At 63.8% G+C, this 57671-nt stretch carries 49 protein-coding genes, 1 tRNA gene and 1 pseudogene (1 of these 51 running past the window's edge); 13 read left to right on the top strand and 38 right to left on the bottom strand.

From position 1 onward, the window contains the following. The 8 genes from AC5RWO_RS12750 to dinB all read right to left on the bottom strand — a co-directional run. Window positions 1-687, bottom strand: the beginning of a protein-coding gene (locus AC5RWO_RS12750; protein WP_498731760.1) for a UDP-N-acetylmuramoyl-tripeptide--D-alanyl-D-alanine ligase. It extends 840 nt beyond the left edge of the window; 687 of the gene's 1527 nt are visible here — the first part of the coding sequence; it begins with the start codon at window positions 685-687; its stop codon lies off the left edge, out of view. 6 nt (window positions 688-693) lie between these two features. Further along, complete coding sequence (locus tag AC5RWO_RS12745; RefSeq protein ID WP_498731758.1) at window positions 694-2340, bottom strand: UDP-N-acetylmuramoyl-L-alanyl-D-glutamate--2,6-diaminopimelate ligase; 1647 nt, start codon at window positions 2338-2340, stop codon at window positions 694-696. After that, window positions 2340-4118 carry a peptidoglycan D,D-transpeptidase FtsI family protein gene (locus tag AC5RWO_RS12740; RefSeq protein WP_498731757.1) on the bottom strand — a complete coding sequence of 593 codons (1779 nt, stop codon included), beginning with the start codon at window positions 4116-4118 and terminating at the stop codon, window positions 2340-2342. The genes AC5RWO_RS12745 and AC5RWO_RS12740 overlap by 1 nt, the downstream gene beginning before the upstream one ends. A 36-nt stretch (window positions 4119-4154) precedes the next feature. Then, window positions 4155-4883 (bottom strand): cell division protein FtsL, encoded by a 729-nt coding sequence (ftsL, locus tag AC5RWO_RS12735; RefSeq protein WP_498731756.1) that lies wholly within the window; start codon window positions 4881-4883, stop codon window positions 4155-4157. Further along, complete coding sequence (gene rsmH, locus AC5RWO_RS12730) at window positions 4880-5869, bottom strand: 16S rRNA (cytosine(1402)-N(4))-methyltransferase RsmH (RefSeq protein WP_498731754.1); 990 nt, start codon at window positions 5867-5869, stop codon at window positions 4880-4882. Before rsmH ends, ftsL begins: the two co-directional genes overlap by 4 nt. Before the next feature lie 199 nt (window positions 5870-6068). Then, window positions 6069-6500: a division/cell wall cluster transcriptional repressor MraZ gene (gene mraZ, locus AC5RWO_RS12725; protein WP_498732001.1), complete on the bottom strand. Its 432-nt coding sequence runs from the start codon at window positions 6498-6500 to the stop codon at window positions 6069-6071. 333 nt (window positions 6501-6833) lie between these two features. Continuing rightward, window positions 6834-7214, bottom strand: coding sequence for an SCO2097 family morphological protein (locus AC5RWO_RS12720; protein ID WP_498731753.1), 381 nt, complete (start codon window positions 7212-7214; stop codon window positions 6834-6836). Between the two features lie 182 nt (window positions 7215-7396). Next, window positions 7397-8722, bottom strand: a complete 1326-nt coding sequence (dinB, locus tag AC5RWO_RS12715; protein WP_498731752.1) for a DNA polymerase IV — start codon at window positions 8720-8722, stop codon at window positions 7397-7399. Window positions 8723-8835: 113 nt separating this feature from the next. Between dinB and AC5RWO_RS12710 the strand changes: the two genes are divergently transcribed. Beyond that, window positions 8836-9939, top strand: coding sequence for a polyprenyl synthetase family protein (locus tag AC5RWO_RS12710; protein ID WP_498732000.1), 1104 nt, complete (start codon window positions 8836-8838; stop codon window positions 9937-9939). A 59-nt stretch (window positions 9940-9998) separates the two neighbouring features. Here AC5RWO_RS12710 and AC5RWO_RS12705 read toward each other — a convergent pair whose 3' ends face one another. Continuing rightward, window positions 9999-10352, bottom strand: coding sequence for an Rv2175c family DNA-binding protein (locus AC5RWO_RS12705; RefSeq protein ID WP_498731751.1), 354 nt, complete (start codon window positions 10350-10352; stop codon window positions 9999-10001). Window positions 10353-10570: 218 nt separating this feature from the next. Here AC5RWO_RS12705 and AC5RWO_RS12700 point away from each other — a divergent pair, with 218 nt between their 5' ends. Both AC5RWO_RS12700 and pknB read left to right on the top strand, forming a co-directional pair. Further along, the gene (locus AC5RWO_RS12700) at window positions 10571-12124 is read left to right on the top strand and encodes a lytic transglycosylase (RefSeq protein ID WP_498731750.1); all 1554 of its coding nucleotides are present in this window, start codon (window positions 10571-10573) and stop codon (window positions 12122-12124) included. 103 nt (window positions 12125-12227) lie between these two features. Next, window positions 12228-14282 (top strand): Stk1 family PASTA domain-containing Ser/Thr kinase, encoded by a 2055-nt coding sequence (pknB, locus tag AC5RWO_RS12695; RefSeq protein ID WP_498731748.1) that lies wholly within the window; start codon window positions 12228-12230, stop codon window positions 14280-14282. A 27-nt stretch (window positions 14283-14309) separates the two neighbouring features. On the opposite strand, the gene AC5RWO_RS12690 is transcribed toward pknB, so the two are convergent. Both AC5RWO_RS12690 and AC5RWO_RS12685 read right to left on the bottom strand, forming a co-directional pair. After that, window positions 14310-15695, bottom strand: coding sequence for a class II 3-deoxy-7-phosphoheptulonate synthase (locus tag AC5RWO_RS12690; RefSeq protein WP_498731746.1), 1386 nt, complete (start codon window positions 15693-15695; stop codon window positions 14310-14312). Between the two features lie 103 nt (window positions 15696-15798). Beyond that, a complete protein-coding gene (locus AC5RWO_RS12685) occupies window positions 15799-16755 on the bottom strand; it encodes a lysophospholipid acyltransferase family protein (RefSeq protein ID WP_498731745.1) in 957 nt (318 codons plus the stop codon). 158 nt (window positions 16756-16913) lie between these two features. Here AC5RWO_RS12685 and AC5RWO_RS12680 point away from each other — a divergent pair, with 158 nt between their 5' ends. The 3 genes from AC5RWO_RS12680 (at window position 16914) to AC5RWO_RS12670 (ending at window position 20153) form a co-directional block, all read left to right on the top strand. Beyond that, entirely contained in the window at window positions 16914-17687 is a 774-nt protein-coding gene (locus AC5RWO_RS12680) for an alpha/beta hydrolase (protein WP_498731744.1), read from the top strand. Continuing rightward, entirely contained in the window at window positions 17680-18165 is a 486-nt protein-coding gene (locus tag AC5RWO_RS12675) for a hypothetical protein (protein WP_498731743.1), read from the top strand. The genes AC5RWO_RS12680 and AC5RWO_RS12675 overlap by 8 nt, the downstream gene beginning before the upstream one ends. A 173-nt stretch (window positions 18166-18338) precedes the next feature. Continuing rightward, on the top strand, window positions 18339-20153 hold the full coding sequence (locus AC5RWO_RS12670; protein WP_498731742.1) for an AMP-dependent synthetase/ligase: 1815 nt from the start codon (window positions 18339-18341) through the stop codon (window positions 20151-20153). A gap of 27 nt (window positions 20154-20180) precedes the next feature. Here AC5RWO_RS12670 and AC5RWO_RS12665 read toward each other — a convergent pair whose 3' ends face one another. Together AC5RWO_RS12665 and AC5RWO_RS12660 are read right to left on the bottom strand one after the other, a co-directional pair. After that, window positions 20181-21596 (bottom strand): mycothione reductase, encoded by a 1416-nt coding sequence (locus AC5RWO_RS12665; protein ID WP_498731741.1) that lies wholly within the window; start codon window positions 21594-21596, stop codon window positions 20181-20183. 189 nt (window positions 21597-21785) lie between these two features. Next, a complete protein-coding gene (locus AC5RWO_RS12660) occupies window positions 21786-25211 on the bottom strand; it encodes a pyruvate carboxylase (RefSeq protein ID WP_498731739.1) in 3426 nt (1141 codons plus the stop codon). 305 nt (window positions 25212-25516) lie between these two features. On the opposite strand from AC5RWO_RS12660, the gene AC5RWO_RS12655 reads away from it, so the two are divergent. After that, on the top strand, window positions 25517-26356 hold the full coding sequence (locus tag AC5RWO_RS12655; RefSeq protein ID WP_498731738.1) for a ParA family protein: 840 nt from the start codon (window positions 25517-25519) through the stop codon (window positions 26354-26356). 99 nt (window positions 26357-26455) lie between these two features. Here AC5RWO_RS12655 and AC5RWO_RS12650 read toward each other — a convergent pair whose 3' ends face one another. The 14 genes from AC5RWO_RS12650 to AC5RWO_RS12585 form a co-directional block, all read right to left on the bottom strand. After that, entirely contained in the window at window positions 26456-27046 is a 591-nt protein-coding gene (locus AC5RWO_RS12650) for a MerR family transcriptional regulator (RefSeq protein ID WP_498731736.1), read from the bottom strand. A 221-nt stretch (window positions 27047-27267) separates the two neighbouring features. Beyond that, on the bottom strand, window positions 27268-27774 hold the full coding sequence (locus tag AC5RWO_RS12645) for a bifunctional nuclease family protein (protein WP_169994510.1): 507 nt from the start codon (window positions 27772-27774) through the stop codon (window positions 27268-27270). Between the two features lie 11 nt (window positions 27775-27785). Next, entirely contained in the window at window positions 27786-28517 is a 732-nt protein-coding gene (gene ftsR / locus AC5RWO_RS12640) for a transcriptional regulator FtsR (RefSeq protein WP_498636946.1), read from the bottom strand. 21 nt (window positions 28518-28538) lie between these two features. Continuing rightward, complete coding sequence (locus AC5RWO_RS12635; RefSeq protein ID WP_498731735.1) at window positions 28539-29021, bottom strand: FHA domain-containing protein; 483 nt, start codon at window positions 29019-29021, stop codon at window positions 28539-28541. An 82-nt stretch (window positions 29022-29103) separates the two neighbouring features. Further along, window positions 29104-29490, bottom strand: coding sequence for a glycine cleavage system protein GcvH (gene gcvH / locus AC5RWO_RS12630; RefSeq protein ID WP_498731734.1), 387 nt, complete (start codon window positions 29488-29490; stop codon window positions 29104-29106). Window positions 29491-29694: 204 nt separating this feature from the next. Beyond that, window positions 29695-29768: transfer RNA gene (locus tag AC5RWO_RS12625), tRNA-Pro, on the bottom strand. Between the two features lie 88 nt (window positions 29769-29856). Further along, the gene (der, locus tag AC5RWO_RS12620) at window positions 29857-31413 is read right to left on the bottom strand and encodes a ribosome biogenesis GTPase Der (RefSeq protein WP_498731732.1); all 1557 of its coding nucleotides are present in this window, start codon (window positions 31411-31413) and stop codon (window positions 29857-29859) included. 126 nt (window positions 31414-31539) lie between these two features. Beyond that, window positions 31540-32244 carry a (d)CMP kinase gene (gene cmk / locus AC5RWO_RS12615; RefSeq protein ID WP_498731731.1) on the bottom strand — a complete coding sequence of 235 codons (705 nt, stop codon included), beginning with the start codon at window positions 32242-32244 and terminating at the stop codon, window positions 31540-31542. Next, entirely contained in the window at window positions 32241-33359 is a 1119-nt protein-coding gene (locus AC5RWO_RS12610; protein WP_498731730.1) for a prephenate dehydrogenase, read from the bottom strand. Before AC5RWO_RS12610 ends, cmk begins: the two co-directional genes overlap by 4 nt. Before the next feature lie 3 nt (window positions 33360-33362). Next, window positions 33363-34475: a pseudouridine synthase gene (locus AC5RWO_RS12605; protein ID WP_498731729.1), complete on the bottom strand. Its 1113-nt coding sequence runs from the start codon at window positions 34473-34475 to the stop codon at window positions 33363-33365. Window positions 34476-34506: 31 nt separating this feature from the next. Next, the gene (gene scpB / locus AC5RWO_RS12600) at window positions 34507-35139 is read right to left on the bottom strand and encodes an SMC-Scp complex subunit ScpB (protein ID WP_498731728.1); all 633 of its coding nucleotides are present in this window, start codon (window positions 35137-35139) and stop codon (window positions 34507-34509) included. Then, a complete protein-coding gene (locus tag AC5RWO_RS12595) occupies window positions 35132-36052 on the bottom strand; it encodes a segregation and condensation protein A (protein WP_498731726.1) in 921 nt (306 codons plus the stop codon). The genes scpB and AC5RWO_RS12595 overlap by 8 nt, the downstream gene beginning before the upstream one ends. Next, window positions 36052-36939 carry a ParA family protein gene (locus tag AC5RWO_RS12590; RefSeq protein WP_498731725.1) on the bottom strand — a complete coding sequence of 296 codons (888 nt, stop codon included), beginning with the start codon at window positions 36937-36939 and terminating at the stop codon, window positions 36052-36054. The genes AC5RWO_RS12595 and AC5RWO_RS12590 overlap by 1 nt, the downstream gene beginning before the upstream one ends. A gap of 262 nt (window positions 36940-37201) precedes the next feature. Beyond that, entirely contained in the window at window positions 37202-38611 is a 1410-nt protein-coding gene (locus tag AC5RWO_RS12585) for a cation:dicarboxylate symporter family transporter (protein WP_498731723.1), read from the bottom strand. Between the two features lie 124 nt (window positions 38612-38735). On the opposite strand from AC5RWO_RS12585, the gene AC5RWO_RS12580 reads away from it, so the two are divergent. After that, window positions 38736-40430, top strand: a complete 1695-nt coding sequence (locus AC5RWO_RS12580) for a sensor histidine kinase (protein ID WP_498731722.1) — start codon at window positions 38736-38738, stop codon at window positions 40428-40430. Continuing rightward, window positions 40423-41136: a response regulator gene (locus AC5RWO_RS12575; protein WP_498731721.1), complete on the top strand. Its 714-nt coding sequence runs from the start codon at window positions 40423-40425 to the stop codon at window positions 41134-41136. The genes AC5RWO_RS12580 and AC5RWO_RS12575 overlap by 8 nt, the downstream gene beginning before the upstream one ends. 17 nt (window positions 41137-41153) lie before the next feature. On the opposite strand, the gene AC5RWO_RS12570 is transcribed toward AC5RWO_RS12575, so the two are convergent. Beyond that, on the bottom strand, window positions 41154-43052 hold the full coding sequence (locus tag AC5RWO_RS12570; protein WP_498731998.1) for a propionyl-CoA synthetase: 1899 nt from the start codon (window positions 43050-43052) through the stop codon (window positions 41154-41156). 185 nt (window positions 43053-43237) lie between these two features. On the opposite strand from AC5RWO_RS12570, the gene AC5RWO_RS12565 reads away from it, so the two are divergent. Genes AC5RWO_RS12565 through AC5RWO_RS12550 form a run of 4 tightly spaced genes read left to right on the top strand, consistent with a single transcriptional unit; the run spans window position 43238 to window position 47505 of the window. Next, window positions 43238-43894: a GntR family transcriptional regulator gene (locus tag AC5RWO_RS12565; RefSeq protein WP_498731720.1), complete on the top strand. Its 657-nt coding sequence runs from the start codon at window positions 43238-43240 to the stop codon at window positions 43892-43894. Continuing rightward, window positions 43891-45426 carry an MmgE/PrpD family protein gene (locus tag AC5RWO_RS12560; RefSeq protein WP_498731718.1) on the top strand — a complete coding sequence of 512 codons (1536 nt, stop codon included), beginning with the start codon at window positions 43891-43893 and terminating at the stop codon, window positions 45424-45426. The genes AC5RWO_RS12565 and AC5RWO_RS12560 overlap by 4 nt, the downstream gene beginning before the upstream one ends. After that, window positions 45427-46332, top strand: coding sequence for a methylisocitrate lyase (gene prpB, locus AC5RWO_RS12555; RefSeq protein WP_498731717.1), 906 nt, complete (start codon window positions 45427-45429; stop codon window positions 46330-46332). It abuts the gene before it with no gap. A 30-nt stretch (window positions 46333-46362) separates the two neighbouring features. Then, the gene (locus tag AC5RWO_RS12550; RefSeq protein WP_498731716.1) at window positions 46363-47505 is read left to right on the top strand and encodes a bifunctional 2-methylcitrate synthase/citrate synthase; all 1143 of its coding nucleotides are present in this window, start codon (window positions 46363-46365) and stop codon (window positions 47503-47505) included. A gap of 93 nt (window positions 47506-47598) precedes the next feature. Here the strand turns inward: AC5RWO_RS12550 and AC5RWO_RS12545 are convergent, their stop codons facing one another. The 10 genes and pseudogenes from AC5RWO_RS12545 to AC5RWO_RS12500 all read right to left on the bottom strand — a co-directional run. Next, on the bottom strand, window positions 47599-48087 hold the full coding sequence (locus AC5RWO_RS12545) for an 8-oxo-dGTP diphosphatase (RefSeq protein WP_498731714.1): 489 nt from the start codon (window positions 48085-48087) through the stop codon (window positions 47599-47601). Window positions 48088-48126: 39 nt separating this feature from the next. Beyond that, complete coding sequence (xerD, locus tag AC5RWO_RS12540) at window positions 48127-49020, bottom strand: site-specific tyrosine recombinase XerD (protein WP_498731996.1); 894 nt, start codon at window positions 49018-49020, stop codon at window positions 48127-48129. Window positions 49021-49113: 93 nt separating this feature from the next. Then, entirely contained in the window at window positions 49114-49797 is a 684-nt protein-coding gene (locus AC5RWO_RS12535; protein ID WP_498731713.1) for an NUDIX domain-containing protein, read from the bottom strand. A 2-nt stretch (window positions 49798-49799) separates the two neighbouring features. Beyond that, window positions 49800-51506 carry a CTP synthase gene (gene pyrG / locus AC5RWO_RS12530; RefSeq protein WP_498731712.1) on the bottom strand — a complete coding sequence of 569 codons (1707 nt, stop codon included), beginning with the start codon at window positions 51504-51506 and terminating at the stop codon, window positions 49800-49802. 122 nt (window positions 51507-51628) lie between these two features. Continuing rightward, on the bottom strand, window positions 51629-53353 hold the full coding sequence (gene recN, locus AC5RWO_RS12525) for a DNA repair protein RecN (RefSeq protein WP_498731711.1): 1725 nt from the start codon (window positions 53351-53353) through the stop codon (window positions 51629-51631). Beyond that, window positions 53350-54342, bottom strand: a complete 993-nt coding sequence (locus tag AC5RWO_RS12520) for an NAD kinase (protein WP_498636929.1) — start codon at window positions 54340-54342, stop codon at window positions 53350-53352. The genes recN and AC5RWO_RS12520 overlap by 4 nt, the downstream gene beginning before the upstream one ends. Continuing rightward, window positions 54339-55193, bottom strand: a complete 855-nt coding sequence (locus AC5RWO_RS12515; RefSeq protein ID WP_498731709.1) for a TlyA family RNA methyltransferase — start codon at window positions 55191-55193, stop codon at window positions 54339-54341. Before AC5RWO_RS12515 ends, AC5RWO_RS12520 begins: the two co-directional genes overlap by 4 nt. 7 nt (window positions 55194-55200) lie before the next feature. After that, window positions 55201-55422 carry a hypothetical protein gene (locus AC5RWO_RS12510; protein WP_498731708.1) on the bottom strand — a complete coding sequence of 74 codons (222 nt, stop codon included), beginning with the start codon at window positions 55420-55422 and terminating at the stop codon, window positions 55201-55203. Window positions 55423-55466: 44 nt separating this feature from the next. Then, complete coding sequence (locus AC5RWO_RS12505) at window positions 55467-56450, bottom strand: HAD-IIA family hydrolase (protein WP_498731706.1); 984 nt, start codon at window positions 56448-56450, stop codon at window positions 55467-55469. A gap of 4 nt (window positions 56451-56454) precedes the next feature. Beyond that, window positions 56455-57671 (bottom strand): annotated as a pseudogene (locus AC5RWO_RS12500) (hypothetical protein); the annotation flags it as partial.

The following is a 57671-nucleotide window of genomic DNA, read 5'->3' as shown; positions in this document are numbered from 1 at the left end:
ATCGGCCCCGATCGCTTCAACCAGTTCACCCTTTGCGCGGGCGATGTTCTCCACGCCGCCGAACTCGCCGGCGTGGGCTGTACCCACACCCAGTACGACGCCGGTGTCCGGCTTCACCATATCCGTCAGGTAAGTGATGTGTCCCAGCCCGGTGGCTCCCATTTCCACCACCAGGTAACGGGTGTCGAAGTCGGCGTTGAAAATGGTCAGCGGCACGCCGACCTCGCCGTTGTAGGAACCCACCGGGGCCACGGTCGGGCCGGCCTGCGCCAAGATGCCCGCGAGCAGATCCTTCGTGGTGGTCTTGCCCGCGCTGCCGGTGATTCCGACAACCGACAGCGGGCCGTGGGCACGCAGCCGCGCGACGACGTCGGCGGCAATGGCACCCATGGCCTGCACGGCGTCGGGCACGATGATCTGCGGCAGCAGACGGCCGGCGTCGTCGGTTATTTCGCGTTCGGTCAGCGCCAGCACGGCGCCGGAAGCAAAAGCCCGGGGAACGAACAGATGCCCATCCGTCTTCTCGCCGGGCTTCGCCACGAACAGTGACCCGGGAATCACTTCCCGCGAATCCGTCGCGGCGGAATTAACCGTCACAGCGGCGGTATCCTCCGAACCATCTGTCGGTTCCCCAATGATGCGCCCGTGTGTAATTGCCGCAATTTCGGCTGCAGTAAGTTCAATCATGACGATCTAGGACTCTACCGCGTCGGCACCAAGGGCATAGAATCCATGCCGGCGCAACGCCTTCCGCAGCTCCACCCGGTCATCAAGGGCCAGGTTCACGCCTTTGACCTCCTGCCAGACCTCGTGTCCGCGGCCGGCAACCAGGACGGTATCTGCTGCCGTGGCCATTTCCACGGCGTGCTCGATCGCCGCGGCGCGCGGAAAGACCTCCTCGATCACGGTGTCCAGCTGCTCGTCCTGCTTCGCCGCGAAGGCGCCCCTCAGGACGTCCTGCCGGATGGCGGCTTCGTCTTCGCCGTGCGGATCATCGTCGGTGACAATAACGACGTCGGCACCCCGGGCTGCGATGGCTCCCATCAGCGGGCGTTTGGTCTGGTCGCGGTCCCCCGTCGCCCCAAAAACAATGATGACGCGGGAGCCGGCTTCGGGCCGCCGCACGGACGCGAGAGTGCGCTCCAGTGCGTCGGGATTGTGGGCAAAATCAACAATTCCTGCCGGCTGCTCGCTGATCAGCTGCATTCGTCCGGGAACATCTACTGTGAACGGATCCCTCGCATCCAGCGCTGTCTGGAGACGTTGAACGTCAACACCGGAGGCCAGCACCATGACTGCCGCCAGGGCAGCGTTGGACACGTTGAAGTCCCCCGGCAGGCCGGTATGCAGCCGCAGCACCCCGTCCGGGCCGTGCAGCTCGAACCTGTGTCCCAGCCCTGCGCGCTGAATGGACTGAACCCGCCAGTCCGCAGGCGCGCCAGTGGTACTGAGCGAGACGGTGGGTACGTCGGAACTTTCGGCCAGCCGCCGCCCCCAGGGATCATCCACGCAGACTACGGCGCGGCGGACCCGATGGGGGGTGAAAAGCTCGGCCTTCGTCTGGAAATACTCGTCCATGCTGCCGTGCAGATCGAGATGGTCCTGCGTGAGGTTCGTGAATCCTGCCACGTCAAAGCGCACTCCGTCCACCCGCCGGTAGGAGATGGCGTGTGAGGACACTTCCATCGCTGCCGCATCCAGACCCCGTTCGCGCATCAGGCCGAGGATGCCGTGGACTTCCGGGGACTCGGGCGTAGTGAGTGCACTGGGAACCGCTTCACTGCCCGCGGTGATTTCGATTGTCCCGATCAGGCCGGTGGATTGGTCCAGTGCCTTCAGCAGGGAGTTCACGAAGTACGTGGTGGTTGTTTTTCCGTTGGTACCGGTGACGGCGAAGAGGCTCGGCCGGGTACCTGCGGGCTGGCTGTTGTAGACCCTGGCCGATAGTGGTCCAACGAGGGCGCGCAGGTCCGGGGCTGCCAACACCGGCACCGTGCCCAGGTCTTGCCCCGCGAGCAACTGGGTTCCGGCGTCGTCCGTAAGAATTGCCGCCGCACCCGCTGCGGCAACCTGCGCAGCGAACTCGGCCCCGTGCCGGTTGGCTCCCGGCAAACCGATGTAAAGGTCCCCCGGCTCCACGGCACGCGAGTCGATCGAAAGCCCGCTCACGGCAGTGTCCCAGTCTGTTCCTGCGGCCGACGCCATGGACGGCAATCCGGCGTCCGCCAGGACCAGCTGCAGTTCCTGCAGCGTGACGGGCTCGACAAATTCCGGCCGCATAGGCGAGGCAGACCTGTGCGGCTGTCGGGGGGTGGTGCTCACAAAGTTCTCCAGAATCATTACTCGAGCGGAAGTTTAACCGGCTTGGTGGTGGACGGCGGCACATTGTAGGTATTGAGCACCTGGCTCATGACCTTTTTGAAAACCGGACCGGCGGTCAGCGAGAACACGCCGCCCTCCGGCCGCTGGATGGTCGCCACGACAACATACTCAGGGTCCTCCATGGGAGCGATGCCTGCATAGGAAATCGTATAGCCGCTGAACCCGCCGTCGTCGGACGGCGCCTCGGCCGTACCCGTCTTCACACCGATGCGGTAGTCCTCGATACTACCCGGCAGGCCACTGGCCACGTGCGAGTCGGTCTCCAGCATGTCCTGGACCTGGTCCGCTGTCTCGGAGGAGACGGCCCGCCCAACTTCCTCATTGGCCACGGTGTGTTCGGTACCGTCGGGGTCGATATAGGCGTCGATCAGCCGCGGTTCCATCCTGACGCCGTCGTTCGCAATGGTGGCGAAGGCGACGGCGGTATGCAGGGCGGTCTGCGCCAGGCCCTGGCCGAAGAGGACTGTGAATTCCTGCCGGCCGTCCCAAGTCTCCGGCGGTGCCAGCAGGCCCGCGGTGGTCCCGTGGAGGCCGATGTCGAACTTGTGGCCGACCCCGAACCTGCGCAGGTAGTCGTAGCGCTGCTGCCTGGTCAGCTGTTCCCCGATCATCACCGTGCCCGTGTTCCAGGAATTCGCGAGGATGCCCGCCGTGGTCATCGTTTTGGCATCGTGCGGCCGGGCATCGATGAACGTCTGTCCGTTGACCGTGTACTCGGGCGGAATCTTATATTTGGTAATCGGCGTCGTGATGCTTTCTTCGATAGCGGCGGCCATCGTGATCATCTTTGTCGTCGAGCCGGGCTCGAAGGCCTTCGTCGCGGCGTAGGATTGGCGCTGGCCGTCCGGTGTCGCCCCGGGATCATTGGGATCCAGCGTGGTGGAATCGGCCAGCGCAATGATGTCGCCGGTCTTGGCGTTCATCACAACGATGGTTCCGTACTCGGCGTCGTATTCCTTGACTTGCTCGGCGATGGCCTCCTGGGCATACCACTGCAGGTCCGAGTTCAGGGTGAGCCTGACACTCTGGCCGTCCTGGGCAGGTACTTCTTCGTTGGTGGCCACCGGGATTCGGATTCCGTCCGCCCCGATTTCGAAGGTGCGCTCACCAGGGGTGCCGGCGAGCACTTCCTGCTGCGTGGCTTCAATGCCTTCGAGCGGGGTGCCGTCGGACCCCAGGAAGCCGACTACCGAGCCTGCCACCTCGCCCACCGGATAGGTCCGGGTAGTGGTCTCGCGCGATTGCAGGCCGGGGAAGGCCAGATTCTCGACTTTCTCCTGGATTTCAGGCGTGACCGATTTTGCTACATAGTTGAACGGCTTATCACCGACGACGGCGTCCCGCACCGTGGCGACGTCCTGCCCCAGGATGGCCGCGAGATTCTCAATTTCGCCCTCGATCTGCACATCTTCGACCTGGCGGGTTTCCTGGTTGAACCGTTGGAAATCCTCGACCAGGCGCTGGTCCACGACGATGTCGAAACGTTGCACACTTCGGGCCAGCACGGTCCCTTCGGCGTCAAGGATTTCGCCTCGCAAGGCGGGTATTTCCGAGGTACGCAGGCGCTTGTCGATTGCAGCTTGAGCCATGCCGGCGGTATCGAGGCCCTGCAGCTGGAAAAGACGTCCGCCGAGGATAACCAGCAGAACCAGCACCACGGCGAGTCCTGCGCGGAGCCTTCGGGCCGTCACTTCGGCCCGCCGGTTGCTTTGGACTTGGGCCTTGGTTCTTGCCACTAGGGATCCTCGTTCGTCTCACCGGGCAATTCGTTGTTACTGCCCTGTTTTTTGCTTCGGTGCCGGGATGGTTCCGCCGTTCAGCTCCTCGGGGCTGAATGTCTTCTCACTGCCGCCGGCTGACGGCTGTTCGGCTGCCCGCTTCGGCTCGGCCGGCGGCTGTTCTGCCTCAGCTGCCTTTTCCGCTGCTGCCGGCGCTTCGGCCTCAACCGGAGCCTCGGCTCCCGTTTCAGCTCCTGCCTCGGCTTCAGCGGCTTCAGCGGGCGTCAGTGCCTGCGCCGGAAGTTCCGGACGCTCCACCAACTGTGACGGCGCAGAACCTTCCTTTGCCGCTTGCGGGTCCCCGCTGACCTTCATCGTCTCCAAATCAATGGAACCGACAGACGGCGAAACCACCATTCCCAATTGTGCAGCCTCCGCTGCCAGATTCTGTGGAGCCTGGCGGTTTTCCAACTGCTGTGTCAGTTTTTCATTCTGCTGGGCCAAGGCAACCTGTTCGCCGCGCAGCTTCACGATGTCGTACTGTCCCCCGGACACGGAGATATTGAGTACCAGCACACACCCGAGGGCGGCAACGAGCACGACGAAGCAGAACACGGCAAAAGGCACACGCTTGCGGGCCGGTCCGGAAGGTACCACCGACAGCGGCGTGCGGGGCGCCGCGCTCCGTTCAGGCAGCGCGCCGGCATACCGGGCGTCCCGGGCCGTGCTGCCCTCCACCATGGGTTGAACTGCCGGCCTGGTGTTCCGAGCTGTTGCACTCATGAGGAGCTCCTGTTCCGAATCCGTTCTACCGCCCGCAATCTGGCCGAAGCCGCCCGCGGGTTTTCTGCGATCTCTGCTTCAGTCGGCACCTCGGTGCCCTTGGTCAAAGTTTTCAACTGGGCCTTGTGCTCCTCCAGCTCCACCGGGAACCCGACGGGAGCCGACGACCGCGAGCCGGAGGCGAAAAAGCCCTTGACGATCTTGTCTTCCAGGGAGTGGTAGGACATGACCACTACCCGGCCGCCCATACCCAGTACGTCCAATGCAGCCGGGATGGCGCGTTCAAGCACCTCCAGCTCTTCGTTGACTTCTATCCGCAGCGCCTGGAAGGTCCTCTTCGCCGGGTGCCCGCCGGTACGTGCCGCCGAAGCCGGGACCACTTTGCGGATTGCGTCCACCAGTTGTCCCGTCGTTTCGAGAGGAGCTTCATCACGGGCTGCCACAATGGCCGAGGCGATCCTGCCGGCGAACTTCTCTTCGCCCCACTTGCGGATGATGCGGACCAGCTCGTCCTGGCTGTAGGTGTTTACTACGTCTGCCGCGGTCCGTCCCCGGCTGGTGTCCATGCGCATGTCCAGCGGCGCGTCGTAGGAATAGGCGAAGCCGCGGTCCCGTTCGTCGAGCTGCATCGAAGAGACGCCCAGGTCAAAGAGCACCCCGTCCACGGTGTCCATGCCAAGATCACGGACGACGTCGGCAATCTCGTCATAGACGGCGTGCACCAAGTCTGTCCTGCTGCCGAATTCAGCCAGCCGCCTGCCCGCGAGTCCCAGAGCCTGCTCGTCCCGGTCGATGCCGATCAGGTGCAGCTGGCCGTACCTCCGGAGCAGCGCCTCGGAATGGCCGCCCATGCCCAGGGTGGCGTCAACGACAACGGCACGTCCGGTGGATTCAATGGCCTTCTCGATTGCCGGAGCCAGGAGGTTGATGCAGCGGTCGCGCAGCACGGGGACGTGACGGTCCTCTGTCGGGCGGTCCTCGCTCATCCAGCCTGCTCCTCCGGTTGTTTTTGTTCCCTGGGTTCTTCTGTTTCCTGCAAGTCCCTTAAACCGATTGATTCTTGGACCAGATCCCCATCCGCGCCTAGCGTCTCGCCTGATTCCGGGGAAGGTGATTCAGGTGGTCGTGCTGGGCGGCTGGAGATCTCATTCAAGAATCCGGCGGTAGTGCTATATCCGACCAAGGTCAGAAGATTCCAGGTATTGCATCTTCATCTGTTTCGGAGAAGGCGGTTTCCTTCTCCGTCAGGTACTCGTTCCATGCCTGAGCGTCCCAGATTTCTGCACGCGTTCCGGCGCCGATAACGGCGAGTTCCCGGTCCAGGCCTGCATAAGCACGAAGCGCGGATGGAATCGTAACCCGGCCTTGCTTATCAGGTACCTCATCAGAAGCTCCGGACAGGAAAACCCGAATGTAGTCACGAGCCTGCCGTGACGATATGGGTGCCTTGCGCATTTCTTCATGCACCCGTTCGAATTCCCGCTGACTGAAGACGTAGATGCAACGCTCTTGTCCCCGTGTGAGCACGAGGCCATCGGACAGTTCCTCACGAAACTTGGCCGGGAGAATCAACCGCCCCTTTTCATCCAACCGCGGCGTATGTGTTCCAAGGAACATCGCCACCGCCTTGCCGATAAAGGAGTTAGTCAACCTCCTGCGTTCACCACTACCCTCTGATGTCCTCCACTTTACTCCACAATTCACCACAGTCAACACATAAAGCGCAGATGAGGGTATTTCTCTTGGTCTGTATTCCGCGCCAGTTCAGGGAATGGTGAAGGTGGTGGAATGTGGAGGGAATTTGCCCGGGTTGATGCGCAGGAGCGCCAGAAGCGGTTAAATAAGAAAAGACCCGTCCTGGACGGGTCTTTCTTTTAGCTCTGGTTTCCGCCGCGTGGAGGAAAGTGGAGCAAGGAGGCTGGCCGTTAAGTTGTCCTCATGGCGATTTCGTCATTGACGGTCCTCGCCCTGGCGGCGTTCGTCCCACCGGTTCTCCAGGTTGGACATAAATCCTCCCTTGGATGGCGGGGCAGACTTGCCGGCCGTGGAGGAAGCATCCTTACCCCCTCCTGAGCGCCTGCTGGTCGCCCAATAAACACCGGCCCCCATCACTATGAATCCCAGAACACCCAAGGCAATGATTTGGTTGGAGATACCAATCAACAGCACCAGAATGCCCGCCACCGCGATCAGCGAGCCGACAACAATGTGCCTCGTTGACAGCGACCGGCCCGAGGCCGACTCCATATGGCTGGCAAATTTGGGGTCATCCGCATGCAGTTGCTGCTCCAGCTGATCCAGCAGCCGCTGTTCATGCTCTGAGAGTGGCATCTGAACCTCCTTCTTCCTGTCCCCCGTAGTCCGCGTATCTATGAAACGGACGTGCTGGGAAAAGAGTTCCTCGAACTTCCCGTAAAAACTTCATTTCCTTACTACTAAGGATAGATTGCAAACGGCCCATTCGAAAGCTGCATGTCCTTATCGACAGCTTATCCAGCGCTCATGACGGTTTATCAGGTCCCCTCGTCCTTCCGGCCTGTCTCCGGGTGCTTCCGGCCACTCTTTGCAGACCCCGTTTCGCCGCCTGCATCACCGCTCGAAACTTGATTCCGGCCAGGCTTGATACTCCTTTGGGCTGACGGCAACAAGGCGGCCGGCATGACTCCGCCACGGCCGAACTTCAAATTCACCTTGTCCAGTGCCTCCTCAGCGATCCGCCAGTTATCCTCGGTGCCGTCAATGGTCAGCTGCTGCCCCGCGCCGGCCGTTGGTTCCAGCTGTTCTGCACGCAGGCCTATCAGCCGAACAGGCATCGGCCGCTCGCCCAAACCGGCAAGCTGTGCCACAGCCGCAGCATACAGCTGATGGGCGCTGTCGGCCGGCTCGGCGAGGCGCCGGGACCTGCTCAAGGTAGTGAAGTCCGCGTAGCGAAGTTTCAACGCCACTCCCCTGCATTGCATTCCGGACGCCCTCAGCCGCACTGCGGTACGGTGCGCAAGGCGCAGCAGTTCGCGCTGCAGCTGCGCAGTGTCCGAGACGTCGTCGGCAAAGGTCTCTTCGGCGCCGACACTCTTCTCCAGCCTTTCCGGTGTCACTTTCCGGTCGTCGATCCCCCAGGCCAGCCGATACACATGATCCCCGGTCGTTCCGAGAACCCGACGCAGTGTCTGCTGGGGTGTGTGGGCCAGATCCGCGACCGTATGAATGCCGAGCCTGGCCAGGATGTCGCCGGTTTTCGCCCCCACGCCCCACAGTGCCCCCACCGGTAGCGTGTGCAGGAACTCGATCGTGCGCTCCTGTGGAATCAGCAGCAAACCATCAGGTTTGGCATGGGTGGAGGCGATCTTCGCCACTAATTTGCTCGAGGCAATCCCGACCGTGGCCGTAATCCCCAACTCCGACCGGATGGTCTGCCGGATGAGCGCACCGATCTCCAGCGGTTGGCCCAGTCTGCGGATCGAACCGCCGACATCGAGAAATGCTTCGTCGACACTCAGTTGCTCGACTTCGGGGGTGATGTTCCGGAAAATTTCCATCACCTTTTCGGACACCCGGTGGTACTTGTACTGATGCGGTTCGATAATCACGGAATGCGGGCTCAGGCGCTGGGCACGCGACATTGGCATTGCGGACCGAACGCCGTGCTTCCTTGCTTCGTACGAAGCTGAGAGTACAACCGACCTTCCCGACGGTGATCCGACAATCACCGGCCGACCGACCAGGTCGGGACGCTCTAGGAGTTCGACGGCAACGAAAAACGCGTCCATGTCGACATGCATTATGGGGCAGTTCTGTTGCCGTACCTCGCTCACCTCTCTATGGTAAGTTCCGCTGGGCATGACGGCGCTTTACCGTGGCTAGACTGGTCAGGTACCCGCCTGCCCGTCGAGGAGTATGTCTTGCTGCAATATCACCGGCCCGGATCACCCCTTTCTGAGGAAAGCCGGTGAACATGGAGACGTCCGTCAACAGAAACCGTTCGATAGCCGAGCAGGAGAAATTCCAGACCAGCCTCGTCACGGGGTTGCAGGAGTTTCTCGGTGAACAACGGGCGCAGTTACAGGAGATCTCCGAGGACGCCGCTGAGCTGATAGACGCCGTCGCGGTTCTGGCAGATGGCGGAAAACGGTTGCGTGCCTTGCTCGCGTATTGGGGATGGCGCGGAGCCGGCGGTGCCGAGTTGGCCGGACAGGCAGTTCAAGCGGGTATCGCCATTGAACTTTTCCAGGCTGCGGCATTGATTCATGACGACATCATCGACCGTTCGGACACTAGAAGGGGAAAACCGAGTGTTCATCGTGGCTTTGAACTCCGGCATCGCCAGCGCGGGTGGTCCCTGGACGCAGAACGTTACGGCGAAGCCGCCGCTATCCTCGCGGGCGACCTTTGTTTGTCCTTCAGCGAAGAAGTCTTCGCCGGAATCGGTTCGGAGGGCGCCTCCGGAACAACTGCCCGGAAGATCTTCAACAGAATGCGAGCCGAGGTGATGGCCGGTCAGTACCTGGATGTACTTGAAGAAGTAGCCGGTCCCGGCCGGCCGCGGGAGCACGCGGTGGACCGGGCGCTGAAGATTCTTCGTTATAAGTCCGCCAAGTATTCAACGGAGCATCCGCTCTGCCTGGGGGGTGCCTTAGCCGGAGGCGACTCGGAACTGATCCGCCGTTATTCTGCATTCGGGCTTCCATTGGGAGAAGCATTCCAGATCCGCGATGACGTCCTGGGCGTCTTTGGCGACCCTGAAACAACAGGCAAGCCCGCCGGCGACGATCTCCGTGAAGGCAAGCGGACCGTGTTGATCGGATTGACACTCAACAGATGCAGCGCTTCGGAGCGTGACTACCTCGAAAAGCATCTGGGATCACCGGATCTCACGGGAGCGGAAATCGACGGGCTCCGCGGGATCATCGAACAATCAGGAGCCCTCGGATCAGTTGAAGCGATGATCGCTGAACTCAGCGATGCTGCTTTTGGTGCCCTGGAACTGCTCCCCGTGGACCCCGTTGTCGGCGAGGCACTGCAATACCTCGCCGACCGCGCGGTGCGGCGCACCGCCTAGTAGTTAGAATTACGTCCAGCCGAGCGCGCCGGCCCAGCCGCTGGTCCGACCAGCATGCCCTACCAAGCGAGAGCTTGGGCGCGGCGCCGGATCTCGGTCTTGCGGCCCTCGCGCAGTGCGTCGATCGGTCGGCCTGGGAGTGATTCATCGACGGTAAAGAGCCAGCGCAGTATGGCCTCGTCGCTAAAGCCTGAATCCCCGAGAACAGCAATCGTGCCCTTAAGGCTGTCAAGGATCTGATCCTCGACAATGAATGCAGCGGGAATGGACCGGATATTCCTCTCCCCTACCCGAACGGCAATCACGGCTCCTTCATCAATAAGGCTGTGGACCTTCTTGATTGACACGTCGAGACGTTCGGCCACATCGGGCAACGGCAACCATTCGGTAATTAATTTTTCGAGTTCACTCACGTAATAAGCGTGCCATGAGCGGGCCATTCAAACCACTTCCGAAGTCGACACGCCGCCTCAGGTATCCATGCTCCAAATTTCGCTTTTGTGTTATGCGGAATTAGTGTAGATTCACTCAAGTCACAAGTTTCACATTGATAACAACTGAAACACTCGTAACTCGTTCAACAGCCTACGGGCCTACGGCACATGCCGCTGACCACTGATGAGGAATGTCCATGACTGACCAGCGCCCGTTCTCCAGCAGCCGCGCCCAGGGACGGACTGCAGCCCAGCCTTCCCGCAGGCTGCTGACCGCCGCGGCCACCGCGGCGATTCCCGCCGTCGTACTTTCCTCCGCTGCTTTTGCGCTTCCGGCCCAAGCGGCGGAGCAGGCTCCCCGCATGGCGCTGCAGCCCAAGCTGGCAGGCCCGGACCTCCCCGTGCAGCCGTCCCGTATTGTTCCGGCTTCTGATGTTGCCCTCCAGCTTCCGTCCACCTTGCGTCCAGCACTGAAGCCCACGCCGTCAGCCCATACCGTCAAGTCGGGCGAGACGATCAGTGGAATCGCCGCTCGCTACGGCCTGGGCACTTCGAAAGTTCTCAGCCTCAACGGCTTGAAGCCCAGTTCGATCATCTACCCAGGCCAGAAGATCAAGCTCTCGGGCAGCGCTTCATCCGGAGCCACCAAGTCATCATCAGGTTCCTCCTCATCCTCCGGTGGGTCCTACACCGTGAAGTCGGGCGATACGTTGTCCGGGATTGCCGCCCGCCACAACATGGGCCTGAGCAAGATCCTCTCGCTCAACGGCCTCAAGGCCAGCGCCATCATTTACCCGGGCCAGAAGATCAAGGTCAGCGGCTCCGCTGCATCCTCGACGACCACCGCCAAGCCTTCGTCGGCAAAGACGTCGTCGGGCTCCGGTGGATCCTACACCGTCAAGTCGGGCGATACGTTGTCCGGGATTGCCGCCCGCCACAACATGGGCCTGAGCAAGATCCTCTCGCTCAACGGCCTCAAGGCCACTTCCACCATTTACCCGGGCCAGAAGATCAAGGTCAGCGGTTCAGCCGCCGCCGTGCAGACCGCCAAGACCTCCTCGACGACGGCCTCGGGCTCCGGTTCCTCCTACACGGTCAAGGCCGGCGATACGCTGTACGGCATTGCGATCAAGCACAACATCACGCTGAGCAAGCTTCTGCAGTCGAGCGGGCTGAAATCGACGTCGGTCATCTACCCGGGCCAGAAGATCAAGGTCTCGGGTGCCGGCAGCAGCGGGACAGATGTGAACGCGGCATCGGCTGAACCATTGGTGCCCAGCACCTTCCTCCATTACTCGTACCCGGAGGCAGTGGTCGCGAAGGCCAACGAGAACAAGCGCCTGCTGCTCTCCACCCCGCAGCCCAGCCAGTCGCAGATGAAGGCCATCATTGCGGACACGGCACGCAGCATGGGCGTTGATCCGGCCCTTGCCTTGGCCCATGCCTACCAGGAGTCCGGTTTCCAGCAGACCGCGGTCTCCCCTGCCAATGCCATCGGCGCCATGCAGGTGATTCCGTCCTCAGGCGATTGGGCCTCGGATCTGGTTGGCCGGAAACTGAACCTCCTGGATCCCTACGACAACGCCACTGCCGGCGTGGCCATCATCCGCTCGCTCGTCCGCACAAGCGATAATCTCAACGACGCAATTGCGTCGTATTACCAGGGCCAGCACTCGGTCAAGACCCATGGCATGTTCGACGACACCAAAACGTATGTGAAAGCCATTAAGGCGCACATGAAGAATTTCTAATAGCAGCACCGCGGGTGCGCCCACGGGGTTGCCCGCGGTAGCGGCGAGGGTCCGGATCCATGTTGATCCGGACCCTCGCCGTGTTAGGACTTAGGATCGAAGAGTGCAGGAACGGGTTACGGATGCAATGGTCGGCGCAACAGTGGACGGGCGATACCTGATTCTTTCGCGCCTCGCACGAGGGGGCATGTCCACCGTCTATCTGGCCACCGACACCCGCCTGGACCGGCATGTGGCGTTGAAAATCATGTATCCGCACTTGGCCGAGGACACGAGTTTCCTGGAACGATTCGTCCGAGAGGCCAAGTCTGCCGCAAAGCTCTCGCACCCCCACGTGGTCGGTGTCCTGGACCAGGGGTTCGACGGCCACGTTGCCTACCTGGCGATGGAATATGTCCCGGGGCATACGTTGCGCGATGTCCTCAATGACAAGGGTGCTTTGACTCCGCGGCTGGCCCTGGCATTGCTGGATCCAGTCATCGAGGGGCTGGCGGCTGCGCATGAAGCGGACCTTGTCCATCGGGATGTGAAACCCGAGAACGTGCTGATGTCCTCCGATGGCCGGATCAAGATCGGTGACTTCGGGCTTGCACGTGCGGTGTCCACCACCTCGAACACGGGGACCCTGATCGGAACCGTGGCGTACCTGGCGCCGGAACTGGTGACGGGAGCTCCTGCGGATGCGCGCAGCGACATCTATTCGGCAGGCATCATGCTCTTCGAGATGCTCACCGGCCGGCAGCCCTTTACCGGCGAAGTTCCCATTCATGTCGCCTTCCAGCATGTGAACTCCACCGTGCCCGCACCGTCCACGCTGGTGCCCGGCCTGGCCAAGGACCTTGATGAACTGGTGCTATGGTGCACTTCGTCCGACCCCGAACAGCGACCGGTCGATGCCGGCGCTCTCCTAGGGGAGCTGCGACATATCCGCACCACGCTGAGCGACGCCGACCTTGACTCGCCGAAGGCAAGTCCGTCCGGCAGCGCGCCCACGCTGGCTGAACAGAGCATGCCCAACCCGGCAAGCCCGCCGACCGAAGTCATCAGCCAGGACGACAACCGGACCACAGTGATTGCGCCGTCATACCAGCACACACAGGCCTTGACCCGGCCGCAGGCTGCGATGAATGCCGGAAACGGGTACGGGCAAGCGACAGATTCTTCCGATGTCTCCGATACGGCTACACCGCTGACGAAACGTGAGGCGAAAGCCCGTGCGAAGGAGCTGTCCCGGCAGGCACGGCGACCCGAGCAATCCCTGCGCAGGCATCCCCGCAGACGGGGCCTGCTGTGGGCAATCGTGCTGGGAATCCTCGCGGTCCTTGTCGCGACCGCCGGATGGTTCTTCGGCCTGGGGCCGGGAGCACCAGTGGAAATTCCGGGAGTCTCAGGCAAGCCTGTCAGCGAGGCCCAGTCCATACTGCAGGCTCAGGGTCTGAACTTCCGGATTGAGGAAGCCTTCAACGAGGAGCTCGAAGCCGGTGTGGCGATCGGAACCGATCCACCGGCCCCGGAGCAGATCCGGCGGTTTGAAATGCTGACGCTGCTCGTCTCCAAAGGTCCCCAGCTATTCCCTGTACCGTCCGTTACCGGAATGACCGTCGAACAGGCCCAGGCTGAACTGGCCAGGGCGAATCTGGCCGCCGGCGATGTCACCGAAGCCTTCGACGAAGAGGTTCCGTCCGGCGAAGTCATCGGACAGCAGCCTGCAGCCGAGGAGCAGCTGCGCCGAAACACCCCGGTGGATCTGACGGTATCCAAGGGACCAGAGCCGTTTGCCGTCCCCGATGTCACCGGATTGTCCCGGGACGAGGCCACCGCGGCTCTAGAGGATACCGGCCTGACTGTCGAATTCGCTCCGGAGGCTCAATTCCATCGGGAGATTCCCGAGGGGAACATTGCCACACAGAATCCGGCACAAGGCAATGTCATCCGCGGCGACACCGTGACGTTGACGCTGTCAAAGGGCCCCCGCATGGTGCACGTTCCCAACCTCGTTGGCCAGCAGGCAGACGATGCCCGGCGTCAGCTCGAAGAGCTGGGTTTCGAAGTCGAGATCAACGAGATCCTAGGCGGATTCTTCGGCACGGTACGGGTGCAGGATCCCGTGGACGAGTCCGTACCCGAAGGCTCCGTCATCACGCTGACCGTAGTCTAAGCGGACGGCGGAGCCTTACGGCAGGAATCAGGAGCGCTTGGACAACGCTCCCGCTACAAGAAACGCCATTTCCAAGGACTGCATGTGGTTCAGGCGCGGATCACACACCGATTCGTACCGGTCCAGGAATGCGTCCTGATCGATAGGATCCGCACCTCCCAGGCATTCGGCAACGTCGTCGCCCGTCATCTCCATGTGCATGCCACCCGGGAAGGTGCCCAGGCCCTTGTGCACCTCGAAGAAGCCGCGGACCTCATCGATGACGTCGTCGAAGTTGCGGGTCTTGTAACCGTTCGGCGAAGTCACGGTGTTGCCATGCATAGGATCGGTCACCCACAGAACTTTGGCACCGCTGGCCGTAACTTTTTCCACCAGCGGGGGAAGCTTCTCCCGGATATTACCGGCGCCCATTCTGGTGATGAAGGTCAGCCGGCCCGGTTCACGCTCCGGATCCAGTTTGTCGATCAGCCGCAGGGCGTCATCCGCAGTAGAGGTGGGGCCAAGCTTCACGCCAATGGGGTTGCGGACCCGTGACAGGAAGTCCACGTGGGCGCCGTCGATCTGGCGGGTTCTCTCACCGATCCAGAGGAAGTGGCCGGAGGTGTCGTAGGGCAGGCCGGTGCGGGAATCGATCCGCGTCAGGGCACGTTCGTAATCGAGCACCAGGGCTTCATGGCTGGCAAAGAATTCCACCCGCTTGAGCGCCTCGAAATCTGCACCGCAGGCATCCATGAATCTCACGGCGCGGTCGATTTCGCGGGCCAGGGACTCATATCGCGAATGAGCAGGGTTGGCGGTGAATCCCTTGTTCCAGTGGTGCACCAGCCGAAGGTCGGCAAAGCCGCCCTGGGTGAAGGCGCGGATCAGGTTCAAGGTGGAGGCGGACGTGTGGTACGCACGAACGAGCCGTGACGCGTCGTGGCCGCGGGTCTCGGGCGTAAAGTCGAAGCCGTTGACCATGTCGCCGCGGTAGGCCGGCAGCGTCACACCGTCCCGGGTTTCATCGTTGGAAGACCGCGGCTTTGCGAACTGTCCTGCCATCCGGCCCATCTTGATCACGGGCAGGGAAGCACCGTAGGTCAGGACCACTGCCATCTGCAGGATGGTGCGCACGCGGGCACTGATCTTATCCGCGGTAGCGCCTTCGAATGTTTCGGCACAGTCGCCGCCCTGCAGGAGGAAGGCCCTGCCTTCGGCGGCTTCGGCCAGCCGTCCGCGCAGCACATCCACCTCCCCGGCAAATACCAGCGGCGGAAGGGTGGACAGCTCCGCTAGAGACGACTCGTACACCTTGCTGTCCTGCCACGTTGGCTGCTGGACAACAGGCAGATCACGCCAGGCATCCAGGCCGGGATATTCGGCGGCACCGGGCTGCGGAGTGGATACAGGGGCAGATGCACTAAGTTCAGTCACACATCAATGCTAGACCCCTTGAACTCCCGTTTCTGCCCGGCCGTAATGCGTGCGGCCGAATGAGTCACATTGACGGCATTGTTCTAGCTTGGCCTGCCCCGGCTCAGGACCCGGGCTTGCGCGGTTTCCGGCCCCCGCCGGACTGCCCGGAGTCGTCACTGCCGGCTATGTCCGTTGCTCCAGATGATGCGGCATCGGTATCTGGCTGCGCACTGGGCGCACGCTCTGTATGCGCGGCATCAGGTGCCTTGGCAAGGGATTCCGGATTACCGATGATCGTGATGGCACCCGGTGCCTTGACTGTGCCCGGCTTCTGCAGAGCCTCGCCGACAGCACCCACGGCTTCAGCCTTACGCTGCTCCTGCCCGGTCTTGGCGGACTTGCGCGCTGCCTGCTGCGCCTTCACCGTGTTGGCATACACGTCAACGTATTCCTGGCCGGAGAGCCGCATGATCTCGTACATGATTTCGTCTGTGACGGAACGCTGAATGAAGCGGTCGTTCTCCAGGCCTTTGTATCTTGAAAAGTCCAGCGGCTTCCCAATAATCGTTCCGACCCGTCGGATGTTCGGGATGCGACGGCCGATTGGCTGGACCTTGTCGGTACCGATCATGGCGACCGGGACCACTGGCACTCCGGTGCTCAGAACCAGTTTGGCGACGCCGGTTTTGCCCCGGTAGAGCCGACCGTCAGGACTGCGTGTGCCTTCCGGGTAAATGCCGAGCAGTCCGCCCGCGTTCAGGACATCCGCTCCCCCTGACAACGACGACGCCGACGCGGCTCCGCCTGAGCGGTCCATCGGCAACTGGTTGGTAAGCCGGAAGAAGGCAGCTGTCATCCTGCCTTTTAGTCCACGACCGTTGAAGTACTCGGATTTCGCCAGGAACACCACAGGCCTGGGCACGGCCAGCGGCAGGAAGATCGAGTCGGAAAAGGACATGTGGTTGCTGGCCAGGATTGCCGGACCATCTGGAATGTTATCGAGGCCCTTGATCCATGGGCGGAACAGGAGCCGGACCACCGGTCCAATGAAGATTGTCTTCATCACCCAATAGAACACGTGAGCCCTTCCGGTTGAGCCGAGCGCAGCGCCGGTCTCTTCGATTTCCGTTTGTGACTCTACTCTAGGTACTCCGCAGCCCGCGTCGACTCCCCCGTCCCGGCGGCAACGGCGAGGGCGGATAGAAGATTATAGGTACCAGATGACAACATAGTGTCATGACCACCTTGGAGCCGCCCCGGCCCTTTGCGAGCAATGGCCACGGTCCTAATTCACGGATCGGCGTGGTGCTCAGCCACGGGTTCACCGGCTCTCCCCGCAGCCTGCAGAACTGGGCCGATTATCTGGCTGAGGCGGGATTCGCCGTTCGGCTGCCGCTGCTCCCCGGGCACGGCACGACCTGGCAGGAATTGGCCAAGACCCCATGGGAGCACTGGTACGGCGCGGTCGAGCAGGCATATGACGAACTCGCGCGCGAACGCAGCACGGTCTTCGCCGCAGGTCTTTCCATGGGCGGCGCGCTGGCCCTGCGGTTGGCGGCGTACCGTCCGGTCGCCGGTGTCGTTGCGGTCAACCCGGGGCTCACGTTTGCCAACCCTGTGGCCCGGTTTGCCGGTGTACTCAAGTACATCGTCAGGTCCACCCCCGCCATCGCAAACGACATCAGCAAGCCCGGGCAGGATGAGCAGGCGTATGCCCGTACGCCTGTGGCTGCTGTGCACCAGCTGAGCCGGCTCTTTGCCAATACCACCGCCTCGCTGCCACGAGTGGACGCTCCGGCGCTGATTTTCCGCTCTACCGTAGACCATGTAGTCCCGGAGTCCAGCACCGCGCTGATCCGCAGGCAGATCGGCTCCCGGCGCCTGACGATCGTGGAACTTGGCAACAGCTACCACGTGGCGACCATGGATAATGATGCTGAACAGATCTTTGATCACTCGGCCCGGTTCATCCTGGAAAATGCCGGCGAAAGGAACGCCACGAATGTCTGACCGCGAACCGTCGCAGGACGATGCTGTTTGGCAGGATCTTGTCGCCCGGCTCGAGTCAGCCGAAGCAGCGCCGGATCCGCAGGACAAGAACATTCCAGGTCAGGACAATCCAGAGCCTGCTGACGCCGGCAATCAACCCTCAGCGGGCTTGTCCGGCCCCAACTTTCCGGCAGAAAACCTGCCTGAAGGCGCCATGCCCGTCACGGGCCCCAGGGACCACTACGCGCCCGAGCCTGAGGACGACGAGTTTGTACCGCCAGAGCCTGCGCCCCTGGGCACGGGCGAACCTCTGCTGGTGCTGGCTTGGTGTGGCGCCGTCGGCGGACCCCTGGCCTTGCTGCTCATGGCTATGTTCTGGCGCAGCGCGCCCTTTGCCGCCGTCGTCGGTTTGATCGTCATGATCATTGCTGCCGGCGCGTACCTCGTCTCGAGGCTGCCCGGCGAGAGGGACAGCGGCGACGACGGTGCGCAGGTCTGAAAAGCCCCAGGCGCCGCAGGTAGGGTGACCGAAGGCGCTGGAATCGTTGCAGCACCCAGCCGGGCGGCGCTCCGTTATCGATTCGTAGGTTACCAGCGAGTACAGCAATGTGATTTAGGTTATAGGCTAAAGGGAAACCCATTGGGTGGTTTGCTGACAATAAAGGAGTCGATGTGCGCGAATACAGCGTCCCTGCCATGGTGGATGTTCCCCGGAACTCGAACATCACGGATCTCGTGGTCAAGCAGGCTGGGAAAGCCTCCAACCCCGCATTGTTTTCCCGCAAAGATGCTTCCGGGACATGGCAGGATATCCGCGCCACCGAATTCCTCGCCGACGTTGTGTCGCTGGCCAAGGGAATGGCTGCCAGCGGGATAGCTCCCGGGGACCGCGTGGGGATTATGGCGCGTACCCGCTATGAATGGTCGCTGGTGGACTTTGCCATCTGGTTTGCGGGCTGCGTTTCCGTGCCTATCTACGAGACATCATCCCCCAGCCAGGTTGCCTGGATTCTGGGCGATTCCGGTGCCGTCGGTGCTTTTGTCGAAAGCGCTTCGCACGAGAACGTCGTCCGCCAAGCGGTTTCGAATGAGTCACTGGATGCCGTCAAGCACGTCTGGCAGCTGGACGGCACGGGTCTGGATGCCCTGCGCGCTGCCGGTGCGGATCTTGACGACAGCGTCATCGAGGAGCGGCGCGGACTTGCTGGGCTGGATGACCTGGCGACCATTATCTATACTTCCGGCACCACGGGCCGGCCCAAGGGATGCGAACTGACCCATGGCAACTTCGTGGAGCTTTCAGCAAGCGGGGCTGCAGCGCTGCCGGCCGTTGCCCATGAGGGGGCCCGGACCATCATGTTCCTGCCGCTGGCCCACGTCTTCGCGCGCTTCATCTCGGTCCTCTGCGTTACTTGCGGTGCCACCGTAGCCCACACGCCGGACGTCAAGAACCTGCTGCCGGATCTGCAGAGCTACCGCCCCACCTTCATCCTCGCGGTGCCCAGGGTTTTCGAAAAGGTTTACAACAGTTCCATGCTCAAGGCCGAGGACGGCGGCAAGGGCAAGATTTTCCACGCCGCCGCGGACACGGCGATCGCCTGGTCCAAGGCGGAGCAGGCCGGTAAAGTTCCCTTAATGCTGAGCTTGAAGCACAAGCTCTTCGACAAGCTCGTGTTCCATAAAATCCGTGAGGCCATGGGCGGGCGCGTCGAGTACGCGGTTTCCGGCGGCGGTCCACTGGGCGAACGGCTCGGCCACTTTTTCCACGGCATCGGGCTCCTGGTCCTGGAAGGATATGGTTTGACGGAAACCACTGCGCCCATATCCGTCAACACTCCCAGCCTCGTGAAGATCGGTACGGTAGGGGCTCCCCTGCCGGGCAACGCGGTCAAGATTGCCGACGACGGCGAGATCCTCACCAAGGGTATCTGCGTCATGCGCGGCTACTTCAACCGTCCGGACCTGACCGAAGAAACCTTCGACGACGGCTGGCTGCGCACCGGTGATATCGGTGAACTGGATGACGACGGCTTCCTCAAAATCACCGGCCGCAAAAAGGAAATCATCGTTACCGCCGGCGGGAAGAACGTCATCCCGGCACTGCTGGAAGACCAGATCCGCGCCGATGCCCTGGTGTCCCAATGCGTGGTGGTCGGCGACCAAAGGCCGTTCATTGCGGCGCTCATCACCTTGGATGAAGAGGCTCTTCCCGGCTGGCTGGAGCGCCACGGACTGCCAGCCGGTACTACGGTCGCCGAAGCGGCTGAACACGAAAAGGTCCGGGCCGAAATCCAGTCGCTGATTGACCATGCCAACCAGTCGGTGTCCCAAGCCGAAGCGATCAAAGCCTTTAGGGTAGTTCCCACGGACTTTACCGAAGCCTCGGGACACCTGACACCGTCAATGAAGATCAAGCGCGCACAGGTGATGCAGGACTATGCAGGCATAGTAGAAGAAATCTACGCGCCAGCCGGTTCCCGGCGCTAGCCACGGCCGGAAACCGGCCTGCTGGCGCTAAGCGGACGGTGCGTCCGTCCCCAGCGCCAGCAGAGCATTTTCAACTACTTCAGTCAGGGCCGGGTGGATCCAGTACTGCCCGCGCGCCATGGTGTACGCGTCTAGGTCGAACGACATCGCCTGGATCAGGGGCTGGATCAGGATAGAGGCCTCATGGCCCATGATGTGGGCGCCGAGCAACCGTCCTGTGGCCTTGTCGGCGATGAGCTTGACGAATCCGGTTGAGTCTTCCATCGCCCACCCGTAGGCCGTGGTTCCATACTCCTGGATGACCGTGACAATTTGCGCGCCGCTTACCTCGGCATCCTGCCGCGCCTGTTCCTCAGTCAAACCGACGCTGGCAATCTGCGGACGGGTGAAGACTGCAGATGGCACGAACAGATGGTCGCTGGGGCGCAGGTCTTCGGGATGCTCAAGGTTATGAGTAACCACCCGTGCTTGATGGTTCGCGACGTGCTTGAGTTGGTACGGACTGCTGACATCCCCCAAGGCCCAGATGCCCTCGGCGGGACTGCCGTCGGCGAGCACGCGTTGGAATTCATCGACGGCAAGCCGACCGTCTTCCTCCAGGTCGAAACCGGCAGCCTGAACATCCAGGGAGTCGGCATTGGTCAGCCTTCCGGTCGCCACCAGGACAATGTCAGCGTCCACAACAGCTTCACCGCCGTCGGTGCCGGCGATGGTGGCACGTACCCCTGGCCCCGCCTCCTCGATCCGCGAAAGCGTCCAGCCGAGTTTCAGATTCCATTGCGCAGCAGCCGCGGCGGTGAAGCGCTCCGAAATAATCCGGTCCTCGGACTTCAGCAAGGGAGCCGACCGGTTGATTTGCGTTACCTCACAACCAAAGCCAGAGAAAACTGCGGCGAATTCGGCTGCAATGAAACCGCCGCCGACGATGAGTACTCGCGCCGGCAACTGATCGATCCGCATGACAGTGTCGGAAGTATGCACTTGCGGCAGATCAATACCGGGAACATCCGGCAGATGGGGACGCGAACCCGCCGCGATAACGATGTGTTCAGCCTCGATGCTTTGACCGCTTGCCGTCACCAGGGTTTTCGGCCCGGTGAACTTCGCGTATTCCGGATACAACGTGACGTTGTCCAGTTCCTCGTCACGGTAGCGCCGCCCGCCTTCGGAGATGGCATCGATCCGGCCGAAGACACGGTCCCGGACCTCCTGCCAACGCACGTCCTTGACCGCCATGTCCACGCCCAGCGCAGCCGCTTCCTTTGCCGCGGAAGCCAGTTGCGCCGGGTAGACGAACATCTTGGTCGGAATGCAACCGACATTCAGGCACGTTCCGCCGAACGTGCCGCCATCGATTATGGCCACCTTTTTGTCGTCCCAGTAAGGAGTTATCAGGGAGTTGCCGGAACCGGAGCCGATGATGGCCAAATCGAAGTAAGTCACGAACAACCATTTTAGACGACATAGAGGGCCGGGCGCCGTAAGTGGCATCGGCTCCCGGCCCGTCCGGGCGGCCATTATCGCCGGGGATTCCCGTGCGCCGGCTCCATCCGACCGGCAAAGAGCGGCCCCCGGAACCATATACCGGGAGCCGCATACTATTGCCTCTTGACGGAACCTACATATCAGCTACTACTCAATGACGAGCAGCAGGTCACCGCCCTGCACCTGCTCGACAGAGGAGATCGCCAGCCGCTTCACCGTTCCGGCAACCGGGCTGGTGATGCCTGCTTCCATCTTCATGGCTTCAATGGTGGCAATGGTGTCGCCCACCGCGATTGCGTCGCCCACCTTGGCTGTCACAGTGACAGCACCGGCGAAGGGCGCGGCAACCTGGCCAGGAGCGTTCGGATCCGCCTTTTCGGCAACCTTTGCCTGGGATTCGACACTCCGGTCCCGCACAGCAACGTTACGCTGCTGGCCATTGAGCGTGCAGTGAACCGTTCGCATGCCCTTCTCATCCGGCTCGGAAATTGCACCGAGCGTCGCGATGAGGCGCACGCCCTTCTCGAGTTCGATAACGTGCTCGATGCCGCGCTGCAGTCCGTAGAGGTAATCGCGGGTATCGAGCACAGATACGTCACCGTATGTCTCGCGGGTCGATTCGAAGTCCTTTGCGGGACCGGCGAAGAGCAGCCTGTTCAAAGTGCTGCGCCGGGTCGCGGAATCGGCTTGGAGCGCGGCCGAGTCCTCGGCACTGAGTTCGACGTCGCGGACCTTGATCTTCCGGCCCTGCAGTGCCTTGGTCCGGAACGGCTCCGGCCAGCCGCCGGGAGGATCGCCGAGCTCGCCCGAGAGGAACCCAATAACAGAGTCCGGAATGTCGTAGTTCTGCGGATTCTCGGCAAAATCGGCCGGGTCCACCCCGGAGCCCACAAGCTGGAGAGCCAGATCACCGACGACCTTCGATGACGGAGTGACCTTGACCAGGCGACCGAGGATACGGTCCGCCGCCGAGTACATGTCCTCAATGTCTTCGAACTGCTCACCCAGTCCAAGCGCGATGGCCTGCTGGCGCAGATTGGAAAGCTGTCCCCCCGGAATCTCGTGCTGGTAAACCCGGCCCGTGGGGCCGGGCAGCCCGGACTCGAAGGGGGCGTACACGCGTCGGACCGCTTCCCAGTACGGTTCAAGCGAGCCTACGGCCGCAAGGTCCAGACCGGTGTCTCGTTCCGTGTTCGCCAGGGCGGCGACGAGTGCGGAGGCCGAGGGCTGGCTGGTGGTGCCGGCCATGGCTGCGCTGGCGACGTCGACGGCATCCACGCCCGCTTCCACGGCCGCGAGCAGGGTAGCCAGTTGGCCGCCTGCCGTATCGTGCGTATGCAGGTGAACAGGCAGATCGAAACGCTCGCGCAATGCCGTCACCAGTTTCCTGGCTGCCGCAGGACGCACCAGTCCGGCCATGTCCTTAATGGCGAGGATGTGCGCGCCGGCATCGACGATGCGCTGGGCAAGGTCCAGGTAGTAGTCGAGTGTGTAGAGGTCCTCCGCCGGGTCCATCAGGTCTCCGGTGTAGCAGAGGGCCACCTCAGCCACGGCGGTCCCCGTCTCGCGTACCGCGCGGATGGCCGGTTCCATTTGCGAGACGTCGTTCAGGGCGTCGAAGATCCGGAAAATGTCGATGCCGGTTGCTGCTGCTTCCTTCACGAAGGCAGCGGTGACTTCCTCCGGGTAGGGCGTGTAGCCGACGGTGTTGCGTCCGCGCAGCAGCATCTGCAGGCAGATGTTCGGAATAGCCTTGCGCAGGGCGGCCAGCCGTTCCCACGGGTCCTCGCCGAGGAAGCGCAGGGCCACGTCGTACGTTGCGCCGCCCCAGGCCTCCACGGAGAACAGCTCTGGGGTCAGTGTGGAGATCGCCGGCCCGGCCGAGACCAGGTCCCGGGTACGCACGCGGGTAGCCAGCAGCGACTGGTGGGCGTCGCGGAAGGTGGTGTCGGTGACCGCGACAGCCTGCTGCGCGCGCAGGGCCGCGGCGAACTTCTCCGGTCCGAGTTCTTGGAGCGACTGCCGGGTTCCCTTGGCCGGGATCACCGGCAACGCTGCGGTGGATTCGAGCGCTTCGCGGGCGATCTGGGGCAGCTTGTCCACCGGGGCCGTCTTCGCGGTCAGAGCACCATTGGGCTGATTGACGGTCACATCAGCCAGCCAGGTCAGCAGCTTCGTTCCGCGGTCGGCGGAGACACGCGCCTGCAGCAGCTCCGGGCGTTCGTCGATAAAGGAGGTCGCAACATTCCCGGCGACGAACTCCGGGTCACTGAGGACCGCCTGCAGGAACGGAATGTTTGTGGAGACGCCGCGGATGCGGAACTCCGCCAGTGCCCGTCGCGAGCGGGCGACAGCCGTGGCGTAGTCGCGGCCGCGGCAAGTCAGCTTGACCAGCATGGAGTCGAAGTGGGGGCTGATTTCGGCACCCGCATAAACGGTGCCGCCGTCGAGCCGTACGCCGGCGCCACCCGCAGAGCGGTAACCGGTGATTTTTCCGACGTCGGGCCTGAAGCCGTTCGACGGATCTTCCGTGGTGATACGGGACTGCAGTGCGGCACCCTTGATCGTCACCGTATCCTGGCTCAGACCGATGTCCGCGAGCGTCTCACCGGAGGCAATGCGCAGCTGTGCCTGGACCAGGTCCACATCCGTGATTTCTTCTGTAACAGTGTGCTCAACCTGGATCCGCGGGTTCATCTCGATAAACACATGCTGGCCCGCACGCTCGCCCACCGTGTCCACGAGGAACTCGACCGTACCGGCATTGGTGTAATTCAGCGCCGTAGCAAACTTCACCGCATCCCGGTAGAGAGCCTGGCGGATGTTCTCGTCCAGGTTCGGCGCCGGAGCGATCTCCACAACCTTCTGGTGGCGGCGCTGCAGTGAGCAGTCCCGCTCGAACAGGTGCATGACGTTGCCCTCGCCGTCGGCGAGGATCTGTACCTCAATGTGCCGAGGGCGCAGCACAGCCTGTTCCAGGAACATGGTCGGATCGCCGAAGGCCGTGTCAGCCTCGCGCATGGCGGCCGAGAGGGCCTCCGGCAGTGCGTCACGGGTGTCGACACGGCGCATGCCACGGCCGCCACCACCGGCGACGGCCTTAACGAAAATGGGGAAGCCGATTTCATCGGCCGCTGCCAGCAGCTGATCTTTATCCGCAGTCGGCGCAGAGGACTTCAGCACCGGAATCCCGGCCTTCCGGGCAGCGTCCAGGGCGTGGACCTTGTGACCGGCAAGCTCGAGGACATCGGCCTTCGGGCCGACAAAGGTGATTCCAGCGCCGGCGGCCGCACGGGCCAGATCCGGGTTCTCGGACAGGAAGCCGTAGCCGGGGTAGATCGCGTCGCAACCGGATTCCTTTGCAACACGGATAATCTCGTTGACGTCGAGGTATGCCCGTACCGGGTGTCCCTGCTGGCCGATCAGATATGCCTCATCGGCCTTCTGGCGGTGGATCGAATTCCGGTCCTCGTAAGGGAAAACCGCCACAGTCTTTGCGCCCAGCTCATAGGCAGCGCGGAAGGCACGGATGGCGATTTCACCACGGTTGGCCACCAGGATTTTTGAGAACATGTCGCTCCTGCGTCATTGCGATCGGTCGGGGTTGTGGTGCAAGTCTCAAGTACTGCTATTGCGCATGGCAAGTAAGTGTTGCGCACATCACGAAATGCACCCACTTGGAACGTAATGATAGCGGGAACCCGGCGAACCCGGACTATCTCCGGCGGAGCCGACAGGCGGGACAGGTGCCGGAATCCTTTATCGACGGGCAGGCGACATATGATGGTGGAGGGATTTTTGGTTCTCGGCCGGTCCCGACTGGTTCACCAGCAGCGGGCAGCCGTCATGACAAGACATGTTAGGTATTGGTTTAACACGTGCAAGTAGTGAGCATCAGTAGTCTCAAGGGCGGCGTCGGAAAAACGTCGGTTACTTTGGGCCTGGCATCCGCGGCACTGGCGGCAGGAATTCCCACACTGGTCGTAGATCTGGATCCGCACGCCGACGCGACCACGGGTCTCGGCGTCCGGCCTTCGCGCCAGACGGATATCGGCGGCCTGCTAAAAAACGCCCGCAAGGCGGATCTGGGGGCGAACGTTGCCCCCAGCGGCTGGGTCGCCACCGCTGCCGCCAACGGGCAGCATGCGGTGGGCCGGCGAATTCTCGACGTCGCCGTCGGCTCTGCATTCACCGGAATCTATGACCGGCCCGACCTCGGCCGCCGGGACCTGCGCCGGCTCTCCACGGTCCTCTCCCGGGTTGAAGGATACTCGCTGGTACTCATTGACTGCCCGCCCTCCCTCAACGGCCTCACCCGCATGGCATGGACGGCAAGCAACCGCGTGCTGCTGGTTGCCGAACCGAGCCTCTTCTCCGTTGCCGGAACGGAACGCACTATGCGGGCCATTGAATTATTCCGCGACGAATACGCGCCCAATCTCACGACGGCGGGAGTGGTCGCCAACCGCGTACGCTCCGGTTCGAATGAACACACGTTCCGTCTGGCCGAGATGAAATCCATGTTCGGCGAGCTGCTACTGGCTCCTACCATTGCTGAGCAGGCCAACTGGCAGCAGATCCAGGGTGCCGCTCACGCCATTCACCACTGGCCTGGGGAGTCAGCGCGCCAAGCCGCGGGCCTATTCGACGAGCTGCTGAAGAACCTGACGGACTCCGGCCGCATGCGCAACCGCGTCCTGCGCCGGACTCCCAGCTGACCGGCCCCTCCCACGCACACGAAAGAAGGGCACCGGACGGGTGCCCTTCTTTCGTAGTCTTCCGAGCACACCGTGTGCGTGCCGCCCGGCTTGCCGGCGTTAACTGATTTTGCGGACCCGGCGCCGGCTCAGTTCGTCCTCGGGGAAATCCTGTTCTGCAACGTGTTCGCTGGGCAGTTCGGCAAGGCTGCCCTCGACTTCGCGCCACACACGTCCGACCGCTATGCCGAACACACCCTGGCCGCCCTGCACCAGATCTATAACCTCGTCCGCAGACGTGCATTCGTATACGCTCGCACCGTCACTCATCAACGTGATCTGGGCCAGGTCTTCCACGCCGCGCTCCCGCAGGTGTTCCACGGCGGTACGGATCTGTTGCAGAGAAACCCCTGTGTCCAACAGACGCTTGACTACCTTCAGTACCAGAATGTCCCGGAAGCTATAGAGCCGCTGCGAGCCGGAGCCCGAAGCCCCGCGTACCGCCGGCTCCACCAAGCCGGTGCGGGCCCAGTAGTCCAGCTGCCGGTAAGTGATTCCTGCGGCCTTACAGGCCGTTGGGCCACGGTAGCCGGCGTCTTCATCCAGAACCGGCAGGTCCTCGGTGAACAGCAAACCCTGTGCACTAGCGGGAATCGCGGCACCCGGCGTTACGGCGTGCGACAACTCGCCCGCATCACCTTTAGGACTCACGTGAACCCTCCTTGTCGAAAGTTCCCTAGGGGGAAGTCGGCACCGCCGACACTCTCAGGGTTTGGTCTAAGTCTGCCCTGAGTTATCCGGCCATGCAATGGGAACTGTATGCTTCGACGTTAGAACGGCTGGGCGCTTCGGTCAAAGACGTTGGCTTTTTAGAATCCGGCGTGTCGGTTGGAATCGCGGAATTCCGCGTCCTGCCGTGGCATGCCCCGGCACTATTTCTCGAAATCCTCCGGCTCGACATCGGCCAGGAACTCGCGGAACTCGCGCAACTGCGATTCAGCATTTTCCTCAGCGGGTCCGGCTTCGCCTTCTTCCTCCTCGGAAGCCTCGGCAATCTGTACGCCGGCTTCCTCCATGACCTCTTCCGCACAGTAGATCGGGCAGGGAACGCGCAGAGCCACAGCGATGGCGTCCGACGCCCTGGAGCTGACTGTTTTGCCGCCGTCGAACACCAACTCCGCATAGAAAACGGTGTCCTGAACGGAGACAAGCCGCACCTCGGTGATCGTCCTGTCGAGCTCCTGGACAACGCTGCACAGCAGATCGTGCGTCATGGGGCGCGGAGGCTTAATGCCCTGCTGGGCAAAAGCTATGGCGCTGGCCTCGGGCGCCCCGATCCAAATCGGGATGTGGCGTTCGCCCTCGGTTTCCTTGAGCAGGACCAGCGGCTGATTGGAGGGCAGTTCAATCCGCACCCCGACAACCTCGACTTCGAGCATGGCTCCTCCGATCAGCGGTCCATTCGCGCGATATGTCCATTGACCAAGGCGCTGTGCAGGTTCAGGCAAAGATCGCTGATTTCCTTGGCGGTTTCGGCCGCCCGTGCTTTTGAGGCCACATCCCGCCGTGACGAGATGGGAGCCACGGCACGCTCCACGAGACCGAGTTCGCGGTCCGCTGCAGTCCGAAAGGGCCTCAGGTGCCGCGGCTCTATGCCGTGGGCTTCGAGTTGCACGCAGGCCTTGACGACCTTAAGGGCGTGCTCATCATAACGGGAATCCGCGGCCTGGATAAGTCCGAAGCTGACCAGCTCCTGGACCAGTGCCGTCGAAGCACCGGCCGCATCGCGCAGCTCCGCCAAGGTCAAGGACCGCGCCCGCCCGTTGAGCTCTTCGGCCAGCCGGCCGGAAACCATGCGCGGGGTCAGCGACATGCCGCCAGGCAGCGCCTCGGGCCGCTCCCCCCGGTCGATCGCGTCAACGTAGTCCTTGATGACCTTGAGCGGGAGGTACTGGTCCCGCTGCAGAGCCAGCACGAAGCGAAGACGCTCCACATCCTGGCTCGTGTACTTGCGGTATCCCGCCGGCGTCCGTTGCGGGGAAATGAGGCCCTTTTCTTCCAGGAACCTGATTTTGGAGGCGCTGATCTGGGGAAATTCCGCATTCAGTTCCTGCAGCACTTCCCCGATGTTGAGGACGCTGCTGCGGAACGTGTCCCTCCCGGTGCCGAGCGGACGCCGTATAGGTTGCGATGCGGGCACCGCCTAGTCCTGGCCCTTCCCAGCGGCCCCGCTGCCGGCGTAGTAGGTCAACCGGAACTTTCCGATCTGCACCTCGTTACCGGTCCGCAGCGCCAAGCTGTCGACGCGGTCATTGTTGACGTACGTGCCGTTCAGGCTGCCGGAGTCCACCACGGTGAATCCTTCACCGGTGCGGCGGAACTCGACATGCTTGCGGGATACGGTCACGTCGTCGAGAAAGATGTCCGCGTCCGGGTGCCGGCCAGCGGTAGTCACATCCTGATCGAGCAGGAAGCGGGCGCCGTGGTTGGGGCCGCTATGGGCGATCAGCAAGGCCGAACCGGCCGGCAGTGCCAAAACTGCAGCTTCCTCTTCCGTGGTCAGCTGCGGTGTCGGCAGGTAAGTCTTTGCCTGCGGGGGCAGACTGATGGAAGTGGTCTCGGCAGAAGCCTCCGAAGCACCATGGTCATGTCCGGTGCCTCTTGCGTTGTGCTCTTCGCCCACCATTAAAACGTCCTCCCCTGCAAAAAATAGCGGTCAACCGGTCAGTGACCGGTTGACCGTTCAAAAAACTACGGTTCCGGTAGCTCTAGCCTACCTGCTGTTCGTACTCCGAAGCACTGAGCAGCGATTCGGTTGCCGAGGCATCAGCGAGCCGTATTTCCATCAGCCAACCTTCACCGTAGGGATCGGAGTTGATCAGGGCCGGATCTGATTCCAGCGCGTCATTGGAAGCCACTACTTCGCCGGTGACAGGAGCATAGATGTCACTGACGCTCTTCGTGGATTCGACCTCGCCCACAACGTCGTTGGCGGTGATCGTGGTTCCGGTTTCCGGAACCTGCACGTAGACGACGTCACCCAGTGCGTCCTGGGCAAAATCCGTAATGCCGATACGGACAACACCGTCGGTGCCGGCAGCGGTCACCCACTCGTGTTCGGCGGTGTAGTGAAGGTCTGCTGGGACATTGCTCATGTAAATGCCTTTCTTGCGCCGCTGGATCCTCTGGGCCGGTGCTGCCGACGGCAACGGGCCACAGCTGAAAGTATAGGCACAGAAATTCGCCCTCCGACAGCCAGAGGCGACACATGTCGGCACGCACCGCCGCTCACCACCGGAGCCTGCGCACGGATGAAAAAAGTCCCGGTGATCATCGATCACCGGGACTTTCACCTACTGTCGGGTTGACAGGATTTGAACCTGCGACCCCTTGACCCCCAGTCAAGTGCGCTACCAAGCTGCGCCACAACCCGTCGTCCCGCCGGGGCCTGCCCGGCTGAACTACCTCAAATACCTTACAGCATATTTTGGCCTGCGATTACCACCCGTGGCCCGCGTTACTTAACGCTTACGGCTGCGCTTTTCCCGCACACGCATAGCGACGTCGATCGGCGTGCCTTCGAAGCCAAACGTCTCGCGCAGGCGGCGGGTGATGAAGCGGCGGTAGCCGGGATCCAGGAACCCAGTGGTGAACAACACAAATTTCGGCGGGCGGCTCGAGGCCTGGGTACCGAAGAGGATCCGGGGTTGCTTGCCGCCGCGCACAGGGTGCGGATGGGCGGCCACCAGCTCGCCGAGGAACGCATTGAGCCGTCCGGTCGGGATGCGCCTGTCCCACGATTCCAAAGCCGTGTCGAGGGCTGGAACCAAGCGGTCCTTGTGCCATCCGGTCTTGGCGGAGATATTGACGCGCGGTGCCCAGTCGACGTGGGCCAGGTCCTGCTCGATTTCGCGTTCCAGGTAGCGGCGTCGTTCGTCGTCGAGCAGATCCCATTTGTTGAACGCCAGCACCAGGGCCCGGCCTGAGTCGATGGCCAGCTGCAGGATGCGGACGTCCTGCTCGCTGAGCACCTCGTCCACCGCCAGAAGAACGACGGCGACCTCCGCCTTCTCCAACGCGGACTGCGTCCGCAGCGAGGCGTAGAAGTCCGCACCTTGCTGCATGTGGACGCGGCGCCGGATACCTGCGGTGTCCACGAACCGCCAGGTCCGTCCGCCGAGCTCGATCATCTCGTCTACTGGGTCACGGGTGGTGCCGGCCTCCGGATCCACTACAACGCGTTCGCTGCCGGCCAGCTTGTTCAGCAACGAAGACTTGCCCACATTCGGCCGGCCGATCAGGGCCACGCGGCGCGGGCCTCCGGTGCGTTCCAGTCCACCGTATGCGGAGAACTCAGGCAGGACTTCCATGACGGCATCGAGCATGTCGGCGGTGCCGCGGCCGTGCAGTGCCGACACCGGGTACGGCTCCCCGAAGCCCAGACCCCACAGAGTGGAGGCATCGGCTTCCTGGGCCATGTCGTCGACCTTGTTGGCGACCAGGATGACGGGCTTCTTCTTGCGCCGGAGCATGCGCACCACAGACTCATCCGTGGCCGTTGCGCCGACGTTGGCATCCACGACCAGCAGCACGGCGTCGGCCATGTCTGCGGCAACCTCGGCCTGCTCGGCCACCCGGGCATGGATGCCCCTGGCATCGTGCTCCCAACCGCCGGTGTCGACGAGGGTGAAATTGCGGCCGCTCCACTGTGCGGCGTAGGTCACGCGGTCGCGAGTAACACCGGGGGTGTCCTCCACGACGGCCTCGCGGCGGCCCAAAATACGGTTGACCAGGGTCGATTTACCCACATTCGGGCGGCCAAGGATGGCGAGGACGGGATCTACGCGCTTTGGCGCATCCTCGTCGACGTCCTGGTCCATTCCGGCCAGTAGGGCGGCGTCCTCTTCGTCCAACTCATAGTCCGCCAACCCGGCACGCAGCGACTGCGCGCGCTGCTCGGCCTCGGCATCGTCGATTGCCTCGAGACGCTCGGCGATGTTGTCTTCGCCGGCGGGCTCGTACTCGCTGCCGGTGTATCCGTCTCCGGTGGGCCCGTTGCCGGATTGTGTGGCGCTCATGGTCGCTGTCCTTCTGTTAATGCATGTAGATCGGTTCTGCCGCAGTGTCCATTGAAACATGCTGGCAGATTCAACCGTGACGGTGTATGTCCACAGGGCCGCCGTGAGGACCGGATTTCGTGCAGGTCAGTGCGCGGCGCTGCGGACCGCGGCGAGGACGGCTTCGACGGTTTCCTCGAAGTCCAGGTCGGAGGAATCCACGGTGAACACGCCGTCGGCGGCTTCGTGGAAGTTGACTACCGTTGAATCCTTTGCGTCCCGGGTCAGGACCTGTTCCTGCAGCTGCGCATCGCTCTGGGTTCCGCCAAGCTGGATACCGCGGCGGCGCAGCCGGGCTTCTTCACTGGCGGTGAGCAGGATGCGGGCCTCGGCGTCAGGGGCCACCACGGTGGTAATGTCGCGGCCTTCGGCGACGATCCGCCTTCCTGAGTCCGCGATGATCTGCTGCTGGCGGCGGATGAGCTCGGCCCGAGCACCCAGCGTGGTGGCCACGGCGCTGACCGCCGAGGAGATGCTGGGTTCGCGGATGGCCAAGGTCACATCGGTGCCACCGACGCTGACCAGTTCCTGGTCGGGATCCGTGCTGATCTTCAGGTCCACTTCGCGACTGGCTTTCTCGACGGAAGCGGCTTCCTGCAGGTCCACACCCGTATCCAGGCAATGCCAGGTCACCGCCCGGTACATGGCGCCGGTGTCCAGGTACGCCGCATGCAGCCGGCGTGCAGTTTCCCGGCTGACGCTGGATTTGCCCGAACCGGACGGCCCGTCGATGGCCACCACCAGTGGTTTCCCCAACCGGTAGTGCCTCATATCCGTAGCAGCCGAACTCATTGCAGTACCTTCCATCCGTGCGAATCCAAGTAGTCGATCAGTTCCTGCCGTCTGCTGGGCAGGACGGAGATTTCCACCATGCCCACATCCTGTCCGGAGGAATGGTCCAGCCGCAGATCCTCCAGGTTGATGCCCACCTCGCCGATCTCCGTCAGCAGCTGTGCAATCTGCCCAGGCCTGTCATCAACCAGCACGGTCAGCCAGGCGAACGACTGCGGCGGCGCGCCGTGCTTGCCCGGAATCCGGGCCTGGCCCGCGTTGCCTTCGCTGATCAGCTGCGCGAGATCCAGCCGCGCGCCGGTGGCCTCCGGATGCTCCAAGGTGCCGATCAGCCTGTTCAGGTCCTCGCGCACGCCGTAGAGGATCTTGACCAGCTTCGCGGCGTTGGCGCCCAGGATCTGCACCCAGAGGGCGGGGTCGCTGGCGGCGATGCGGGTGACATCACGCAGTCCTTGCCCGGCAAGGGAGAGGGCATGCGGTTCCGTGTCCTGCAGCCGGCTGGCCAGCAGCGAGGACATCACCTGCGGCAGGTGGGAGATCAGGGCCACCGAGGCATCATGTTCATCCACGGACATCTTCGAGACCACGGCGCCAAGATCGATGGCCAGCGCCTGCGCCGTCTTCAATGCTGCGGCACTGGTCTGCTCGTTGGGGCACAGCACCCACGGCATCGAGGTGAACAGTTCGCCGCGGGCCGCCACCGGGCCGGACTTCTCCCGTCCCGCCATCGGATGCGTGCCGATATAGCGCGCAAGATCCGCGGCTCCGAGTGCCGGGTCCTGCTGCAGTTCGGTGAGCACGGAGGCCTTCACGCTGGCAATATCAACAACGACGGCGGACGGGTAGTCCCGCAACGCCTGCGAAACCACTCGGGCGGTCACGTCCGGAGGGGACGCCACGACGACAAGCTGCGGGGACAACCCCTCCCCCGGGTCCAAAGCCCGTCCGGCGCCGATGTCCTGGGCCACGGCCTGCGCCGAGGGCGAGGGATCCGAGAGCACGACGTCGACGGAGCGGGCGCGCAGTCCGAGTCCGATGCTGGCGCCGAGCAGACCGGTGCCGATGACCAGAACCGGACCCGAGAGATGGGTGGCCTGTAGGTGTGCAGGATTCAAGCTCTACATCCCTACCGTTGCCAGCAGGTGACCGATTTCCGTCCTGCCCAGGGCGCGGATGGTGCCCTGCCGCTGGTCGTTCAGCCTGATCGGGCCCACCTGGGTGCGGACCAGCCGCACCACCGGATGTCCAACGGCGTCGAAAAGCCGGCGCACAATCCGGTTCTTGCCCGAGTGCAGCACAACCTCCACCAGAACGTGCCCCGGGGTCGAATCCACCAGCCGGAAGGAATCAACCTTGGCTACGCCGTCTTCGAGCTCGATGCCGTCCTTCATCTGGGCACCGATGCCGTGGGCCATCGGGCCGCGCACCTGGACCAGGTAGGTCTTGGGCACCTCGTAGGACGGGTGCGTCAGGCGGTTGGCCAGTTCGCCGTCGTTGGTCAGCAGCAGCAGACCCTCGGTGGCCTGGTCCAGCCGGCCTACGTGGAACAGTCGCTGGTCCTTGTTCTTTTTCAAGTAGTCGCTGACGCAGGGGCGGCCTTCCGGATCCTCCATGGTCGAGACAACACCCTTGGGCTTGTTGAAGACGTAGTACACCAGGGACTCGTCCGTCTGGATCCGCATGCCGTCCACGTGGATGACCGCCGTGGCGGGGTCTACACGCACGCCCAGCTCGGTGACGACAACGCCGTCGACCTCCACGCGGCCGGCTTCGATCATGTCTTCGCAGACGCGGCGCGAGGCAACGCCTGCACCGGCGAGCACCTTCTGCAGCCGCACGCCCTGCGGATCATGCTGATCGGAGGTCTCGCCGTGTCCGGTTCTGGGCGTCTTGGCCTTCTTCGGGCGGTTGTTCACCGGACCGAGGTTCTGGCCGAAACGCTCCTTGCCGTAGGGGCGCGGCCCGGCGGACGCGGCGTTGGGGCCGGGCTTGCGGCCCGCGGGGGCACCGGGCTTGCGGCCTGCGGCTGAGCCCGGCTTGGCGCCGGCGGACTGGCCCGGGCGCGGTTTGCCGGCCTGGGATCCGTCCTGCGGCTTGCCGAAGGACTTCCCGGAGCGGCCCTTGCCGGCGCCGCCGGAGAAACCGCCACCGGGTTTGCCTGACTGCCGGGGGCCCTTGCCGCCGCCGCGTGGGTTGTTGCGGCCGGAACCGGATCGGGGCGCCTGTGTCATGGTCTGTCCTTAGAACTAGCGAGAGTCAGTCTTAGATATCGGAGTCGTCGATGTCTGCCAAATTTTCCAGCCCCGGCAGATGCGGTGCCAGTTTGGGCAGCTCGGAAACATTTCCTATACCCAATCTTTCCAGAAAATACGAGGTGGTCTTGTACAGGAGGCCTCCTGTCTCCGGATCCGTGCCCGCATCCTCAATCAGACCACGCTGGACGAGGGTCCGCACCACCGAGTCCACATTCACTCCGCGGATGGCCGAAACCCGTGCCCTGGACACCGGCTGGCGGTAGGCAATCACGGCCAGCGTCTCCAGCGCGGCCTGGGTCAAACGGGCAGTCTGTCCCTCCAGAATGAAGCCGGATACGATGTCGGCAAAATCACTGCGTGAGAAGATCCGCCAGCCGCCGGCAATGCTGCGCAGTTCGAATCCCCGGGGTGCCCCGTCAGGCGAGCCCCCGCCGTCGTAATCCCTTTGGAGCTCCTCCAGCAGCGTCCGGACTGCGGCTACCGGCAGGCCCAGGGCGGTGGCAAGTTCGACGTCGGTGGCCGGCTCGTCGATGACCATCAGTACCGCTTCGAGGGCAGCACGAGGTCCGCCGGGGAGGGACTGCAGGTCGGCGCCGGCTTCGTCGGCGGCCAGCGGCGCGGGGTCGGCTCCGTTAGTCATCCTGCCCTTCCTCTCCGGCCGCGGCGGGCTCGGGTCCATCCCCGGGGACGGTCGCGGACGCCGGCATGTCTTCGTATTCTTCGCTGAGCCGTTCGGTACTCCAGTCCCTGTCGGGCCCGGTCCAGCGCACCGTCAGATCTCCCAGCGGCGACGCCTGGTCAAAGGCGATGACTGCGTCGCGGAACATTTCCAGCAGGGCCAGGAAGCGGGCGACCACCACCGTTGTGTCGGCAGCATCCGCGGTCAGCGCCCGGAAGGACAGCGGCCCGCCACTTTGGAGCCGGTCCGCGATGATCGCCGCCTGTTCCTTCACACTGACGGCAGGAGCATGCAGGTGCGCCAGCCCCACCTCGGTGGGCTTCGGTGCTTTCGGCTCCAGTGCCTTGGCCGCCAGTTTGGCGAAATCCGCCAGCGACGTCCGCCAGATCAACTCCGGCAGCAGCGCGGCGAACTGCGGCTCCAGGCTGACCTGGCGCGGGTAGCGGGCGGCTTCTTCCTCGAGCCGGCGGCCCATCAGCGCGGCAATCTGCTTGAACGCCTTGTACTGCAGCAGGCGGGCAAAGAGCAGGTCCCTGGCTTCGAGCAGAGCGATGTCCTCGTCGTCTTCCACTTCGCCAGTGGGCAGCAACCGTGCTGCCTTGAGATCCAGCAGCGTCGCGGCGATGACGAGGAATTCGCTGGCTTCGTCCAGCGCCCAGTCCTGGCCGGACTCTTGCGGGCGCCGGATGTAGGAAATGAACTCATCCGTGACCCGGGCCAGCGCGACCTCGGTGATATCCATCTCATGTTTGGAGATCAGGCCCAGCAGCAGGTCGAAGGGGCCGCTGAAATTGTCCAACCGGACTTCGAAACCGGGGCGGCCCTCGGCCTGCGGTTCCGCCAGCGTTTCCGCCGCCGGTCCCGCATCAGTCATCAGGGTGCGCCGCCGCGGGCGATCAGCTCCCTGGCCAGCTGGCGGTAGGCGCCGGCGCCAGCGTGGTTGCCTGCATAGGTGGTGATCGGCTCCGCGGCCACCGTGGCGTCGGCAAATTTGATGGTGCGCTTGATGACGGTCTCGAAGACCTTGTCGCCGAAAGCTTCCAGCAGCCGGCCGATGACCTCGCGGCTGTGCAGGGTGCGGGCGTCGTACATGGTGGCGAGAACGCCGTCGATCTGCAGGCGCGGGTTCAGCCGGTCCTGGACCTTCTCGATGGTCTCCACCAGCAGTGCCACGGCCCGCAGGGCGAAAAACTCGCAGATCAGCGGGATGATCACGCCGTGGGCGGCGGTGAGGGCATTGACGGTGAGCAGGCCCAGCGAGGGCTGGCAATCGATCAGGATCACATCGTAATCGTCTTCGACCTTGCGCAGCGCCCGGTCCAGCACCTGCTCACGGGCGACCTCGTTGACCAACTGGACTTCCGCCGCGGAGAGGTCGATGTTGGCCGGCAGGAGATCGATGTTTTCGAATTCGGTGCTCTGGATGGCTTCCTGGATGTCCGCCTTGCGGTCCATCAGCACGTTGTAAACGGTGAGGTCCAACTCGTGCGGATTTGTGCCCAGCCCGGCGGAAAGGGCTCCCTGGGGATCGAAATCCACCAGCAGGACACGCCGCCCCGCCTCGGCCAGCGCGGCACCCAGATTAATGGTCGACGTGGTCTTGCCGACGCCGCCCTTCTGGTTGACCATGGCGATGATCCGGGCAGGTCCGTGTGAAGTCAGCACGGGTGGCTCGGGAAATTCAGTGAGCGGCCGGCCGGTGGGGCCCATGACCGCGTCTTCCGCTTCCTGCAGAGTCGTCGAACCCTGTTCGCTACTCACGTATCTATCCCAGCTTCCATCGTTTCGCGGCTGTTCTTCTTCCAGACAAGGTTACAGTCACGGTGCTGTCATTTCCCGAATATGCCATGCGTCACCGGCGAGCCTTTAGCTTCAAGTAGAGGTCTAAGGTTTACACTCCCCGACCCTTGTGGAAACGGCTGGATCCGCCAGGACCGACGGCCAAACACCGACGGCGGCACGCGCCGGGAAGGCACGCACCGCCGTCGTTATGGAACCCGGACTCGCAGGTTCCGTGGGACTGCTACTGGCGGGAGGTCGCCAGTTCTGAGTCGCGTGCAGGTGCAACGGCCTCGCGGACGGGCTCCGAAAGGTCCTCGGCATTTTCTTCCGACATGTGGTCGGCATTCATCGTCTCTTCATCGAAGGGAAGCCGTCCGCCCAGGACCTCGTCCACCCGGGGGCGGTCGATTTCCTTGGTCCAGGTGCCGATCAGCACGGTGGCCACTGCGTTGCCGGTGAAGTTGGTCAGGGCGCGGGCTTCGGACATGAAGCGGTCGATGCCGACGATGAGGCCGACGCCGTCGACCAGGTCCGGCCGGTGGCTCTGCAGCCCGCCGGCCAGGGTGGCCAGCCCGGCGCCGGTGACGCCAGCAGCACCCTTGGAAGCGATGATCATGAAGACCAGCAGCGAGATCTGCTCCCCGAGCTCAAGCGGCTTGCCCATTGCCGTGGCAACAAAGAGCGCTGCCATGGTCAGGTAGATGGCGGTGCCGTCCAGGTTGAAGGAGTAGCCGGTCGGAACCGTCACGCCGACCACGGGCTTGGAAACGCCCAGGTGTTCCATCTTTGCGATCAGGCGGGGCAGCGCGGCCTCGGAAGACGAAGTGGAGAAGATCAGCAGGTACTCGCGGCCCAGGTACTTCATTAGCTTGAAGATATTGACCCCGGTGCACAGCTTCAGGATCAGGCCCAGCACCACGGCAATGAAGAGGACACAGGTGATGTAGAAGCCGATCATGAGGGTGGCCATGCTGATGATGGCCTGGACGCCGGTGGCGCCGACCACGGCGGCAATGGCGCCGAAAGCACCAATGGGAGCCAGCCACATGACCATGATGAGGATGCGGAACACCAGCGTCTGGATGTGGGCGATACCGCGTAGGATCGGCTTGCCTGCGGGGCCCATCTTCTGCAGCGCGAAACCGACGATCAGCGCGACGAACAGGGTCTGCAGGATGTTGCCCGCCGTCAACGAGGACAGCAACGTGGTGGGGATGATCCCCAGCAGGAAGTCCACGGTACCGTGGCTCTCGGTGGCTTCCACCTCGTAGCCGGTGCCCGAAATGTCCAGGCCCTCGCCCGGGTGGATCAGGTTGCCGACGACCAGGCCCAGGCCCAGGGCAAAGGTGGACATGAGCATGAAGTAGCCCAGGGCCATGCCGCCGACTTTGCCCACCGTCGCGGCTTTGGCAATCGAACCGACGCCCAGCACAATGGTGCAGAAGATGACCGGGGCGATCATCATCTTGATCAACCCGATGAATGCGGTGCCGATGGGCTTGAGCGACTGGGCGAAGTCAGGAGCGACCAACCCGATCACGGCACCGAGCACAACGGCTACGATAACCGCGATGTAGAGAAAGTGCGTCTTGTCCTTCTTCTCCTTCTTAGGCTTTGGCTTAGTCTGGGGAACCTTCAGCGTCGATGCCATGGGTTGCTCCTTTTGGAAGGTGAGGTGCCGCCGGGGCTGGCGGAGCGTTCGAAACCATGTTGCCGGTCACAGTGACTCCCATCACCATTACGTTCATACTGTTCGCAGACCGAAAGGAAACCGCATGAAGAGCTGGAGCCTCGCGGCGCGGATATTCGCCGGCCAGCTCATTTTCCTGACGGTGCTGACGGCAGTGGTGGCTACGGTTTTGTTCCTCGACGCGCGGGACCAGAATTACAGCCGCGCCGAGCAGCGCATGCGCTCCGTCGCCGTGACCATCGCGGCCAGCCCCTTTGTCCTGGAAGCGGTCCAGTCGCCCAATCCGACCTCGGCCCTGCAGCCGTATGCGCGCGACATCATGCACGATGCCTCGGTGGACTTCATCACGATCATGGCTCCCGACGGCACCCGCTTCACCCATCCGGATCCCGCCGAGATAGGCAGAACGTACATCGGCAGCACCGAGCAGGCGCTGCGAGGCGAGATCTGGACCGAAACCGTTGCCGGCACGCTGGGCCCTTCCGTCCGGGCCATCGTGCCGATCCAGGACGAGGACGGCACCGTCCATGGGATGGTGGCCACCGGTGTCACGGTCACCAATGTCTCGGTGGCCATTGCTGCCCGGCTCCCCTTCGTGATCCTCACTGCCGTGGCCGTCATGGCGGCGTCGTCGGTGGCCTCCTGGCTCCTCAGCCGCTACCTGAACCGAGCCACCTTGGGCTGGGGCCCGGAACAGCTGTCCAGAATTTTCATCTTCTACGATTCGGTCCTGCATTCGGTCCGCGAAGGGGTGGTTCTGGTCGATCCCGGCGGACAGCTGGTGCTCTACAACGACCAGGCGGCCCGGCTGCTGAACCTGCCGCCCAGGCCGCCGGGAGGCCCGGCCCTGGACATCGCCGTCCTGAAGATCCCGGGGCCGCTGAAAGAGCTGCTGCTCAGCGGCCGCGTTGCGCGGGAAGAGGTGCTTGTGACCGATGACCAGGTACTGGTCGTCAGCCAGGACCCTGCCGTGCGCCCGCCGCAGCGGACTCGGGCAGCCGGCGCCGCGGCGGGAAGCCGTACCGCAAAGCCGGCCGCGCCGCTGGGAACCGTGGCGACCTTGCGCGACCGGACCGAGGTCCAGTCCCTGGCCGGCGAGCTGGAGTCCATGCACACCCTCACCGACGCGCTCCGGGCCCAGACGCACGAGCACTCCAACAGGCTGCACACCATCGTGTCGCTGATCGAACTGGGCAGGGACAGCGATGCGATCGAGTTCGCGGCCCGCGACCTGCAGCAGTCGCAGCAGCTGACGGACAAGGTGGTCTCCGCCGTCGACGAACCCTTCATTTCGGCGTTGCTGGTGGGCAAGGCAGCCCAGGCCAATGAGCGCGGTATCGAGCTCAACATCACGGCGGACACAGCCTTCGGCGCCGAGACAGTTCCCGCCGGCGCCCGTGCCGGGCTCGATCCGGCCGCGCTCGTGACCATCGTGGGCAACCTGCTGGATAACGCATTTGACGCAGTCTCAGGGTCGGAGCACCGGGAAGTCTCGATAGACTTCCTCAGCACTGCCGAAGAATTGTGGATCGAGGTTCACGACAGCGGACCGGGGATTCCGGAATCGGAGTTGGAGAGCATTTTCAGCCTTGGCTTCAGCTCCAAGGCCGACGGCGGCAGGCGCCGCGGCGTGGGCCTGGCCCTCGTGCGCCAAGCCGTTAGGAGATTGGGCGGGCAACTGACCGTGGACAATGAGGATGGAGCCGTGTTCACCGTGTCGCTGCCACTGCATCCGGTCCAGCCGGCCGCGGGAGAGGAAACAGGAGGCACCCATGCCTGATCCGATCCGCGTCCTCGTGGTCGAAGACGAATCCGTGGCAGCTGCCGCCCATGCGGAGTATGTCCGGCGGATCGACGGTTTCCAGCTCGCGGGTGTGGCGCACACGGGTTCCGAGGCTTTGGCCTTTTTGGGGCTGTCCCCCGGAAGGCAGCAGGAGTCCGCCGTCGCCGTCGATCTGGTGCTGCTGGACATGAACCTGCCGGATCTGCACGGACTGGATATCCTGCGCAGAATCCGCGGTTCCGGCCTGCCCGTGGAAATCATCGCCGTAACTGCGGTCCGGGAGCTGCCTATTGTCCGCAAGGCCATTGCCTCCGGCATTGCGCAGTACCTGATCAAGCCGTTCACCTTCGCGGCCTTCAGCGACAAACTCCATCACTACCGGCAGTTCCGGGACAGCCTTGCCCAGCACGGCAGCGCAACAACCCAGGAAGCTGTGGACCGCGCCTTCGCCGCACTGCGCACCCCGGCCGCGGCCACCCTGCCCAAAGGTTTTTCCGAAGAGACCCTGCAAAGCGTCATCACGCTGCTGAAAGGCAGCCAGTCCCCCATCTCGGCGGTTGAAGTCACCGAACAGCTGGGCATGTCCCGGGTGACCGCACGCCGGTACCTGGAGCACCTTGCCGAGCAGAACGCTGCCGTCCGGTCTCCCCGCTACGGCACGCGGGGACGGCCGGAATTCGAGTACGCCTGGCGCCGGGTGTGATGCCGGCGAGCGCCGGGCTAGGACCGCAGCAGCCGCACAAGGTCGTCGATCACCAGCGGATCCTCGATGGTGGAAGGCACAGTATACGCTTCGCCGTCGGCGATCTGCCGCATGGTCTTGCGCAGGATCTTGCCTGACCGCGTCTTCGGCAGTGCGGCCACGATCCGTATCTCCTTGAAGTCCGCGACCGGCCCGATCTGCGAGCGCACCAGGTCCACCAGTTCCCGCTGAAGCTGGTCCTGCGCCATTTCGCTGCCGGCCTTGAGCACCACAAATCCGCTGGGTCGCTGTCCCTTGAGGTCATCGGCAATACCGACGACGGCGCATTCGGCCACGACCGGGTGCCGTGCCACGGCCTGTTCCATTGCCCCGGTGGAGAGCCGGTGGCCCGAGACGTTGATGACGTCGTCGGTGCGGCCCATGACGAACAGATAGCCGTCCTCGTCCAGGTAGCCGGAGTCCCCCGTGGTGTAATAACCGTCGAAGATGTCCAGGTAGGACCGGATGTACCGCTCGTCGTTGCCCCAGAGCGTTGTCAGGGTTCCCGGCGGCAGCGGCAGCCGCAGCACGATGTTGCCTTCGGTGCCGGGCGGCACGGGCTGCCCGCCTGCGTCGACGATTTCCAGCCGGTACCCCGGCACCGGCACAGTGGGCGATCCGGCCTTGACCGGAAGCTGCTCCACACCGAGCGGATTGGCTGCGATGGCCCAACCGGTCTCCGTCTGCCACCAATGGTCGATAACCGGCACCTGCAGGGCAGCCGAAATCCACTCATAGGTCTCCGGGTCAAGCCGCTCCCCCGCCGCAAACAGTGTGCGCAGGGAAGAGATGTCATAGTCCTTGACCAGCTCGGCCGCAGGGTCGGCCTTGCGGATGGCCCGTAGCGCAGTGGGGGCGGTAAAGAGAACATCCACACGATGGTCCTGGACTACCCGCCAGAATGCGCCGGCATCCGGGGTCCCCACCGGCTTGCCTTCGTAAAGCACCGTGGTGGCTCCGGCAATCAGGGGTCCATAAACAATGTAGGAGTGCCCCACTACCCAGCCGACGTCGGAAGCGGTCCACATGACGTTGCCCGGGCCAACGTTGTAAATGTTCTTCATCGACCACGCCATCGCCACCGCATGGGAGCCGTTGTCCCGCACCACGCCCTTCGGGGCGCCGGTGGTACCGGAGGTATAGAGAATGTAGAGCGGGTCGGTTGCCTTGACGGACACCGGCTCCGCCGGCTCGGCTGTTGCCGCCAGCGCGTCCCAGTCATGCCATACCGTGGCGGCTGCCGTGAAGTCCTCGACGGTGTGATGGAAACCCTCCCGCGCCTTGACGATCACATCGGCAACGGCGTGGCCTGCGAGCTCGATGGCTTCGGCGACCGCCGGCAGGTACTCGATCCGGCGCGACGGTTCGATTCCGCCGCTGGTGGTCACAATGGAGGAGGGGCGTGCATCATCAATCCGGGCGGCGAGTTCCTGTGCCGCAAACCCACCGAACACCACTGAATGGATCGCTCCGAGCCGGGCTACCGCCAACATGGCCACGGCGGCCTCGGGAATCATGGGCATGTAGATGATGACCCGGTCGCCGTGCCCCACTCCCCGGCCGCGCAGCACCCCCGCAAAGCGCTCAACCTCGGACAGCAACTCCTGGTAGGTGTAGCTGCGCTGCCGCCCCAGCATCGCCGAATCATAGATCAGCGCGGTATCCCCGCCACGGCCGGCAGCAACATGGCGGTCCAGGGCGTTGACGCTGGTGTTGAGCTCGCCGTCCGGAAACCAGCGGTAGATCGGCGGGTTGCCGTCGTCGAGCGCCTGGGCAGGCGCCTGGTCCCACTGGATGGCCGAGGCTGCATCGAGCCAGAACTTCTCCGGCTCATCGCAACTGGCCTCGTACATAGTGCGGTAGCTGTCCACGCTGATCCCTTTCGAAACTTCGATGTGATGCTCGCCATACTATCGGCCCAAACCTGCAGCAAACAAGAGCGGTGTATACATTTTCGTGCGGTTCTCCCAAGAAATCCGCGCTTACCCTTGATTCCCTCCCTGCTGTGTATACACTGGTGCTGTATTCAAATTCACCAGAACCTGCAGAACGGGAGGTGCCAATGCGTGCCAGCGAACGTGCCTATTGGGCCTTGCGGGAGGACATCGTCGAGTGGCGGTTGCCGCCGGGGACCGTCCTCGGGGAAGTGGAACAGGCCGAGCGGCTCGGGGTCTCCCGCACTCCCCTGCGTGAAGCGCTGGGACGGCTGACTGCCGAAGGCCTGGCTGCCCCGCACAGCGGCCGCGGCGTCGTCGTCACGGCCATCTCGCTGGATACCGCTGCCGAACTCTTCGAACTGCGCACCGCGCTGGAGTGCCAGGCCGCGTCCCTGGCGGCACGGCGCGGGGACCCGGCAGTCTTCAAGCGCCTGCAGCAGGAGTTCGCCTCGGCGGCCCAGCTGCTGCGCGGAGATGATCCGGCCCGCCATGACTACTACGCTCTCGTGGGCCGGCTGGACCGGGCCATCGACGAGGCCATCGACAACGCCTACCTGCTGCAGGCGCTGAAGAACCTGCGGGTGCATCTGGTCCGGATCCGCCGGCTGGCCAAAGACAATCCCGAACGCCTGCTGGCAGCAGCCACGGAGCACGCCAACATCGCCGGGGCCATCGCCGCCGGGGACGGCCAGCTCGCCGCGGCGGCCACCGCAGTACATCTTTACCAAAGCCTTGAACATCTCAAAACCACCCAACCGTCAGCCGAGAGGACAGCCTCATGACCGTCAACCACAAAGTCCGTGTCTACCGCAGTGAAGAGAACCTTCCGCGGCAGGACCAGCTTGCCTACAAGATCGCGAAGGTCGCCGTCGACCCGGTGGAAGTCAGCGACGACGTGACCGATATGGTCATCAACCGCATTATCGACAACGCCTCCGTGGCCGTTGCGTCGCTGAACCGCGGCCCGATCGTGGCCGCCCGTTCACAGGCGCTGAGCCACCCGGTCTCGGCGAACGGCAACGGGGCAGGGATCTACGGCGTTGCCGGCAAGACCTCGCCGGAGTGGGCTGCCTGGGCCAACGGTGTCGCCGTGCGCGAACTGGACTACCACGACACCTTCCTCGCCGCCGAGTACTCCCACCCGGGCGACAACATTCCGCCCATTCTCGCCGTCGCGCAGCACACCGGCGCCAACGGCCGCGACCTCGTGCGCGGGATCGCCACCGGCTATGAAATCCAGGTGGATCTGGTGAAGGCGATCTGCCTGCACAAGCACAAGATCGACCACGTCGCCCACCTCGGCCCGTCCGCCGCAGCCGGCATCGGCACCCTGCTGGGTCTCGACGTCGAAACCATCTTCCAGGCCGTGGGCCAGGCACTGCATACGACGACGGCGACCCGCCAGTCCCGCAAGGGCGAGATCTCCACGTGGAAGGCCCATGCACCGGCGTTCGCCGGCAAGATGGCCGTGGAAGCCGTTGACCGGGCCATGCGCGGGCAGACCTCGCCGGTGCCCATCTACGAAGGCGAAGACGGCGTCATCGCCTGGATGCTGGACGGACCCGAGGCCGCCTACGAGGTGCCGCTGCCCGCCGACGGCGAAGCCAAGCGGGCCATCCTCGATACCTACACCAAGGAGCATTCCGCCGAATACCAGGCACAGGCCCTGATCGATCTGGCCCGCAAGCTGCACGGCGAGCACCCGGAAGCCACCAACCCGGCGAACGTGGACAAGATCGTCATCCACACCTCGCACCACACGCACTATGTCATTGGCTCCGGTGCGAACGACCCGCAGAAGTACGATCCGAAGGCCTCGCGGGAAACGCTGGACCACTCCATCCCGTACATCTTCACCGTCGCCCTGCAGGACGGAAAGTGGCACCACGTCGATTCCTACAGCCCGGAGCGCGCCGGACGTGCCGATACCGTGGACCTCTGGCACAAGGTGGCCACGGAAGAAGACCAGGAATGGACCCGCCGCTACCATTCGCTGGACATCAGCGAAAAAGCCTTCGGCGGCCGCGTGGAGATCACGCTCAAGGACGGCAGCACCATTGTGGATGAGATTGCCGTGGCCGACGCCCACCCGCTGGGTGCCCGCCCGTTTGCCCGCGAGCAGTACATCAACAAACTGCGCACGCTGGCTGCCGGCCAGAACGGCTACCGCCTGGTGGAGGAGGCCGAAATCGACAGGTTCCTCGCCGCCGTCGAACGTCTGCCTGAACTTGGCGCGGGCGAACTGGACCAGCTCAACATTGCAGCGGCCGACGGCGTCATCGACCTGAGCGCCGGACCGAAGGGGATTTTCTAAATGCTGTACGCGAAAACCACCCCCGAGCAGAAGCGCGTAGCGCTGCGTGATGGCCTGGCCTCGGGCACCATCCAGCAGTTCCCCGGTGCGTTCAACCCGTTGTCGGCACGGCTGATCGAGGAGAAGGGCTTTAACGGCGTCTACATTTCCGGCGCCGTTCTGGCCAATGACCTGGGCCTGCCCGATATCGGACTGACCACGCTGACCGAAGTGGCTACCCGGGCAGGACAGATCGCGCGGATGACCGAGCTGCCGGCGATCGTCGACGCCGACACCGGCTTCGGCGAGCCCATGAATGTGGCCCGCAGCATCCAGGAACTCGAAAACGCCGGGCTGGCCGGCTGCCATATCGAGGACCAGTTCAATCCGAAGCGCTGCGGCCACCTGGACGGCAAGAACGTGGTGGATCTGGAGACCGCCACCAAACGCATCCGCGCCGCAGCCGATGCGCGCCGCGACCCGAACTTCCTGATCATGGCCCGGACCGATATCCGGGCCGTGGACGGCATCGAGGCAGCACAGGACCGTGCCAAGGCCCTGGTGGATGCCGGTGCCGACGCCATCTTCCCCGAAGCAATGCGCAACCTGGAGGAATTCCAGGCCATCCGCGACGCGGTGGATGTACCGGTGCTGGCAAACATGACGGAGTTCGGCAAGAGCGAGCTTTTCACCACCGAGCAACTGGCCTCAGCCGGCGTCAACATTGTCATCTATCCGGTCACGCTGCTGCGCAGTGCCATGGGTGCCGCGGAACGCACTTTGGACACCATCAAGGCCAAGGGTTCGCAGCAAACCGACGTGGAAAACATGTTGACCCGTGCACGTTTGTACGAATTGGTGGATTATGAAGCTTATAACCACTTCGACACTTCGGTCTTCAACTTCCAGGTACCCGGACAACACTGACGGCATCGCTGTCTTGATAAAGGAGTCGCTATGACCAGCGAAGCAACCACAGAAGCACCGCAGATCCACAAGGGACTTGCCGGCGTCGTCGCCGATACTACCCGCATTTCCAAAGTCAACGCGGACACCAATTCCCTGCTCTACCGCGGTTACCCGGTCCAGGATCTGGCCGCCCAGTGCAGTTTCGAGCAGGTCGCCTATCTGCTCTGGCACAGCGAACTTCCAACCAACGCGGAGCTGGCTGAATTCACCGCCCACGAGCGCTCCGGGCGGGCACTGGACCCGGTGGTCAAGTCCGTCATCGATACGCTGCCCACATCGTCCCACCCCATGGACGTGTGCCGAACGGCGGCGAGCGTCATCGGGGCACGGCATCCGCGCTCGGAGGACTCGTCGCCCGAAGCCAACTTGGCCAAGGCCAAGGACCTCTTCGCCGCGTTCCCCGCCGTGGTTGCCTATGACCAGCGCCGCCGGCGCGGCCTGGACGTTGTAGAGCCCCGCGAAGACCTGGACTACTCGGCCAACTTCCTCTACATGACCTTCGGCGAGGAAGCTGCACCTGAGGTGATCGAGGCCTTCAACGTCTCGATGATCCTCTACGCCGAGCACTCGTTCAACGCCTCGACCTTCACGGCGCGCGTCATCACCTCGACCCTGGCGGATCTTCATTCCGCCGTCACCGGGGCCATCGGCGCGCTCAAGGGCCCGCTCCACGGCGGCGCCAATGAGGCCGTCATGGACACCTTCGAAGAGATCGGCACCGAAGGCGGCGACATCACCCGGCGCGCGCAGGCGTGGCTGGAGGATGCCCTGGCCACCAAGAAGAAGATCATGGGGTTCGGGCACCGTGTCTACAAGAAGGGCGACTCGCGCGTACCGACCATGAAGGCCGCCCTGGACAAGATGATCGCGTACTACAACCGGCCGGACCTGGCCGAGCTGTACACGGCATTGGAATCGGCCATGGCCGAGAAGAAGAACATCAAGCCGAACCTGGACTATCCGGCCGGCCCGACGTACCACCTGATGGGCTTCGACACCCAGACGTTCACTCCGCTGTTCGTCGCCGCCCGCATCACCGGCTGGACGGCACACATCATGGAGCAGCGTGAAGCCAACTCCCTGATCCGTCCGCTGAGCGAGTACAACGGACCCGACCAGCGTTCGCTCTGACCGATAAACAGCCGCAACGCAGGATGCCCGCCGTACTTTCGGCGGGCATCCTGCGTTGCGGGTAGTTCCATGGCTCGCGGCAGAGCGCCGGCTTTACGAAAGCGGCTCCAGCGGATCGAACCTGGCCGCGGTTTCATTGTCGTCGTTGAGCACGATGCGGAAGTTGGGCATCGCCCCGGTGAGTGCCAGGGGCAGCCACGTGCCGGCGTCGTGCCACATGAGCGCCAGCGGCAGCGCGTCCAACCCGAACCATTCCGGGACAATTTCCTCGGATTCTGCCGGTTCGCCGGACCAGCGGCGCGCGACAAAAAGCGCGGCATCCATGTTCCACAGCGGCTGTGACGGGAAGTCGAACAGGATCCGTCCCGCAGGTTCCAGGTCCTCCTGCCGGACCGTCACGCCCGTCTCTTCCATGACCTCGCGGCAGGCAGCCTCCGGTGCGGTCTCCCCCGGCTCAAGCTTTCCGCCGACCCCGACGACCTTGCCGGTACCGAAACCGGACTTCTTGTGGCCCAGCAGTACCGCAAGTCCGCCGTCCTTTTCCTGCACCAGGAAGCACAAAGCCACGGCCACTTCAGTCATGAGCCGAGTCTATCCTTCCTGACCTGCCGGCAAGGCGTGCTAACCCAGCGCCCGGGGATGGGCCGCGGCGTAAACCTCGCGCAACGTGTCTGCGTTGACCAGCGTGTACACCTGTGTGGTGGTGACCGACGCGTGGCCCAGCAGCTCCTGCACCACCCGCACGTCCGCGCCGCCTTCAAGCAGGTGGGTCGCAAATGAATGCCGCAGCGTGTGCGGCGAGACGTCCCGGCCAATGGCGGCCTTCTCTGCCGCCGTTTTCAGGATGGTCCATGCGCTCTGGCGGCTCAGCCGTCCGCCACGGGCGTTCAGGAAAAGCGCGGGTGTGCCGCGGCCTTTGGCAGCGATGCCCGGACGGGCGCGGACCAGATAGTCGTCCACGGCCTTGGCCGCATAGGATCCCAGCGGCACCAGCCGCTCCTTGGAACCCTTGCCCAGCAGACGTACGACGGCGGGCCCCTCGTCGATGGTCTCGACGCTCACGTCATCGACGTCGAGACCGACGGCCTCGCTGATCCGCGCGCCGGTTGAGTAGAGGAATTCGAGCAGCGCACGGTCACGCTGGCCGGTGGGCGTTTCGGTACTGACCGCTTCCAGAATCCGGGTAACTTCGCCGACCGAGATGGCTTTGGGCAGGCGTTTGCCCGGCATCGGCGGGTGGACGTCGGTGGCCGGATCCGTGGCGGTGATCCCCTCCAGGCTCCAGAACTTGTGCAGGCCGCGCACCGCCACGATGGTCCGTGCCGCGGAACGGATGCTCAGGGCCGACGCTCCGTCCGATCCATCGGAAAGAACCTGCGCGAACGCAGTGACGTCTTGCCGGCTGATTTTCACCGGGTCATCGACCGACCGCTGTTCCAGGAAGTGCAGGTACCGCTTCAGGTCCCGGCGGTAGGCGGCCACCGTATTGGCCGCCAGGCCGCGTTCAACGGCCATGTGCTGCAGGTAGTCCGATATGGCGCCGCCCAGCGCCGTCGTTCCTAGATCACCGGCCGTGGTGGCGGCCTGCACGCTTCCGGCCATGCAACGTCACTGCCCCGTCCCGGCGGCCGGCGCCGGGTGGTGCCGCTGCGAGGGATGCTCCGGCCAAGGTGCGTCGGCCGGACGCAGCCCTTCAAAGCCGCGCCGTGACGCTTCGGCGGCAGCCAGGACGCCGGCCACGGCCGACGGATTGTGCAGACGGCCTGCCATCACGGCTTGCACGGCGTCGTCGAGATCCACCCACAGGTGCTCGATTTCTGCTTCTTCGTCCGTTCGCGTGTGCAGGTCAGCTTCGGGAACTTCAGTCAGGTTTCTGGCCAGGTAGATGCGGATGGCTTCGCTCGACGAGCCCGGTGAATTGAAGAAGTCCACCAGCACATCCCAGCGGCCAGCCGCGAGGTCCGCTTCCTCGGCCAGCTCCCGGGCAGCCGCAACCACAAAGTCCTCGCCCTCAACATCCAGCAGGCCGGCCGGGATCTCCCACAGGGACATCCGGACCGGCTGCCGGTACTGCTTCAGGAGCAGGATGCGGCCGTTGTCGTCCATGGCCACGACGGCTACCGCACCCGGGTGGGCGATGTAGTCGCGGACCAGGACGTCCTCGGCGTCACCGGAGAGACGGAAGGTATCGCTGACAACGTTCCAGATCCTGCCCTCGTACAGCGTCTCGGAAGCAACAAGCGTGCGCGGATCAGGCTGATCGGCAAACACCTTCGGACCGGCGTCGGACATGGCTAGGCTCCGGCTTTCGAGACCGGCTTGCCGTGGTTGAGCGCCGCGGCTACCAGGCCGGCGAACAGCGGATGCGGCCGCGTCGGACGGGAGCTCAGTTCCGGGTGCGCCTGGGTCGACACGTAGTACGGGTGCACCTTCTTGGGCAGCTCGACGAATTCCACCAGCTTGCCGTCAGGCGACGTTCCGGAAAACACGAGGCCCGCCGCTTCCAGCTGCTCCCGGTACTTGTTGTTCACCTCATAGCGGTGGCGGTGGCGTTCGCTGACCTTGGTGGAGCCGTAGGTCTCGGCAACCACGGAGCCGCCCTTGAGCGCGGCCTCGTAAAGCCCCAGCCGCATCGTGCCGCCAAGATCGCCCTTGCCCTCGACGATATCCAGCTGTTCTTCCATCGTCGCGATCACCGGGTGCTTGGTATCGGGGTCGAATTCGGTGGACGAGGCGTCCTCAAGACCGACCACGTTGCGCGCGTATTCCATCACCATGGACTGCAGGCCCAGGCACAGGCCCAGCGTCGGCAGCTTGCGTTCGCGGGCGTATTTCAGCGCGCCCAGTTTCCCTTCCAGACCGCGGATGCCGAAGCCTCCCGGCACGCAGATGGCGTGGACGCCGGCCAGCGACCTGGCCGCACCTTCTGCTGTGGCACAGTCATCGGAAGGCACCCAGCGGATCTTGACCTTGGTTTGATTGGCGAAGCCGCCCGCGCGCAGCGCTTCCGTCACGGAAAGGTAGGCGTCCGGCAGGTCGATGTACTTTCCGACCAGAGCGATCTCGATCTCGTGCTTGGGATTGTGGACGGCCTCCAGCAACCGATCCCACTTGGTCCAGTTCACGTCCTTGAACTTCAGATCCAGGTGCTGGACGATGTATGCGTCGAGCATCTGGGCATGCAGGGTCTTCGGGATGTCGTAAATGCTCGGGGCGTCCGGGCAGCCGATCACGGCATCCGCGTCCACATCGCACATGCGGCCGATCTTCTCCCGCATGGCCTCCGGGACCTCGCGGTCCGAGCGGATGACGATGGCATCCGGCTGGATGCCGATGGAGCGCAACGCCGCCACGGAGTGCTGCGTCGGCTTGGTCTTCAGCTCCTGGGACGGGCCAATGTAGGGCACCAGCGAGACATGCAGGAAGAAGACGTTATTGCGCCCGACATCCTGCCGCACCTGGCGGGCGGACTCGAGGAACGGCTGGGACTCGATGTCGCCGACGGTGCCGCCAATTTCGGTGATGATGACGTCCGGCGCCTTCTTGCCCTCGGCGGGCAGTCGCATCCGGCGCTTGATTTCATCGGTGATATGGGGAATGACCTGTACGGTGTCCCCGAGGTACTCGCCGCGGCGCTCCTTCGCGATGACCGTGGAGTAGATCTGGCCCGTTGTCACGTTGGCCAGCCCGTCCAGGTTCTCGTCCAGGAAGCGCTCGTAGTGTCCGATGTCCAGATCCGTTTCGGCGCCGTCGTCGGTGACAAAGACTTCGCCGTGCTGGAAGGGGTTCATCGTGCCCGGATCCACGTTCAGATAGGGATCCAGTTTCTGCATGGTCACGGAGAGTCCACGCGCCCGGAGCAGGTGTCCGAGGCTGGAAGCTGTCAGACCCTTCCCGAGAGAAGACGCCACGCCACCGGTGACGAAGATATGTTTGGTCGTCTTGGACGACTTGGAAAACCGGGAATTTGTTCGCTGCACCACGGAATTCGAGCCTATCACCTTTCCAGCGGCTCCGACTGCCAGAACCGCTACGGCCACCCGTTCGTGTTGGATGACACAGCCTCAGCTTCCCGCCGCCAATAGCGGCGGCGGGAGTCTGTTCCTCCAGCCGATCGTACAGCTTAGCGGCTTCCTTTGGCCCCTTCGATCAGTTCCTGTGCATGGGCACGGGCCAGTTCGGATTCCTCCTGGCCGGCCAGCATCCGGGCGAGCTCCGTCACTCGCTCTTCATCCGAGAGCAAGGTGACGTCGCTGGCCGTCACGCCTTCGGAATTCTTGGCTGCGGCGCCTGAGGTTTTGTAGACACGGATGTGCTGGTCGGCGAAGGCTGCAACCTGCGGCAGGTGGGTAACCACGATGACCTGAACGTACTTGGCCAGCATGGCCAGCCGCCGCCCGATCTCCACCGCGGCTTTACCGCCGACGCCGGAATCAACCTCGTCGAAGACAAACGTCGGCACCGGATCCACCGCAGCCAACACTACTTCGATGGCGAGCATGACACGGGAGAGCTCACCGCCGGAGGCACCCTTGCCCAGCGGACGCGGCGGTGCTCCCGGGTGCGGCTTCAGCAGGAACGCGATGTTGTCCGCCCCGTGCGGTCCCAGCTCCTCGGCAGGCTCGAGCTGGATGTGCAGTTCGGCGTCCGGCATGGCCAGTGCCGCCAGCTCCTTGCCCACCTTGCGGCCGAGTTCGCCGCCGGCCTTGCCACGCATGGCGGTGATCTTGCCGGCGGTTTCGGTGAGTTCGGTCTCGAGCGCGGCGATTTCCGTTTCCAGCGCCTCGATCCGGCTGGAATCGTCGGTCAGCTCTTCCAGGCGCTGGCGGGCGATTGCGCTCCAGTCCAGCACCTCGTCGATGCTCGGCGCATACTTGCGCACCAGACCGGCAAGACTGGCCCGGCGCGCCTCCAGCTCCGCCAGCCGTTCGGGGCCTTCGTTGTCCAGCGAAGCAGAGTAGCTGGCCAGATCGGCCGCAACGTCGGCCAGGATGTAGCCGACTTCTGCGAGCCGGCCTGCGGCCTTGCCCAGTTCCGGGTCATCCGCCTGGACCTGCTCCAAGGATCGTTTCGCCGCGTCCACCAGCGATGTGGCATCGCCGGAGTCGGCGAATTCCTCCGCGATCAGCGCCTGGTGCGCCAGCTGTGCGGCAGCGCGCAGCTGCTCCACGTTGGCCAGCTTGGTGGCCTCCGCCTTGAGCACCAGGTCCTCACCAGGCTGCGGGTCGATACCGTCGATTTCCTCCAGTGCCAGTTGCAAGGACTCCGCTTCGCGCAACCGTTCACGGGCCTCGGTCCGCAGCGACTGCAGCTCCGCCGTCGCCTGCCGCCAGCGCTCGTAGGACTGGCGGAACGCCGTCAGCGCCTTGGCCAGCTTGGGCCCGCCGAACTTGTCCAGGGCCTCCCGCTGGGCGCTCTGGCTCTTCAGCCGCAGCTGTTCCGACTGGCCATGGACCGCCACCAGCTGTTCGCCGATTTCAGCCAGCGTACCCACCGGAGCCGAACGGCCGCCGACATGCGCCCGGCTGCGGCCGTCAGCGTTAACGGTACGGGCGAGCATCAGCTCCGCTTCGCCGTCGTACTCTTCAATGTCCGCGCCGGCATCCTGCGCGCGGGCGATGGCGGGACTGTCCGGAGCAAGCCGGACCACGGCTTCGGCGACGGCGGAGGAAGCACCGGTACGCACCGCCCCGGCGTCCGAACGGGCGCCAAGCAGCAGACCCAGCGCGGTCACCACCATGGTCTTTCCGGCGCCGGTTTCACCCGTGACCACGGATAGCCCGGGGCCTAGCGGCAACACGGCCTCGGTGATGACACCGAGGTTGCTGATTCGGATTTCCTCAATCATCGACGCTCCTCCTCGGGCGGGGTGTGGTGCGGTTCGACCGTCCGGATGGTATCCAGCGGCGTTGTCTGCGGCTGCGCCTCGTCCGCGCTGACCGGACCGCGCCAGCCCTTGGTCGGCAACTCGAACTTGCGTACCAGCCGTTCGGCAAAAGGCGTGCGCCTGGTCCGGGCCAGCCGCACCGGCTTGTCCGAGCGCGTTACCTCGACACGGGAACCGGGCGGCAGGTCGAGGCTGCGCCTGCCGTCGCACCAGAGCACCCCATTGGCATCCGTGCGGTTCAGCAATTCCACGGCCATGACCGAGTCCGGGGCCACCACCAGCGGTTTGGCAAACAGCGCATGCGCACTGATCGGGACCATCAGCAGGGCCTCCACCTCGGGCCAGACCACCGGTCCCCCGGCCGAGAAACCATACGCCGTCGAACCGGTCGGCGTTGCCATCACCACCCCGTCACAGCCGAAGGAGCTGATGGGCAGCGCGTCGACTTCGACGACGACCTCGACCATCCGCTGGCGGTCCCCCTTTTCCACGGTGGCCTCGTTCAGCGCCCAGGTGTGGCCGATCTTGCGCTTGTCCAGCCAGACCTGCACGTCGATGGTCATCCGTTCCTCAACGGTGTACTGGCGCTCCACCACCCAGTGGACGGTCTGGGCAAGGTCAGCACGTTCGCTTTCCGCCAGGAAGCCCACGTGGCCCAGGTTGACGCCCAGCAGGGGCACATCGGAGTCCCGGACCAGTTCGGCGGAGCGCAGAATGGTACCGTCCCCGCCGAGCACCATGCCCAGGTCCACGTCCTTGAGCTTCACGTCTTCGTCCAAAATCTCGAGGGGAGCTGCCAGATGGGAATAAACCTGGCGGATATGCTCCGCTTCTTTGCGCCGCATCACCGGAACCAGCCCGGAGGCATGGAGCTGGGCACACGTTTCCTGGGCGGCGGCCAGAGCGTCGTGGCGCCCGGTGTGGGCCAGAACCAGAATCCGTCTGCTCATGCGTTTACTCCCGGTAGTTTGTTGGGCTGTTCCGCATCCGGCGGTTCCGGATACTGTTCCATGGCATTGCGGACGGCGGCATCAAGCTCAGTTCCGATCCTAGCCGGGGCCCGGATAGCGGGTACCTTCATCCACAGGAAGAACTCAACATTACCGTCCTGGCCGGGCAGCGGACTGCGGGCCAGCCCCTTGATGTGCAGTCCATGCTCCAGCCCGCTGCGTACCACCTTTTCCACCGCCCTTCGCCGTTCGGCTTCCGAACTGACGACGCCGGTGCTCGCCAATGACTCACGTCCCACCTCGAATTGGGGCTTCACCATCAGCACCATGTCGCCGTCGGGCTCTGTGGCCGCGCTGAGGGCCGCCATCACCAAGGTCAGCGAGATGAAGGACAGATCCGCAACCGTCAGCGAGACCGGACCGCCGATATCGGCACTGTCGAGATACCGGGCGTTCACGCCCTCGAAGAGATGGACCCGCTCATCGGCGCTCAGTTGCGGCACCATCTGGCCATGACCGACGTCGACCGCTACTACCTCCCGCGCGCCGGCTTCAAGGAGCACCTGGGTGAAGCCACCGGTGGACGCCCCGGCGTCCAGGCAGCGGCGGCCCTCGGTGTCTACGGCCGGGAAGGCACGAAGCGCGCCGGCCAGTTTGTGCCCGGCCCGGCTGACGTATTCAGGCTCGCCCGCTGCCGCCACTTCCAGCTGGTCGTCGGCTGCCACAGCGGCGGAGGCCTTCCGTACGATGTTCCCCCCGCGGCTCACCAAGCCGGCGGAGATAAGCTTTGCGGCATGGGTCCGGGATCTTGCCAGTCCGCGGGCTACCAGTTCCTGATCCAGTCTCGTCATTCCTGCCTCAGTCTGCTCCAGCATCCAAATCAGCCAGCAGGCCATCATGCATGTAGGTAAAGACGGCAGCATGTTCGGTTATCGGGACTTGCGGCAGCGAAGTCAACGGCTCGATGATTTCGTCCACGCTCTCGTCCTCGGTGGACGCAACCGAGACCGGCCACTGCGTAGCGGCTGATTCCGGCGACGGCTGTCCAGCGGAAGTGATCGGGTCAGTCATCGAATCCATCGGTCAGTTCCTTCCACCATCAGGGGCTGTTCGCCCGGCCTGCTTCAGTCTATCGACGCGTGCGCGGCCAGTTCCGGCAAGAACGCGGCTGGCGTTTCAGGGTGGGCGTTCCACCATGCGGCGCAGGCGGCCCGCCAGGTGTCGAGCTCGTTGCGGTCACCGCTATAACGGACTACGCCGTTCTCGACCGTAGCGCTCGAGCGGCCACAGGTGAAAATTCCAGCGGCAGAAGTTACCTGCGGATACGGCTGGTACAGATCGCCCAGATTGGCCAACAGGTAGCGCGGCCGTTCGGCTGTCCGGGCGGCGAGGATCGTTTCCACCGTATCGACGCCGGTCAGCACCGCCGCCGTATGCATGCCCGCGTTGTTGCCGCCAAGGATGTCGGTGTCCAGACGGTCTCCGACGACAAGCGGTGTCTTCGCCTGGAGGCTTTCCGCCGCCGTCGTAAAGAGAGCCGCCTCAGGCTTACCTGCCACCAGCGGCGTCGCCCCAGTGGCTGTCTGGACGGCAGCCACCAGCGACCCGTTTCCCGGTGCTATCCCCTCGGCGCGGGGAATCGTCAGGTCCGTATTGGTGGCTACCCAGAATGCACCGGCTGCTATGGCATACGATGCCTGGGCCAGATCCAGCCAGCTCACCGCAGGATCAAAGCCCTGGATGACAGCGTCGGGCCGCTGGGCAGCGGAGTCCACGGGGATAAAACCCAAGGCTTCAATCTCGTGGACCAAGGTCCGGCTGCCGGTCACCAGGACTTTGGCTCCCGGCGCCACATGCTTTGCCAGCAGCGCGGCGCCGGCACGGGCGGAACCAAACACTTGGTCGGCCCGCGCCGGCGCGCCCAGTTCGCGAAGATGGGCCGCAACCTGCTCGGAGGACCGGGACGCGTTGTTGGTGATATAGCCCAGTCTGACGCCGGCCGCCGGCAACCTGTCGAGAGCCTCAGTGGCTCCTGCTATGGCACCGGCACCAGCGTAAACCACCCCGTCCAGATCACAGAGCAGAGCGTCATACCCATCAATCAACATCGGTTCAGTCTTCGTCTCCGGGTCGCTTGACGTCCTGTTCACCTGTAACCGGGTCCTCGATTTCATGGAGGTCTTCGTCCTCGAGCGCTGCCTCGGAAAGACGCGGTTGACCGTCGTTGCCCGCGGTGTCGCCTTCCGCGAGACCTGATGGCTCTTCATCTGGTTCGGCGCTGCCTGCTGCCTCACCCGGAGCCGCTTCGTATCCACTGGACACGTCGCGTGGACGCCGGGCTTCCGGCTCCTCATCTTCATCAACGAGGTCGAAGATTTCAGGCTCGGCAAACTCTCCTACGCCCAACGCGCTCTCTGCCAGTCGCGCCTGGCGACGCCACTGCTCGGCTTCTTCGGCTCGGTTCACGGCCTCAAGGGCGTCCGCGTAGGCCCGGAACAACCTGGGGCTGTATGAGAATGCCCGGTTCTTGTCGAGCTGCGGAATCTCAAGCGCGGCCACGGCAGCGTCATACTGCTCCAGATCCATCCGGGCACCAGACGCCACAATCGCCAGTTCCACTTTGCCGGCAGCGTCCAGGTCCGTAGCTTCCTCGGAACGGATCATCTCGAGGGCACGGTCAGGGCGCCCAAGTCCGCGCTCACAGTCTGCCATTACGGGCAGGTGTGCATTGGAGCCGCTGATACGACGGTAGGTACGGAATTCCCGCAGCGCCTCACCGTAGTGGCCGGCAGCATAGGCAGTCAGTCCAACAGCCTCGCGGACCGGAGCCATCCGGCCGCCACGGCGGCTGGCTGCCAGGGCATGCTGGAACGAGAGCTCGGGATCCTCGTCCATCAGCCGCGCGGCCATCACCAGGTGCTTGGCAACCCACTCCGCGCTCTTTGATTCCAGCGTTCGCAACTGTGCACGGATAACCCGGTCCAGTTCCTGCCCGGTAACGTCATCGTCGATCTGGGGAGAGCGCGGACGATCAGCCCTGTTGGAGCTGCGCAGATCCTGTGCATTCTTCAGTGGAGGCTGACCAGCGCCTCGGTCAGCCCCATACTTCCGTTCGCCGAAGCGCTCTTCTCCATCGCGGCGCGGCTTGAATCCCGCCGCGCCCCGGTCGGAGCCACGGGGGCCGCCGCGGTCCTGACGCGGACGATCGCCGTACTCGCGCCGCGGACCATCGGTGCGGTCCTGACGCGGACGGTCCCCGTACTCACGGCGAGGCTTATACCCCTCGGCGCCACGGTCTTGGCGTGGACGATCGGTGTACTCGCGCCGCG

The organism is Arthrobacter sp. B055-34 (genome assembly GCF_059090425.1).
Note: the sequence above shows the minus strand (reverse complement) of the source record. Positions and strands in the feature narration are given on the sequence as shown.

What these genes read in the sequence shown, in the direction of transcription:
- AC5RWO_RS12745 (WP_498731758.1), bottom strand. Translation starts at nt 2,340, where the DNA reads ATGATTCTGGAGAACTTTGTGAGCACCACCCCCCGACAGCCGCACAGG.
- ftsL (WP_498731756.1), bottom strand. Translation starts at nt 4,883, where the DNA reads ATGAGTGCAACAGCTCGGAACACCAGGCCGGCAGTTCAACCCATGGTG.
- rsmH (WP_498731754.1), bottom strand. Translation starts at nt 5,869, where the DNA reads ATGAGCGAGGACCGCCCGACAGAGGACCGTCACGTCCCCGTGCTGCGC.
- mraZ (WP_498732001.1), bottom strand. Translation starts at nt 6,500, where the DNA reads ATGTTCCTTGGAACACATACGCCGCGGTTGGATGAAAAGGGGCGGTTG.
- AC5RWO_RS12720 (WP_498731753.1), bottom strand. Translation starts at nt 7,214, where the DNA reads ATGCCACTCTCAGAGCATGAACAGCGGCTGCTGGATCAGCTGGAGCAG.
- dinB (WP_498731752.1), bottom strand. Translation starts at nt 8,722, where the DNA reads ATGCCCAGCGGAACTTACCATAGAGAGGTGAGCGAGGTACGGCAACAG.
- AC5RWO_RS12710 (WP_498732000.1), top strand. Translation starts at nt 8,836, where the DNA reads ATGGAGACGTCCGTCAACAGAAACCGTTCGATAGCCGAGCAGGAGAAA.
- AC5RWO_RS12700 (WP_498731750.1), top strand. Translation starts at nt 10,571, where the DNA reads ATGACTGACCAGCGCCCGTTCTCCAGCAGCCGCGCCCAGGGACGGACT.
- AC5RWO_RS12680 (WP_498731744.1), top strand. Translation starts at nt 16,914, where the DNA reads ATGACCACCTTGGAGCCGCCCCGGCCCTTTGCGAGCAATGGCCACGGT.
- AC5RWO_RS12675 (WP_498731743.1), top strand. Translation starts at nt 17,680, where the DNA reads ATGTCTGACCGCGAACCGTCGCAGGACGATGCTGTTTGGCAGGATCTT.
- AC5RWO_RS12660 (WP_498731739.1), bottom strand. Translation starts at nt 25,211, where the DNA reads ATGTTCTCAAAAATCCTGGTGGCCAACCGTGGTGAAATCGCCATCCGT.
- AC5RWO_RS12645 (WP_169994510.1), bottom strand. Translation starts at nt 27,774, where the DNA reads ATGCTCGAAGTCGAGGTTGTCGGGGTGCGGATTGAACTGCCCTCCAAT.
- AC5RWO_RS12635 (WP_498731735.1), bottom strand. Translation starts at nt 29,021, where the DNA reads ATGGTGGGCGAAGAGCACAACGCAAGAGGCACCGGACATGACCATGGT.
- gcvH (WP_498731734.1), bottom strand. Translation starts at nt 29,490, where the DNA reads ATGAGCAATGTCCCAGCAGACCTTCACTACACCGCCGAACACGAGTGG.
- der (WP_498731732.1), bottom strand. Translation starts at nt 31,413, where the DNA reads ATGAGCGCCACACAATCCGGCAACGGGCCCACCGGAGACGGATACACC.
- cmk (WP_498731731.1), bottom strand. Translation starts at nt 32,244, where the DNA reads ATGAGTTCGGCTGCTACGGATATGAGGCACTACCGGTTGGGGAAACCA.
- AC5RWO_RS12605 (WP_498731729.1), bottom strand. Translation starts at nt 34,475, where the DNA reads ATGACACAGGCGCCCCGATCCGGTTCCGGCCGCAACAACCCACGCGGC.
- scpB (WP_498731728.1), bottom strand. Translation starts at nt 35,139, where the DNA reads ATGACTAACGGAGCCGACCCCGCGCCGCTGGCCGCCGACGAAGCCGGC.
- AC5RWO_RS12595 (WP_498731726.1), bottom strand. Translation starts at nt 36,052, where the DNA reads ATGACTGATGCGGGACCGGCGGCGGAAACGCTGGCGGAACCGCAGGCC.
- AC5RWO_RS12585 (WP_498731723.1), bottom strand. Translation starts at nt 38,611, where the DNA reads ATGGCATCGACGCTGAAGGTTCCCCAGACTAAGCCAAAGCCTAAGAAG.
- AC5RWO_RS12580 (WP_498731722.1), top strand. Translation starts at nt 38,736, where the DNA reads ATGAAGAGCTGGAGCCTCGCGGCGCGGATATTCGCCGGCCAGCTCATT.
- AC5RWO_RS12575 (WP_498731721.1), top strand. Translation starts at nt 40,423, where the DNA reads ATGCCTGATCCGATCCGCGTCCTCGTGGTCGAAGACGAATCCGTGGCA.
- AC5RWO_RS12565 (WP_498731720.1), top strand. Translation starts at nt 43,238, where the DNA reads ATGCGTGCCAGCGAACGTGCCTATTGGGCCTTGCGGGAGGACATCGTC.
- AC5RWO_RS12560 (WP_498731718.1), top strand. Translation starts at nt 43,891, where the DNA reads ATGACCGTCAACCACAAAGTCCGTGTCTACCGCAGTGAAGAGAACCTT.
- prpB (WP_498731717.1), top strand. Translation starts at nt 45,427, where the DNA reads ATGCTGTACGCGAAAACCACCCCCGAGCAGAAGCGCGTAGCGCTGCGT.
- AC5RWO_RS12550 (WP_498731716.1), top strand. Translation starts at nt 46,363, where the DNA reads ATGACCAGCGAAGCAACCACAGAAGCACCGCAGATCCACAAGGGACTT.
- AC5RWO_RS12545 (WP_498731714.1), bottom strand. Translation starts at nt 48,087, where the DNA reads ATGACTGAAGTGGCCGTGGCTTTGTGCTTCCTGGTGCAGGAAAAGGAC.
- xerD (WP_498731996.1), bottom strand. Translation starts at nt 49,020, where the DNA reads ATGGCCGTTGAACGCGGCCTGGCGGCCAATACGGTGGCCGCCTACCGC.
- AC5RWO_RS12535 (WP_498731713.1), bottom strand. Translation starts at nt 49,797, where the DNA reads ATGTCCGACGCCGGTCCGAAGGTGTTTGCCGATCAGCCTGATCCGCGC.
- recN (WP_498731711.1), bottom strand. Translation starts at nt 53,353, where the DNA reads ATGATTGAGGAAATCCGAATCAGCAACCTCGGTGTCATCACCGAGGCC.
- AC5RWO_RS12520 (WP_498636929.1), bottom strand. Translation starts at nt 54,342, where the DNA reads ATGAGCAGACGGATTCTGGTTCTGGCCCACACCGGGCGCCACGACGCT.
- AC5RWO_RS12515 (WP_498731709.1), bottom strand. Translation starts at nt 55,193, where the DNA reads ATGACGAGACTGGATCAGGAACTGGTAGCCCGCGGACTGGCAAGATCC.
- AC5RWO_RS12510 (WP_498731708.1), bottom strand. Translation starts at nt 55,422, where the DNA reads ATGGATTCGATGACTGACCCGATCACTTCCGCTGGACAGCCGTCGCCG.
- AC5RWO_RS12505 (WP_498731706.1), bottom strand. Translation starts at nt 56,450, where the DNA reads ATGTTGATTGATGGGTATGACGCTCTGCTCTGTGATCTGGACGGGGTG.